Origin of the sequence: Allobosea sp. OK403 (genome assembly GCF_900113835.1) — a bacterium.
In the GTDB taxonomy this organism is placed as follows: Bacteria; Pseudomonadota; Alphaproteobacteria; order Rhizobiales; family Beijerinckiaceae; genus Allobosea.
In genome coordinates this window covers 184,603-238,696 of sequence record NZ_FOQV01000009.1, presented here as the reverse complement: position 1 = coordinate 238,696, position 54,094 = coordinate 184,603, and the positions used below count along the sequence as shown (strand labels likewise).

Genomic DNA, 54,094 nt, shown 5'->3' with positions numbered 1-54,094 from the left:
CGATCTCGGCGCGGGCAAGGTCGCCCTCGGCCTCGCGCAGCTTGCCCGGATTCTCCTTGATCGCGTTGCCGTTGTAGAAATTATCCTCGGCCATGGCGTCGGCCTGGCCGGTCAGCACCGCATTGAGCTCGTCGGCCTGGGTGTTGAAGCGGATGATCTGCGCCTTCGGCATGTTGAGCGGCACGGCGCGCTCGGCGGTGCCGCCGCGCGAGATGGCGACCTTGATGCCGGCCTCATTGGCCTCGGCAATCGTCTTGTGGGGGCTGTTCGCCGGCAGCAGCAGGCGCATCGTCGTGACAAGATAGGGGTTGGTGAAGGCGATCGAGGTCGAGCGCTCGACGTTGCGGGTGAAGTCCGCGATGGTGACGTCGGCCTTGCGGGTCTGCAGCGCGGTGACGCGGGCCGGGATGTCGGAGATGATGAACTCCGGCTTGACCTTCAGCGCCTCGGCGAGCCGCTTGGCGATGTCGATATCGTAGCCTTCCGCCTCGCCGGTCGGCAGCACGCGGCTATAGGGCGGCAGGCTGCCGAGCACCGCGATGCGCAGCGTGCCGCGCTGGACCACGCTCTGGAGGATGCCGGGCGCGTTCTGCGCCTGCGCCGGGGCCAGCATGCCGAGGCTGAGCGCGCTCGCCGCCGCGAGACCGCAGAGCGACTTCATAATTCCGCGTTTGGACAACATTGTTTCTCTCCCTTTTTTGTGAACTGAGGCCCCGCTTGGCTGGGGGCTATTCGTCGAAGGCGAGTTGGACCTTGAGCAGGCGATCGGGATGCGTCTCGACGAAATCGAAGGCCGCGCGCGCATCGCGCGCGGCGAAGGTCTGCGTGATCATGGCCGCGGGATCGAGCCGGCCGCTTTCAAGCCAGCCTATGACCTCGGGAATGAGCCGGCGGTTCAGGCGTGAGCCGAACAGCGACAGCTCCTTACGAACGATTTCCTGCTGGCTGACATTGCAGGGCGCCGGCGAAAAGCCGAGCAACCCGATGCGCCCGGCGGGGCTGGCGACCCGGCAGGCTTCCTCAAGCAGGGCCGGGATGCCCGCGCCGTCGATCACCACCGAAGGGCCAAGCCCATCCATTTCGGCCTTCACCGTTTCGGGCACGGATTTGGAGGGGGAGTGGATCGTCAAATCGGCGCCGAACCCTTTGGCGCGCTCCAGACGCGCCTCATCGATATCGACGACGATGCAGCGGGCGCCCTTCAGCTTGGCGACCTGCAAGACCGTGATGCCGACCGTTCCGGCGCCATAGACCAGCACGGTGTCCTCGGCATCGCAGCCCGTTGCCGCCAACACGTTGGCGGCAACCGCGAGGGGCTCAGCCAAGGCTGCGACGGCGAATGGGAGGTCGCACGAAACCTTCACCGCGTTCTTGGCGGGAAGGATCGCTTCGCTGCTGAAGCCGCCATCGCGATGGACGCCGATCACCTCGAGATTTGCGCAAACATTGGGTCTGCCGCGGCGGCACGGGTAGCAGTGACCGCAGGAGACGACCGGGTCGGCAACGACATGGTCGCCAATAGCAAGGGCCGAGACGCCTTCGCCGATCGCCATGATCTCTCCGGCGAATTCATGGCCGATGACCCGGGGATAGCGGGCAAAGGGATTGGAGCCGTGAAGGATGTGCATGTCGGAGCCACAGATACCGGCTCGACGGACGCGCAGCTTCACCTCACCCGGCGCAGGATCCGCCCGTGAACCTGAAACCAGGCTAAGCGCGTGCGGCCGCGCAACGCTGACGGCAATCGACTCCATATCCACCCTAGATCGTTTTGATAACGTCTTCTTGTATACAAGTGTACTAGCATTCCAGATGGCCGGCTGCAAGCCTGCCGATCGATCGAACGGTCACGCTGCGCCACCTCGAATTCAACGAGCCAAAGTCCCTCAGCGCGCCTGCGGAGGGCACGCACGTCGCTAAAGAGCCGAGCTGGTCAGATTTTTCGAGTAACCCGGGAAGGCTGTTTGCGAACCCTTGCTTCTGCATCGGGTCGAGAACCGCCCCCTCACCCGATTGGTGCGACATGTCCGCGTCCGGGCATTGAGCCAATCTTCGCCTCTGGTCGATTGTGCTGTGCCTGGTGGACACACCAACAGAACGCGGCCAGCCTGATCGCGCGAACTCTTGACGGCGTCTGCTTCCGGCGAAAAGCAGGCGCTGTCGCACTATCAGAGAGTTCGCCGGATCACCTGTAGAGCCTCGTGGAAGATCAGGTGCCATTGATGGTCCAAATCCCGCACCAAGGGGTGCCAGAAGAACGAGAAAGTGTGACCGCAATCATCCTCCGTCCGATGCTTCCATTGCTCGGGCGCATGGCAGGCGAGGAATGCGTAGAAGTGCCACTGGAGCGGAGGGGCACCGATTTGGGACTGACCTAAGTATCGAGCGGCTTGAGTGGGGTGCAGACCGCTTTCCTCCCGCAGTTCCCTCAGCGCCGCCGTGGAATGACACTCCCCCTCTTGGATGGTGCCTTTGACAAACTGATAGTCGCCAGAGGGATGCTGAAAAGCGAGGAGGTGCGGGATGCCATCCACCTTGCGATAAACCACGGGGCAGACTTTTTCTGGCATCTCGGTTTCGTTGGCCAAAATCATCCCGAACCGGGCAGCTTCGCGTTGATCTGAGAGGATGCAGCAGCCTTCTACAATAGTTTGCCTTGCGGACGCTTGAACAATTGGGCGACGATTGCCTGACTTAACGGGAGGCAAGAGGTCACTCATGCAGAGGGCGATACGGGCTCTGTTCCTGCTCACGAGTGTCGGAGGAGCAGGCAGCGCTCACGCTCAGAGCGTCGATACATTTCACGGCGGGGCGCTGGTCAACACATTCGCTGCTGGGGTTCAGGCAACCTCGTCCAAGAGGAGTAATGGCGACGAGATATTGCGAATTCGGGCCAACTCCGACACGGCCCAACCTTTCATCCGGACAAAGCTCCCGGCGTCGGACGCAAAGGATGGGAGACCTTATGCGTTCTGGTTGGAAATTGGCCCGCCGGCCATCTCTCTCGGCAAATGCGGGGTTGGACCAGAGTCGCTATCGAAATGGTCAGACTGCTTTTCTACGGGGAACTCTCAGCCTCTCGGTCCGGATTTGGAGTTTATCGAACTAGAAAGGCTTATTCCAGAAAGCTTAAACCTCGGGATTAGATTCAATAAGGTCCCGAATGTCTATGCACGATGCGCCTATCATGTGCCGCTGAAGGCCATGGGTTCTTGCGAAATCTTTTTTGAACACGGTGGCCTTCGACATGAATTGATGGCCCCATCTGGGGCGTTGAAAGATATCGCGCGCTTCCGTTGTGCCGCTGTGCAATTGCGCAATGCAATCTGGCCGGATGGCCCTGCCAGTTCCGATATATGTGATTGAAGTCTCACAGTGGCTTCCGAAATATCGGATGTATGCGGCGATGCGACACGATCTCGATCAAATCCGAATTCTGGAAGAGGAATTGCTCAAACAATCGGTTCGAGGCTCTCCTGAAGCGGTAGGCCAGCTTCTGGCCGACGATTTTATCGAATTCGGGAGATCGGGAGGCGTTCACCGCAAAGACGAAGTGATTGGTAGCCTTGCGGCTGAAGGCGGTGGTGCGGTCAAGGTGCGGACCGCCAGCGATTTCGACCTGAAACCTCTTGCGGACGATGTTGTGCTTCTGACCTATCGAAGCCACAGGCTTGGCGCGGACGGGCAGGAATTGCATACGCTACGAAGCTCGATCTGGAAGTTCATCGAGGGGCGCTGGCAGATGGTCTTTCATCAGGGGACGCCCACCAGTGGTAGGTCCTAAAGTTTTCCTGCCTGCTGCGTCAGAATGATGTTCGGCATCACCTTACGCACGGCGTCAAATGCCGACCCGTTTTGGCAACTGGTCGATAGGGCTTCGGCGCTCGAACCGTCGCCTTCGATCCGGGCTCTAGGCTATCCGCCGCACATCACGCTGACCCGCTATTCAGAGATCGCCCCCGACCTGCTTCTTGGAGCCGCGAGAGCATTCGATGGCGCGAAGGTGCTCTCACTTACATTCGATCGTATGGGCATTTTCGACGGCGATCCGCTCGTTCTGTGGCTGTCGCCCCGACGCGATCAGCGCCTCGTTGATCTGCACACGAATGTTCATCAGATCATCGACCCCGCGCTGTGCGACCCGCACTATCAACCCCGGCAATGGACACCGCACCTGACGATCGCGATGTCGATCCCTCCCGATCAACGGGCTCGTGCGCTCGAACTGGCCGCCCGACCGATCGAGCCGTTCAGCCTGACCTTCGATGCTGTCGAATGCGTTTCTTGGCCTCCGGTGCGGGTCTTGCGCACCACGACCCTGACAGGTTGAATTCAGAATTGATAAATGCTCAAACCAGTTCTGATGCGACAATTCTTACATTTTACTGCAAATCGACAGCTCTTGCTCCGTCCCTTTTACTGGAGTTCCTATTATTCTCAGCGGGCAAGAGTACATGCGGCGAAATGAAAATTCCGCTGGCGGTACCCCCTATGCCGCGAACCCATAAAAATCGCTGCTGTTAAGGTCACCCGAATACCACCTTCGCGCACTTCAATCCCTACTTTTGGTGCCACGCGAATACTTATCCTTTCTCCCGTCTCGGGATAATATTTGGGAATCTCCTCAAATATCCCGGAGGATATGGTGGCCAAGACAGAAGATATTCACCTTCTTTGCGCGTCAAACATAAATTACATTATGCCGCTAACTGTAATGCTGACCTCAGTAGTTTTTAACTACAACTCAGATCGTGTCTTGCACATTTACGTTCTGACTTCCGACATTGAGGTCGATGCACAGACCGAAATCGAGCGAGTTATCGGCGGGATAGCTCACAAAAACGTCAGAATAATCTTCCACTGGTCGATCGTCGATCTGTCTCTCTTCGAAACATTTTTCTCGCAAGACGGCCTGGAGTACATGTCGCCAGACACCTATTCGCGACTGCTTGCTCCCCGCGTCCTGCCTGCCGACTGCGAGCAAGTTATCTATCTGGACTGCGATCTCGTCGTACTAACCGATCTCGCTCTGCTCAACGATGCTGCGAATCCTCAATTCGCGGTTTCGGCCGTATCGAACGTTTGGTATCCCTACGTGTCGTCGATATCAGGATCCGATCCTATTGTGTTCAATTACGCCGAACTCGGTATCCCGGCGTCGAACCGCTATTTTCAATGCGGCGTACTTGTGATCAATCTTAAGCGCTGGCGAGAACGAAACGTGTCGGAGCGAGCGTTCCATTATCTTGCCGAGCACAAACATCGCGTCAAATTTCACGATCAGGGAGCGCTCAACGCAGTTCTCTTTGATGACTGGTTCCGGCTTGATCAGCGCTGGAACCAAGTGTCCACTGCCTTGCATTCGGAGCGATGGGTTGCCCCGGCCTATAGTCACGCCGAATGGGTTTCTTCCAAAAATCACCCATTTATCGTGCACTACGACGGCAAGGACAAACCATGGAATGCTGACTTCAAGCGCCCGCGGTCATCATTTTTCACGAGATACCTAAGGATGACGCCCTATTCGCGTCGCGTTGATCTTTCGCCTGCCACAAGGCTCGAAAGCGCAATCGGTTACCGAGCCTATTACGCGCTGTGGCGTCTAAAAAGAGGCGCAGTTGACTTGCTGCAGACAGCTTTGCGGCCTGGGTGAGCCAATATATGTTCGGGGAGAGCGCGGCTGCCTTGCCATGACCGGCGCGCGTCGATCAACTGTTTCTGTCAGGCGCGCCTTCTGACCCGGCATCGCCAGTGCGCGCAATTTCCTGGCGGCGCCCTCATTGCACGGCGCTCAACGTGGGGGGGATCGGGTACCTCAGTTGAGCCGGAATTGAGATCATACCACTATCCCGCGTCGTGCTGACATTCGACTTCCTGATCAAGCCTACAGCTCGGCGCGATCATCTGGCTCGCAGCTGGCACCCCACGGGTACGCCGACAGGGCGCGTAAGCTTGGCGACGATAGCCGGCAGCCAGAACGCGGCAAAATGTGCGGGATCGCTGCGCTTTGGAGGTAATCAAGCCTGTCAGCGCCGCAACTCCCCTTGGGCAGTCCCGATGCACAGCACAATTGTCAGACACGCGACGGTAAGGTCCTGAGAAGACGGGGATCGGTCAGGCAGCCGTCTGCTTGAGTCACAGGAGGCGGGATGAACCGCAGCGCATGGGCACAATCGGCAGGGCACGCTGCCGCGCTCCGGGCCGCGCGAGCATGACCGCGGCACGGGAAAGGCAAGGCGTCATGGTGCATTGCCGTACTGCGGTCGGCCCCGTGCTGTCCCTCGGCAACCAGGTTCTGTCGAGCACATGCAATTTTCTGACGACGATCCTGCTTACCCGCGCGCTCGGCCTCGAGGCCTTCGGCCTCTACACGATGGCCTGGCTGCCGCTGCATTTCGCCATGAGCCTCCAGATCGGCCTGATCGTCAGCCCGATGATGAGCATCGCGGGGAAGGAGGACGGAGCGGAGGCCGACGCCTACTACGCCGTGGTCGGGATCCACCAGCTCGTCTATGCCGCCGTCGCCGCGGCAGCGATCTTTGGCACTCTGACCCTCATGACTGGCTCGTCGTGGCCGCTACACGATGTCGCCCTGCCAGCCGCGGTCGCCGGGGCGTGCTATCTGACCCAGGATTTCCTGCGGCGCTGCCTCTTCGCCCGCCGGCGCCCGGTCCGGGTCCTGCTGCTCGATATCGCCAATTTCGGCCTGAGGCTCGGCGCCCTCGCGGCACTCTGGCACGAGGGTCTGATCGGCATCGCGACTGCGCTGTGGGTCCTGGCGGCCGCGGCTGCGGCCTCCGCCGTGTGCGGCCTGGGCATGGCCGGACCGTTCCACTGGAAGCCGGAGATTTTCGCAGCCGTCACCCGCCGACAGTGGCGATCAGCCCGCTGGCTCGTCCTCACCGGGTCACTACAATGGATGTCGGGCTATAGCGGCCTGATTGTGACGGCCGGGCTCTTCGGCCCGCGAATCCTCGGGGCCTTGCGCGTCGCCCAGAGCCTGCTTGCGGTGATGAACGTCGCGCGCGAAGGGCTCGAGAACATCGTGCCGCCGCTGGCAGGGAAGGCCCTGGCCGAGAGGGGCCTCCCGGGCCTTCGGCATGTGCTCGGCCGGGCACTGTTCGGTGCTGCGTTGATCGGCACAGCGGCGATGTCCGGCCTCGGATTGTTCGGGCAGTGGCTTCTGCATCGGCTTTATGGCGGTGAGATCCTGGAATTCAGCTGGGTCATCATCTGGAGCTCGCTCGGCTTTCCGATGGCACTGGTGACTGTCGTTCTGACTTGCGCGTTTCGAGCCCTGGAGCAGACACGGTCGGTCTTTCTTGCCGTGCTGGTCGGGGCTTGCTTCAACCTTGTCGCAGTTTATCCGGCGGCAGTGGTCTTTGGTGTCGCCGGGCTGATCGCCGTCAGCCTCCTGTCGCAACTGATCGTTCTGGCGGTGCTGGCGGTCTTGGTCGCAAGAATATCGGGATTACGGGTCGGCGCACCGCCTCGGCACGACTCTGTCGTAGAGAGCGGAGCGACGGCTATTTCCTCGCCATGAAGCCGAAGGGCGTAAAAACCCCAAGGTCGCCATACCCGATGATCTTTGGATCAGGGAGCCCTTGCAACGATGAAGGAAGCGTTGGGTGCCGTCAGAATCCGCAGGCTGAGGCAAGCGCTGACTGCGATGGCCGGGTTCGCGGCTTTGGGACTAGCCACTTTGGCCTTGTGGGGTAGCGACGCACCTGTCGATCATTCTCCCCCGACAACGATCGCGCTGGGGATTCTGGGGGATTCCAGCAGCCATTCCTACCAGGACAGCCTGAGTTTCCCGCCTGGTTCAGCCGACCGCGGCGGAGCCCTTCGTCCCCATACCTTCCAGTGGACTGAAGTTTTGGCGCTTCTGCGCGGCAATGAGCTGAATCTTGGGCCATGGGTGCGGTGGGGGCAGCCCAGCCGAGTGGCTTGGTTGCGTAGCCTCATCGGGCTGCAAGTAGGTCGAACACCGAAGAAGGAAGATTATCTCTATAATTTCGCCAATTCCGGCGCCAACTGCAACGATTTGATGGGCGCTCCACAGCATCGGCTCGGTCAGGCGCGGAACTTGGTAAAACTGATGGACCGCGATCCCGAGCGTTGGCGCAACGGCGTCACCGTGATCCGCATCGTCAACAATGATTGGGAAGCGGTGCTGGATGACCAGGTGCGCGACCCCAGGGCGCCCGCAGTGCGCGCTGTGGCAGCTCATTGCGTCGAGCAGATTGCTGCCGCCATAAGCCTGATTCATGCGGCTCATCCGCTCACCCGAATCTTGCTGGTTGGCGCGGGCAACGAGGCGGATGACCCCTCGGCATTCGACAAATACCGCTCCCCTGTCGCCGTCGCCAACATTCAAGCTGCCCTTGGCGACTTCAACGCCCAGCTGCGCGAACTGGCTGGGGGCGACGAGCGCATCGCTTTCTTCGACGTTGCCGCCTGGTTCGGGAGTCTGTGGGGCACGCGGCCTCCCGACGGTACCCCGGCATACAGGGCGATCGCCGTCGGCGAGACGCTACGGGTCACCAACACGATGGGTGACGAGCCGAACAATGCGATCTTGGCCGATGATCACGGTGGCCTAGTATGCAATGCGCTCTGGGCGCAGTCGCTTGTATTGCGCTTGCGGGAGGCTTTCGATCTGCCGCTGACGCCGATCAGCGACGAGGACATCGTACGCTTCGTTGCACCACTTGCGACCAAAACTGTTGCGACAGACTCTCGGCGGACCGAAAGACAGGCTGATTGACTGGATCGCTGCTGAAAAGCGGTAGCCAACTTTGCTTTAGCTTTCCGCTTGGCCTTTAGCGGCGTGTGCAGTCGTGCCGACCAACGATCCGCGCAATTGAGACAGCCCAAGGAGCTCGGCCAAACCTACCGGGACGACCTTACGCATCCACCAATGCAATCCTCGCCGAGGCAGATACATCGCGTCCCCGAATCATAAGGGGATACGCCCAACCCGGCTGTGACAGGCCGCCGCCTTCAGAACGCGCGGAACCGCAGCGGCTAAATTCCGATGATTTCAATGACTTAGGAGTGGCGGAGACGGAGGGATTCGAACCCTCGATACCCTTGTGGGGTATGCTCATTTAGCAAACGAGTGCCTTCAGCCTCTCGGCCACGTCTCCGTTACGCGCTCTATGCCCGATTGCCGCGCGCTTTGACAAGCCGTCCCGTGGAGATTTGCGCGGGTTTTGCTGCGAGCCGATGAATCAGAGGCAAGCGCGCCCCGGCAAACCGCCGCCCTGCCCGGCCCGAGCGGATCTGCGCAGCTCCGCAGAAACAATCCAGAACAACTTGGCGGGCATGCTCAGGCGAATCGCGCGCGCGGCGCGCGAGCATCGGAGCCGGTCATGAGCAGCATATCAGGCGTCAGCGCCGCATCGGCCATCAGCACGGCGTCGCTTGGCAGCGACAATAGCTCCGCCCTCGCCCAGGCCGACGCGGCGGCCGCCCAGGCTTCGGCTGCGCTCGCCACGGCCTCGGCGAAGCTCGCCACCGATGAGAGGGACAAGGCCGACGACAAGACGCTGCAGCAGGACCGCGCCGCCGTGCAGCAGGCCGAGCAGGCCTTGCGGGCAGCCGAGCAGCGCGCGGCCCAGCTCAAGCAGGCGGCTGAGGCGAACAAGAGCGCCGAGCAGGCAAAACCGGCCGAGGAGGCGCAAGGCCAGCAGGAGAAAAGCACCGTGCCCGGCCTTGGCGGGGCGGTGGACGTCTCGGTCTGAGCCAGGCGGTCTGAGCCAGGCCTGCGGCGCCGGCGCAAATCCGCTGCCGTCCTGTACAGCGGCCGCGGCAGCCACTAGCCTTTGCAGGGACACGCCCGGCCGCCGCGCCCTGCTGGCGAGCGGGCTCGATGTCGTAGCGACGATCCACGCACAGCGCCAAGGCCTCTCATGAGCCAAGATAGACCCCGCCGACCGGTCAACCTCCGGGACAAGGCCGAAGCCCTGTTCAAGCCGGCCCCACCCAAAGTCCCCGCCCCGGCCGTGAAGCGGCCCGCCATTCCCGGAGCCCGGGAAATGGTCTCGCTGCGGATCGACAGCGAGGTGCTGGAGCATTTCCAGAGCGGCGGCCCCGGCTGGCAGGACCGGATCAACGAGGCGCTGCGGCAGGCCGCAGGCCTCGGCAGCGACGATGAGGGCCTGACGCCGGACGAATTGAATTCCTCGAATGACGGCTGATTGGCGGGGTTAAGGCGTCCGTCACGCGGCCCCGTCACGGCAAGCGTTAGCCGAAGCAATCCAGGCACCGCCGAGCGCACCTTCCTGGATTGCTTCGTCGCTTGCGCTCCTCGCAATGACGATTTGGGCTGTCCGGAAAACGATCTAATGCGCGGCTCCGCCGCGCGTCACTTGCCGGTCACGCAGGTCCCGAGGCTCGCGACGGTGCCGGCGGGGCAGGTCTTCTTGCCGAGCGTCGGCGCGGCGCGCTGGGGGCTGGGCTGGAAGGATTCGCAGCAGGCGCCGCGCACAAAATAGCCGCTGGGGCAGGCGCCGCTGCGCTCGATGCGGTCCTTGCCGTCAAGCGTCGGCCGGCAGGCCCCGGCGGCAAGAGCCTCGCCGGCAAGACCGGTGATGGCGACAGCGATGAGGGCGATTCGGATCATGCCGGCGAACATCGCGCATCTCGCCGCGCCTGTCACCGGCCGAAGGCTGTCCCCGGCTCAGGAGAGCCGGGCGGCCTTTCGCGTCAATCGCACTCGCGGACGCGGTTGTAGCCGACGAAATCGCCCCAGCTGTTATAGACCGGGCGCCGCGTGACATAGCAGTCGGACTCGTAATAGCGCGGCCCCGCATAGACGGGCGCGGGTCCGTAATAGGGCGGCGGCGGAGCATAGCGCCCGGCTCCGGCAAGCGCGCCGCCGACGAGAGCGCCCGCCGCCATGCCGCCGAACAGGGCGCCGTTGAAGCCGTCACGGGCCTGCGCGGCCGTCGACAGCGGCAGAGAGGCAGCGGAAAGACCGACCACCAGGAGACCAGCGATACCGATTCGAGTTAGCGCGCCCATGGCACCCTCCATCACGTGTAGGGTAGGTTTAACAATCCAAAAATGAATAAAAACTGAATGACAAGATGTCGTAGCGTCATAACCATGCCGAAATTCGGCCACAACTGTTAATTTTCCTGAATTCATTTTGGTATCAACAGAACAATCTCCAGATATTTTGAAGTCTATTTCGATAAACTCGAAATATTCCCTTCACCCCGCGTCGTCATGAGAAATTCCCCTGGGCGTTCCTCAACTCTCGTCCTGAGGTGCGCCGCAGGCTTGGCCGCGAAGGATGCTCCAATAGGCTCCAGAATCATCTGGAACATTCTTCGAGACACCATCCCCAGCGGAATGGCCCCTCAGAGGCTGGCCGATCGTGTGAGCAAGGATTTCAGTCGGTTGCAATTTCGTCTTGAAACGCGCTGTCATCCCGGGCGACTGCAAGGAGACCCGGGATCCATGCCGGAGCGTTGCCTGGTTAGGCTCCGGCATGGATCCCGGATCTACGCGGAGTTTATCCTTGGGCCGATCGAAGATCGGACCCGGGGGCTGCGTCCGGGATGACGGCGCGTTTTTCCTCGATGTTCAAGCTTACGAAAACACCAACATCGTTATCGGCCAGCTTCTCAGAAAGAGGGCCGTGATCGGACGAGAGCTGCGCCGACCTCAGCGCGCTACCGGCCAGCCGACAAGCGTCGTCGGTATCCAGCGCGCCTTGCGCCGCGCGACGCGGACCTCGGCTGCCTCAGTGCTGAAATCCCTCGGCTCCGCCGGCCGATTGAAGGCGGCACGCTCGTCGAGCGTGTCGATATTGAGCGTGGTCCAGGCCTCAGCACCATCCGTCATCAGCATCGCGACATAAACCCCGCAACGCCTGCAGATCACCACCTCGGAGGTGCTCAGGCCGAAGGCGTAATGCTGCAGCTGCTCGGGCTCGCGCGCTGTCAGCGTGGCGCTCGATTTCGGATCGGAGAAGGTGCGGGCATTGTGCTTGCGGCAGAACGAGCACTGGCAGGCGCCGATGACCTGCTCGTCAGGAGCGCGCGGCGTCTTCAACTCCACAGCGATCGCCCCGCAATGGCAGGCACCCTTGTGAAGGCGTTCCATGCTCAATCCTCGCGCGCCCCGAACAAAAGCCCGCCTTATCGGCCGACATCGTAACGGATGAGCCCTCTTTGCACCGCAGGCCAGGCTCTCGCCTCCCCGAGCGGCCCCATCCGCCCGGATCGTCCGACGCGTTATGCGGGCAACACGGTGACAGGCGTGCCCAGCGACACGCGCGCATACAGATGAATGATGTCCTGGTTTATCATCCGAATGCAGCCGGACGAGACGTTGGTGCCCACCGTATAGGGCTCGAGGGTTCCGTGAATGCGGTAACCGAGATCGCCATTGGCATCGAACAGATACATGGCGCGCGCGCCGAGCGGGCTTTTCGGGCCGCCGAGCACGCCGAGACCGCGGGGCGTCTTTTCGAGCTTGGCTTTGATTTCGGGGTCGCGTTCGACCATTTCACGCGGCGGCACCCAGTCCGGCCAGTCGCGCTTCATATTGATCTTCGCCGGGCCGGACCAGCCGAAACCCTCGCGGCCGACACCGACCCCATAGCGGGTCGCGATCCCCGGCGATTCAACGAAATACAGATGGTAGGATGCAGGGTCGACAACGATCGATCCCGGAGCATGATCCCGGCTGAGCTCGACGGTCTGGCGAAGATATTCCGGATCAATCTCGCCGGAATTGACCGCAGGAACCGCAAAGCGCTCGCCTGGATAGGCGGTGTAGACCTCGGCATAGTTCGGGCGCGCCAGCGTCCGGGTCTTGGGGCTCGGCTTGCCCACCGACATGTCGGGAAGGGCAACGATGCTGCCAGACCCACAGCCTGCCAGGCCGGTCGCGCCAACGGACAGGGTGAACAGATTAAACGATCGGCGGCTCAGCATGGGCATCTCTCAGCAAAGGCTGAGGAGAGACATGACCTTATATGGTTACCACCGCGTGAAGGCGGGCGGGGCTAGCCGGGAGGATCTGCAGTCATCTACGGTATGGGTATCAGGAATAACTCCGCCGGAGCCGCAAACTTGCTGGAAGCAATCATCGGGCAAGCGCTCCGTTTCCTCTGGTCCGTCATTTCGGAAATCATCTGCTTCCACACGGGCAAGGCTCTTGTGCAGGGCCTTACGGTTGGCAGACTAGCTGTCGCCGACTACCTCGAAACCAAGAAGCCATTCGCCCTTTATTGGCGAGTGGGGCCTCAGCTCGTCCTCGACAGCAGCATCGCGGGTTTGGTTGGCGGAGCTTTCTGGATCGCCCTGTTCATCAGCGCCATTCATCTTCTTCGGTAACGGCGATCGGGGCTCGACTTACCGGATCAGTGTCTCCGTCGACTGGCGCAGAGTTGAGGCGCGAAAGGACAAGACCGGCAATATCAGCTTCCTGGCGCGCTAGCAGTCGACAGTTGAGGGTGCGAGCATGACGGTTCAATCGCTTCGCGGGCGAGCCGGTCGCTTTGCCGCGCAGCCGGCGGCGGCTGTCGTCGATTGCATGGTACAAATAGGCTGGAGGGCGCTGGCTTCACAGTAAAATTTGCGCAATGCTCGTTGCGGGGGACGGGCGATGCATGTGCGGTTGGTATTGTTGGCGTGTTTGCTGGGCAGCGGAGCGGCAGCTGAAGAGGACAAGGCCCGGCGTGAACTGCTTCCAACGGTAAGAGCCGCAACCGACTGCGTGTCGCGTTCCCTAATCCAGGAGAAGGTCACAGCATCGGCGAACGACGATGCGATCCGAAATGGAGCCCGCCGGGCTTTCGGCCTGCAGTGTCAAGCCGAAGGCCGCAAGCTTGTTCTAGAGCACGATCGTCTCCACGGCGTAGGAACAGGGAGAGGCTTCGTCGACGGCCCGTATTTCGCGGATCTGCCTCGCGCGGTCCGCGTGAGGATGGCCAATACCTATGCCGGTACGATGCCGTCAGCAAAGCCGCGGCGCTGCCCCGATATGCTCGAAATCTACGAAGTACAGGACAGTGGGCGAACACTTGCCCAGGCTGAGCAGGCTGGCCTGCAGCGTCAGACGAAGACCGAAATGGATGTGCTGGCCAGTTTCACGCAGCGCATGGAGCAGCGGCTACAGCAGGCGCGTCACGCGATGGCCAGGCCTGTTCTGGAAGAATTCAGGGCGCTGCCTATGTCGGATATGGGGATCTGTTTTCCCGCCATCGTGCCGGTTATCGCCGAAGCCCGGGCCATCGCTGAGCAAATCGAGTTGCGCCGGCAAGAGGCCGAGCGGCAACAGGCCGAGTCCGAGCGCCAAAGATACGAAGAGGCGCAGAGACGGGCGGAGGCCGAGCGGATCGCAGAGGTCCGGCGCGCCGAAACGCAACGGATAGAGGAAGAGCGTCGCGCGGAGGCCCAGCGGATCGCTGAAGAGCGGAGGCAGGAAGCGAGGGCCGCCGCAGAGCGTGCTCGCCTAGCCGCTGAGAAGGCCGCGGAGGAAGAGCGTCTTGAGGCGCTGCGCCCGATCAACGTCCTGAAAACCGCCTATCAGCACTACGCCTTCGTCAAAAAATGTAACGAGTTCCGAGACGGCTACGTCAGCATCTTCATCTCGGAAAATGAAATCGTTCGCGCACGGACCGCCATCAAAGCGATCGAGACCAAGATCAAGATTTTGGAGCCATCGATAAACACGGATATGGCTTGGTCCACAGCAACTGGGGGAACGCTAAACGTCGTACCGGAGAGGGCCATGTGCCAGGGGTCTCTCCAGAGTCTAATCGCAATGTTTGAAAAGCTCGCGCCAGACGCGGCCGCTCCGAAAAAAGATTTTTAACCCACGCTTTAGGGCCCGTTTGCCTCCGCCCGCGCTGGGCCTGAGCGTTGAGCTAGGCGCAATGGTCGAAATGGCGCGGCCAACCACGCAAAGCCGATCTCAGGCCGGTAGATGTCCCAGGCGCGGCGTAAGGCTCCGCGTATCGCCTCCTGAAGGTCCTTCGGCAGCGCCTTGCAAAGCCGGTAGACGCCAGCCTTGGATTGCTTGTGCGGACGCAGCCATCGAAAGAACCAAGTACAGCACCCGTTTGTACCACTCGGGTACCTGCAAGTCCTTGGTCTAGCGGCTTTGCTGGCTGATCAACCCCTCAGAGGGGAAATGGTGCCCAGAGCTGGAATCGAACCAGCGACACTGCGATTTTCAGTCGCATGCTCTACCAACTGAGCTATCTGGGCGCCGGGGATGGGCAAGCGCCCGTCCCTGTTGGTGGAGGCGGTATAATGGGCCGGCTCACAGCTGTCCAGTCGCTTGCGCAAGCTTTCCATCGCTATCGCGACAAGGCGCTTTCCGGCCCCATTTCGCGGCGGCTTTCCCGCCAAACCCGCTCAATCCTCGTCGTCGCTCGCCGGCTTGTCGGCCTCGGCTTCGTCGACGGGCGCGCCTGGAATCACATAGCTGCCCTTGAGCCAGCGGCCGAGGTCGATATCGGCGCAGCGGGGCGAGCAGAAGGGCTTGTACTGGGCGAGCCGCGGCTTGCCGCAGATCGGGCAGGGTCTGGCGGCGGGTGGCGCGGCGTTTTCATTGTCAGCCATATCCGAGCGTGATTCCTCCATCGACGACGAGTTCAAGGCCGGTGACATAGCGCGCTTCGTCGCTGGCGAGAAACAGCGCGGCGTAAGCCACGTCCCAGGCCTCGCCCATATGGCCCATCGGCACCTGCGCGTCGCGCGCCGCCCACATCGCCTCAACGTCGCCGTCGCCATAGACCTGGGCCAGGCCGGCGGAATGCTCGACCATCGGCGTCTTCATCAGACCGGGCAGGATCGCGTTGACGCGGATCTTCTGGGGCGCGAATTGCGCGGCGGTGGTGCGGGTGAGCTGGTTCAGCGCGGCCTTGGTCGCGGAATAGCTGGCATAGGGCACGCCGGTATGGCGGATGGAGGCGATCGACGAGATGTTGATGATCGAGCCGCCCTCACCGCTCTCCTCGAACTGGCGCTGCATCACCGGGATGACATGCTTCATCGCCAGGAAGGCGCCGGTGAGGTTGACCTTGAAGACGCGGTCCCAGACCTCCTCGGGCAGATCGACGACGCTGCCGACCTCGGCGATGCCGACATTGTTGTCGAGGATGTCGATGCGGCCATAGCGGCCGAGCGCGCGCCCGACGAGATCGGCCACCGCATCGGCCTTGGTCACATCGGCCTGCACGGCAAAGGCCTGGCCGCCCTCGTTCTGGATGATGGCGGCGGTTTCCTCGGCCGCATCGCGGTTGATGTCGGCGCAGATCACCTTCGCGCCCTCGCGGGCGAAGATCGTCGCGGTCGCCTTGCCATTGCCCCAGCCCGGCCCGATCGAACCCGCGCCGGCCACGATCGCGACCTTGCCCCTGAGACGTCCCGTCATGCGCAGTCCTCCTGGAGGCGCGCCTTGTGAGGCCGGCGCGCTTACGGGAGGCAGGATCGGGGGTTATCGCGCAGGGTGCAAGGGCGGGTCAGGGCTGAGTTGCGCGATGGGTGGCAAGGAGACCTTAGCGACCGCATGAGATGTCCCCGAGCCGCCATCTTCAATCGGTCTCTCAGCGCGATATCCGGCAATTCCATCCTATGAATGCCAGGCTCGTCCGCACAGCATCTCTTGACGTTCAGGAGATTCTTGGCGTTCAGGAGATTCTTGGCGTTCAGGAGTTCGGTGGACGGGGAGCCGGATATATGCAGCACGCCGCTGTGGCAGGTTACGAGATTTCCACCGACGCCGAGCGGCTGGATATCGATGTCATTCACACATTCCTCGCGGAAGAGAGCTACTGGGCGCGTGGCGTGCCCCGATCAACCGTTGAAAAGGCCGTCGAGAACTCGATCTGCTTCGGGGTTTATACGGACACGGCCCAGATCGGTCTCGCGCGCGTGGTGACGGACAAGGCGACCTTCGCGCTGCTTGCCGACGTGTTCATTCTCAAGGAGCATCGCGGCAAGGGGCTTTCCAAATGGCTGATGCAGTGCGTCATCGAGCACGATCATCTGCAAGGCTTGCGACGCCTCCTGCTTCTCACCTCAGACGCTCACGGCTTGTATGGTCAGTTTGGATTTGGACCGCTTGGCGCCCCCGCGCGCTTCATGGAAGTCCTCCGGGCGGATATCTATCAGTCGCAATGAAGGGGCGAGCCGTCAGGCTTGTTCGACGCCAATTGGATCAAGGACGAGCGGAACCGAAAGGTCGACCTTCCGCGCGCCAGAAACAGCCGACACCGCCCCTACCCCACATTCATCCAGCCGAAGCGGATCGGAAAGCCCTCGCCGCCGAGCAGGTTGACCGTCTCGTAGAGCGGCAGGCCGACGACGCCGGTATAGGAGCCCACGAGCTTGATGACGAAGGAGCCGGCAATGCCCTGGATGGCATAGCCGCCGGCCTTGCCGCGCCATTCGCCCGAGGCGAGATACATCTCCAGATCCTCGTTGGAGAGCCGCTTGAAGCGCAGCCGCGTCTCGACGATGCGGTCGCGGATCGTGCCGTTGGGCGCAACCACCGCGACGCCGGTATAGACCCGGTGCGCGCGGCCAGACAGCAGGCGCAGGCAGGCGGCCGCCTCGTCGACGATCTCGGCCTTGGGCAGGATGCGCCGGCCGACCGCGACCACGGTGTCAGCGGCGACGATATAGCAGCCTTCGAGATCGGCCCGGCTCTTGGCGCCCTCGCGCGCCGCTTCCGCCTTCTCGCGAGCGAGCCGGCGCGAGAGATCGCGCGGGCGCTCGCCTTTGAGCGGGGTCTCGTCGAGATCGGCCGGCAGCAGCGCATCGGGCTTGAGGCCGGCCTGCTCCAGCAGCGCGAGCCGGCGCGGCGAGGCCGAGGCCAGAACCAGCATGGGCCGCCAGCCGGGATGTTTTGGAGAGGCGAAGAAGCTCACAAGGCGGCTCGATGAATTGGGGGCACGCAACGGGCGGCGCGCGCTTGCCGCATAGGCTCTAGAGCCGGATGATGTCAGATGGAATCACAAAGTGATCCCATCTGACATCTGAATCCGTCTCTCATCTAAAAGTGAGAGCAGGATCGATTGCGAAAAACCGGTTCCCACTTTTTCGCATCCTGCTCGAGAGCATTTTTCGCGGCGGATAAATCCGTCGCCGGCGCAATGCATTGGACGCAAGCCGCCGGGCACATTTCACCCCGGCCATACACCATGCGCATATTATAGGCGGCAATACGGGCCATGCCGCATTGCACAATGGCGCATAACGCATCACACTACGCGACCAAGCGGGCTGCGCGCCCCGCGTTTCGGAGTCACTCCCTTATGGCACTATCGAGCAAGCATCCGTCCACCGTGACAAAAGCGGGGGTGGAGGCGCAGGCGCTCGCCACGAAGGTGCTGACGATGCAGGCCGATGCCGGGCTGACCATCGCCATGCGGATGCCGATCCTGCTGAAGGGCGCCTTCGGCGACAGCCATGGCCAGCGCGAGGCGGCCAAGGCCGTGAGCGAAAAGGTCTCGGCCGTGATGGAGAGCGGGCTTGCCGCATCTCAAGCCGCTGCGATGTTCTGGTGGGGTTTTGCGCTCAACCCGCTGGCGCAGGTCGATTTCGCCGAGGCCGCCGCCAAGGTCGCCAACAGCTCGCTGGAGCCCTTCGCCAAGCGCACCCGCGCCAATGCGAGCAGGCTCACGGGACGCGCCCGCAAGCGCTGAGAGTCGTTTCCTGCTCGATCGTCGACGACAGGACCATCAGCGCCGGGTTTCGTCCTAAGACGTCATTCTCGGGCGTAGCGAAGCGAAGACCCGAGAATCTCAGGTCGGAAAGGCTCTGGCGAAAGAGAGGCTCCTCCGGCACGAGATGGCCGGGTCAAGCCCGACCATGACGCGCTTCAGAGCCCGGTGCTACGCCCGGAATGACGATGCGGGTGTTCGGTAGCCCGAAATCAGACGCCGTCGGCCGGCGCTTCCGCCGCGACGGCCGGCCCGGCGATCTCGACCGCATGCTGGCGCTCGAGCTTGCGATAGCGCGCCACGCTGAGCGGCAGCAGCGCCAGATAGGCGACCACGATCAGCGCCAGCATCTCGAAGGGATAGGCGAAGAGCAGCCCGGCCACGACGACGACCGCCACGAAGATCGGCAGCACCTTGTCGCGCGGCACGCGCGTGCCCAGCGTCTTGCCGGCATAGCAGGGGATGCGCGAGATCGTCAGGAAGGCGATGAACAGGATGTAGAGGCCGACGAATGGCGCGCCATACTCCGCCACCGGCAGGCCGATGAACTGCAGATAGAGCGGCAGCATGGCGGTGATCGCACCCGCAGGCGCCGGCATGCCGACGAAGAAGTTCTTCTGCCAGTCGGGCCGGTTGGGATCGTCGATCATCACGTTGAAGCGCGCGAGCCTCAGCGCCATGGCGCAGGCCAGCGTCAGCACGATGATCCAGCCAAAGGATTTCAGATCGTGCAGCACGAAGATCCACAGCACATAGCCGGTGGCGACGCCGAAGTTGACGAAATCGGAGAGCGAATCGAGCTCCGCGCCGAAGCGCGAGGTGCCCTTCAGCATGCGCGCCAGGCGGCCGTCGACACCGTCGAGCGCAGCCGCGATCAGGATGCAGACGGTCGCGATCTCGAGCTTGCCCTCGACGACCATGCGCATCGCGGTGAGGCCCAGGCACAAGGCCAGCAGCGTCACGACATTGGGCGCGATCAGCCGGAACGGGATCGGCTTGAAACGGGCGCGCTTGGATTCGACGCGCTCGGGCTCGAAGGGGGGAAACAGGTCGCTCATGCGAGCGGGAATACGCGGTTTTGAAGGCGGAGGCTAGAACCGCCTGTCATCCCGCACGCGCTGCGGCGCGAAGTGCCGCTGCGCAGATGCGGGACCGTGATCAGGAAGGGGCTCGTCATCCCGAATCAGGGCGAGAGGGCGCTTTTCTCGTCTTGCGGTCCCGTGTCTGCACCGCGGCATTCCATGCCGCAGTGCGCACGGGATGACACCCCTGCCCTCAAATCCCCCGGAACGCCCGCTTCACCGCCTCGTTGCCGCTCATATCGGCCAGCACCGTCTCGCCGGCGATCGCGGTCTGGCCCTCGCCGACCAGCGGGATCACGCTTGTGGGCAGATAGACGTCGACGCGCGAGCCGAAGCGGATCAGGCCGAAGCGCTCGCCGGTCGCGATCGAATCGCCCTCCTTGACGAAGGGCACGATGCGGCGCGCGATCAGCCCGGCGATCTGGACGACGCCGACGATGCCGGCCGGCGTCTCGATGGCAAGCGCGTTGCGCTCATTGTCGTCGCTGGCCTTGTCGAGCTCGGCGTTGAGGAAGAGGCCCGGCGTATAGGCCATCTTGACGATGCGCCCCGGGACGGGGGCGCGGTTCACATGGCAGTCGAAGACGTTCATGAAGATCGAGACGCGCGTCATCGGCTCGGCCGGCAGGTTCAGCTCCGGCGGCGGCAGGGCCGAGGCGATCTGGCTGACGCGGCCATCGGCGGGCGAGATCACCAGCCCCTCGCGTTGCGGCGTGATCCGGATCGGATCGCGGAAGAAATAGCAGATCCAGATCGTGATGATCGCGCCGATCCAGCCGAAGGGCGACCAGAGATTGGCGAGCACGATCGTCGCCACAAGGCCGATGGCGATGAAGACATAGCCCTCCTTGTGGATGGGCACGATCACCTTGCGGACGGAATCGACGAGCGACATGGATCTGGTTCCGTTGATATTGTTGGCGCCGGTTGGCACGGATGTGGCGGCTTTCTGCGGCGGAAGTCAGGCGCAGAGCGTGGGCTGGTTTAGGGGGTTCGGCGCGCGGGGGGAAGAGGCCCGCAGTCTCGCGCCCTCAACCGGCTGGGCAATTCCCGACGAGATCGACGAGCGCCCGCTCGGCGAGGCGCAGATCGAAGCGCGCCTCGACGGCTGCGCCGGTCGCATCGGGCACCGAGACCGACATGTGCTGCGTCGCCAGCACCAGCCCGAGCATGGGCGCGGGCGCCGCCAGATAGAGCGCGTGATCCTCGGCGACGCGGCCGGCCATCTCGCTCGCCGCACGCCCTGTGGGCCGAACTGAAACGGCTGCAGTGCGGCCTCGGGCGCCGAATAACCCCTCGCCCTTGAGAGGCACGAGCGCGACCGACAGGGTCGCGTCGATGCAGCGCATGGCAAGGCCGAAGGGCGCGCCCGGCCCGGAGACGATCGCTGCGACATCCTTGCGACCATCGGGTTTGTCGTTGGTGATCACCGCAAAGGGGCCGACCTTCCTGGTCCCGGTCGCCTGCACGGTCCCGATCGCCAGGGACAGCAGGACGACGACGCCCAGCAACAGCGCTTCCCGCCTGACCATGAAACGCCTCATCGCAGAGTGGGGGCCGAAGTCGTGCTGAGCGGGGTCAGCGCCTGGCTCCAGGCCGGGGACACCGGCTGCGCGAACTCGGCCGGAAAGGCCGGCAGCAGCGAGAGACCGAGCGGCGCTCCGGCCTTGTCGCTCCGGATCACCAGCGTGTCGAATCTGAGCAGCCTGGCCGATTCCTGCCGGACCACGGCTCCGGCCGCGACGACTGCGCCGCGCACGGTCAGCAGGAAGCAGGAATCATAGGCGTTCCAGCGTTCGGCGGCCTGCTTGTCCGGCCCGCCCGGTTGCGCGAGATAGCCGCCCTGCCAACGGATCGAGAGCGGCTGTTCGAGCCGCAAGGCGGTGCGGCCGTCCGGCAGCATGGTGGAGCCTGCGAGCGTGGAAACCGTCCTGAGCGAGGCGCAGCTTTCGAGATGACCCGGCCTGTCCGGCTTGACGACCCAGAGCGCCCAACTCTGCGCCGGCTCGGCGGCAAGCGGACCCATAGTCAGGCAAGAGATGAGAAGCGCCCCCACCGGGCGCAGCCGCTTCCACATCTCATCCACCTCATGGCCTTGCCCGGAGCCGAACCTTGCTCAGAGCCCAGCTTTGCTCGGAGCTCATGCCTATGGCCCGCCTTGCGTCGGCGCAAGCGCCATCGCCGCGCGCCCTGCCCTTTGACGATTTCCCTGGATGGCGCTTGGCGGGCTCGCGCGATCCGGGCTGGAACGCCTCGGGTCGCGGGCGTAACCTCCGCGCGTTCGCACTGATGCCCGAACCCGATCCGACGCGGCCGCAAGACGCGGCCATGGAGATGCCGATGAGCTGGTCCGCCACGCAATACAGCAAGTTCGAAGCCGAACGGAACCGCCCGATCCGGGACCTGCTCGCCCAGCTTCAAGGCGACAATGTCGCATCCGCGGCCGATATCGGCTGCGGCCCCGGCAATTCGACCGAACTGCTCAAGCAGCGCTTCCCTGAAGCTACGGTCATCGGCATGGATTCCTCGTCCGACATGATCGAAGCCGCCCGCAAGCGCATGCCCGGAACCGGCTTCGAGATCGCCGACATTGCGGGCTGGCAGAATCCCGGCCCCTTCGACGTGATCCTGTCCAATGCCGCGCTGCAATGGGTGCCGGACCATCGCGCGCTGCTGCCGGCGCTCATCGGCAAGCTGAAGGAGGGCGGCTGCCTCGCCGTGCAGATGCCCGACAATTTGGATGAGCCCGCCCATATCCTGATGCGCGAGACGGCAGCCGACGGCCCCTGGGCCGCGGCGCTGGTGAACGCCTCCAAGGCGCGCGGCACCCGCCAGAGCGCCGACTGGTATTATCGCCTCCTGCGCGAGAGCGCCTCCGGGGTCGACATCTGGCGCACCACCTATCACCATCCCCTGGCGGGCGGTCCGCCGGCGATCGTCGAATGGTTCAAGGGCACGGCGTTGCGCCCCTTCCTCGACCCGCTCGACGCGGCGCAGCGGGCGGGCTTCCTCGAACGCTACACCGCCGCGATCGCGCAGGCCTACCCAGCCTTGCCGGATGGTAGCGTGCTCCTGCCCTTCCCGCGCCTGTTCTTCGTGGCGACGCGATAAGCGCAGGCGGAGCTCGGACGCTTCAACTGGGACGCTCCAACCGCAAGAGGAGGACCGCTCATGACCCGGCCAGGCCCGACGGCCGATGCGGATGACGTCCCCCCCTCCGGGCTCGCCTTCGCGGAGGTCAGCTTGCGTCTCAGCCATGTCTACCCGGTCGAGACCTCGCCCTGGGGTGTGCGCACCTTTCGCTTCGACATCCTGGTCGATGGCATGGTCGCGGGCACGATCAGCCTGCGGCCAGCGGTCACGCATCTCCTGACCCATCTCTCCGGCCAGATCGGCTTCTCCGTCGAGCCCGCCTTTCGCGGGCGCGGGCTCGCCGCAAAGGCGGTCCGCGCGCTCCTGCCGGCTGCGCGCGCCCATGGCCTCGACGCGCTCTGGTTCACCACGACGCCCGACAATGGCGCCTCAAGACGCACGCTGGAAAAGCTCGGCTGCGCACTCGTCGAAAGCGTCGCGGTGCCGGAGGACTATGTCAGCCATGCCAGCGGCGAACGGGTGAAACTGCGCTACCGGCTGGAGCTGGCGGGTGAATAACGAGGGCGTTCTGCCGTCTTGCGCGGGCTTGACGCGAGTAGCTTTGCATCGACTCGATCGCGACGGAAAGGGCGCGGGGAACCCCTCTCCTGCATCGAAGTCGGGTCTACCCGACTTCGACACTCCAAGTTCTGAACCCGGGTATACCCGGGTTCAGTGAGAGGGGCAGGGGTGAGGTGTAGGCCGTTGGACGGTGAGGCGCGATGGCGACGGAACAACAGAGTTTCGCAAGGACGCTCCGCCGGCAATCGACGAAACCGGAAGACATCCTCTGGGACCTGCTGCGCGCGCGCCGTCTCGACGGTCTCAAGTTCCGACGTCAGGCGCCGCTGCTTGGCTACACCGTCGATTTCCTCTGCTTCGAGCGCAAGCTCATCGTCGAACTCGATGGCAGGCAGCATGATGTCGAGCGTGAGTATGACGCGTCGCGATCAGAGGAGATCGAGCGCCACGGCTTCATGGTGATCCGCTTCGGCAATGAAACGGTGCTCAACGACCGCGACACCGTCATTGCCCGTATCCGCGAGGCGGCCGGAACCTCGACGGAGAACCCTCCCCTGTAGGGAGAACGCGAAGTGAGCTGTCGCCCGCTTGCCGCACGACACTCATGTGCGCTGCTGTGAGGTCTGCACACCGCTGGTCCAGGGGCCGACACCTCATCCCTGCCCTTCTCCTTACAGGAGAAGGGTTCCCCGCGCCTTGCCGTCATGCTCAGGCGGAACGCAGTGAAGACCCGAGCATGACGCCGCTCCCCCGCGAGGGGAGAAGGGAAGGCGCGCCGCATCCCCCGCGCCCGCTGGACTTCGGACGGTTGTTCATTCGCCACATTCGCAGGCACAATGCCGGCGCGTTGCGGGGCATGAACCGGGAGACCGAAGCCTTGACCATGATGGCCGACGCCGCCACCGAACTCGCTCCCGAAATCCCGTTCCGGTGCCGGCGCTCCTCGCTCACCGTGCTGACCTCGCTGCTGCGCAACCCGCTCAGCGCGATACCGCCGGAGGCGTTCTCGGAGAAGCTCGTGCTCTCGCGCGTCGCCGGGCGGGACAGCCTCTATATCTGCGACCCCGCGCTGATCCAGGAGGCGCTGCTGCGCAATGCCGACGCGCTCGGCAAGGGCGACACCATGCGCCGCGTGCTCGGCCCCGCCCTCGGCCAGGGCCTGCTGACGGCCGATGGCGCGCATTGGCGCTGGCAGCGCCGCGCGGTCGCGGCAGGCTTCCAGCATGACAGCCTGACCGGCTTCCTGCCGGCGATGATCGCAGCCGCCGAGGCGACGCGCGACGGCTGGCTCGACAAGGAAATTTGGCCCGACAAGACCCGGCCGCTCGATATCGGCCACGAGATGATGCACACCACCTTCGCCATCATCGTCGAGACCATGCTTTCGGGCAGCGGCGATTTCGACGCCGGCAAGGTCGAGGGTGCCATCACCGACTATCTCGAACCGAGCAACTTCATGTTCGCCTACAGCCTGCTCCGCGCGCCGGAATGGCTGCCTTATCCCGGCCGCAGCCGCGCGCTTGCCTCAGTCGGCTATCTGCGCGCGACCCTGGGCGCGATGGTCGCCAAGCGGCGCGCGAGCGGCCAGCACCGCAACGACCTCGTCGACATGCTGCTCGCCAGCGCCGACCCCGAATCCGGCCGCGCGATGAGCGACGCCGAGATCGTCGACAACCTGCTGACCTTCGTCACCGCCGGGCATGAGACGACCGCGCTCGGCCTGGCCTGGACCTTCCACCTCCTGTCCCGGCATCGCGCGGTCGAGGATGCCGTACTGGCGGAGATCGAGGCGGTGACCGGCGGCAGCGCGCTCAAGCCGGAGCATATCATGGCGCTGCCATTGACCAGGGCCGTCTTCCAGGAGGCGATGCGGCTCTACCCGCCCGTGCCGGTCATCACCCGGCAGGTCGAGGAACCCTTCCAGCTGGGCGGCGTCGCGCTGAAGGAAGGCATGGTGCTTTATGTGCCGATCCAGGCGGTGCACCGGCATGAGCGGCTCTGGGACCAGCCCGATCTCTTCGACCCGGCCCGCTTCCTGGGCGAGGCCGCGCGCCTGCGGCATCGCTATGCCTATATGCCCTTCGGGGCCGGGCCGCGCATCTGCATCGGCAGCGCCTTTGCCACCATGGAGGCGGTCGCGATCCTGGCCGTGCTGCTGCGCGCGATCAGGCTGGAGCCGCTGACGCAGGAGCCGCCCGAGCCGACCTTGAAGATCACCTTGCGGCCGAAGCGGCCGTTGCTGATGACGGCGACGGCACGGGCCTGAGAGTCTTTTCCAGCCTTGGCTCAGAACCACCGCGTCATTCCGGGGCTTCGCACAGCGAAGAGCCCGGAACCCAGAACCGATGCTACTGGGAATCGAGCACCGCATCAGCCGCGCTTATCTCGTAACGACCTGCGGTTCTGGGTTCCGGGCTCGACCCTGCGGGTCGCCCCGGAATGACGGCGTGGTTGTCAGGCGGCCACGTGAACGCTGGTGAAGCGCCTCGCGGCGAGCCAGGTCAGCACGGCGAAGACGACCAGCACCACGCCCTGCGCGATCGCGAAGGGCGGCTCGCCTTGCGTCGGCGCGAGCGCGCGCAGCGCCGGCACCTTGAGGAAGGCCTGCGCCACGGCGACGAAGACCAGCAGATAAAGCGCCAGCATCGCGGTGATCGCATAGATCCGCCGCCAGCCATCGGCGAGACCGCGACCATAAAGCGAAAAACCCGCCACGATCAGCAGCGCGAGCGAGATCGCCCCGACGATATGGGAAGGCAACACGCCGGTGAAGGGGAAGCCGTAGCCCGTCGCGCTCGTGGCGAAGGCGGTGGCGAGATAGACCCCGGTCCAGCGCGGAACGGTATGGCCCTTGAGCAGGCCGATCGCGACGGGAATACCCGCCAGGATGGCGATGATGCTGAGCCAGGTGTGAAAGCCTACGAAACTGGTCGGATCGAACATTGGAAGCCCCCGCTTCGATGGAGCCGCAACGCAAATGCGGCAATGGCCATCGTGCCGCATTCGAGGGCGGCTGCCGAGCGATTTCATTCGGCGCGCCATGACCTTCGCCCGGCTCGCCACCCCGGAGCTCTTGCTCCGGGGTGGCGGTCTCTTCAGTGGCCGACGCCGGTCAGGGCGGCGAGGACCAGGAGAGCGTAGCCGAGGGCCAGAATGGCGTAGCCGGCGGTGATCATATGTGTGGCTCCGGTTGGGGCCGCGCGCCTCGTCTTGTCGGGCGCTGCGTGCGCCTGGATTTGGTTTGAACGGGGAAAGACGCTGATGCGGCCCGAAGGCGGCGATCAGCCAAAAGAAAGAAACGACGACCCGGAGGCCACGCGAGCCAGGATGACCTGACCGGTGCTAGCGTCTTGATTGCGAGATATCCGTATTCTGCGAAAAGTCAATGCCGTAGCGTCAGCTTGAAGCGCTGAGCGCCCTGCCGGCTACTCCGTCAGGCTGACCCTGACGCTCGGCGCTTCCTCCGCGGTCGCGCGCTGCAGCGTCGCCTTGGCCTCGTCGACCTGGCGCTGGCGGTTCCAGAGCGCCGCATAGACGCCATCGGCCGCGAGCAGTTGCGGATGGCTGCCGCGCTCGACGATCAGGCCCTTGTCGAGCACGATGATCTCGTCGGCATTGATCACGGTCGAGAGCCGGTGGGCGATGACCAAAGTGGTGCGGCCCTCGCTGACCCGGTCGAGCGCATCCTGGATCTCCTTCTCGGTAAAGGAATCGAGCGCCGAGGTCGCCTCGTCCAGAACCAGCACGGGCGGGCCCTTGAGGATGGTACGGGCAATCGCGACGCGCTGCTTCTCGCCGCCCGAGAGCTTAAGGCCGCGCTCGCCGACCGAGGTGGCATAGCCCTCCGGCAGGGATTTGATGAAGCGGTCGATCTGGGCGAGCCGCGCCGCCTCCTCGACTTCAGCCTCGCTCGCATCGGGCCGGCCATAGCGGATGTTGTATTCGATCGTGTCGTTGAACAGCACCGTGTCCTGCGGAACCATGCCGATCGCCGCCCGCAGGCTGACCTGCTGGACATCCGCGATCGGCTGCCCGTCGATCAGGATGCGGCCGGCATTGGGCTCATAGAAGCGGAACAGCAGGCGCGAGATCGTCGACTTGCCGGCGCCCGAAGGCCCGACGATCGCGATGGTCTTGCCCGGCGGCACGGTGAAGGAGATGCCCTTCAGGATCGGCCGCTCCGGGATATAGGCGAAATGGACGTCCTCGAAGCGGACCTCGCCGGCATCGACCCGCAGCGGCAGCGCACCCGGCTTGTCCTGGATCTCGGGATCTTTCCCGATCAGCGAGAACATCTGCTCGATGTCGAGCGTCGCCTGCTTGATCTCGCGATAGACGGTGCCCATGAAATTCAGCGGCTGGTAGAGCTGGATCAGCATGGCGTTGATCAGCACGAAATCGCCGACGGTCAGCGTGCCCGCGCGAAAGCCCTGCACCGCCATCACCATCGAGAGCGTCAGGCCGGCGGCGAAGATCGCAGCCTGGCCGAAATTGAGCCAGGCGAGCGAGGTGTAGGCCTTGATCGAATTGCGCTCATAGCGCGCCATCGAAAGGTCGTAGCGCGCCGTCTCGCGGGCTTCGGCGCCGAAATACTTCACCGTCTCGTAGTTCAAGAGCGAGTCGATCGCCTTGGAATTGGCGTCGGTATCGGACTCGTTCATCTGCGAGCGGATGGCGATGCGCCACTCCGTCGCCTTGATGGTGTAGGTCATATAGGTCGTCACCATCACGACCAGTACGACGACATAGACCCAGTTGAAGATCGTCAGCAGCACGGCGATGATCAGCACGAGCTCGATCACCACCGGCACGAGCTGGTTGAGGCCGAGCCGGACCATCTCCTCGATGCCGTTGCGGCCGCGCTCCAGGACCCGGGTCAGGCCGCCGGTCTTGCGCTCCAAATGGAAGCGCAGCGAGAGATAATGCAGATGGCCGAAGGTCTGCAGCGCCAGCGTGCGCACCGCATGCATGAAGACCGGCGCAAACAGCGCATCGCGCAGCTGGATGAAGGCGGCCGAGCCGACGCGGGCCAGCCCGTAGATCACCGTCAGCGCCAGCGGCGCGCCGACGAGCCAGGGCAGCCAGCGCTCCAGGCTGGTCGGCGTATTGGCGAGCGCATCCGTCGTCCATTTGAAGGCGAAGGGCACGCCCATCAGCACGATGCGGCCCGCAACCAACAGCGCGAAGGCGAGCACGACGCGCTTGCGCAGATCGGCGCGGTCGGCCGGCCAGAGATAGGGCCAGAGCGCGCGGAAGGTCGCGACGAAGCCGGAGCCGGGTTGAAGCACGGCCGAGCGGGCAAAGCTCGGCGGCGGGTTGGACGCGGCTGGCGGAGACATCTTGAAACGATTCCAGTTGGCCGGGTGATATAGGCGCATTCGCGCGGCAATGCATGCCCAACCGGCGCAAGGTTCCGATTGCGCCGGCGTGCTGCCTTGTTCTCGTCCCAAGCCCGGTGTCAGATACCCGCGGACAACGCCAAAGCTTTGCTAATGGGGACGAAACAATGATGAAGTTCCAACGCGTTATCGCCACCGCCGCTGCGGGCCTCTGCGCCGGGTTGATGCTCGCAGCCGCTCCCGCCGCGGCGCAGAAGGCCAAGCCGCCGGCGCAGATCAAGATCACCAATATGCGGGCATCACCCCTGACGACCTTCGAGATCGCCACCACCGGCGACCAGTCGCGCCTCGTCGGCAAGCTCGCCAAGCCACTGGAGCCGGGCAAGAGCACGGCGATCAAGCTCAACAAGCCCTCGGGCTGCAACTACTACGTGCTCGCCCGCTTCGGCGACGACGCCGAGAGCGACGGCGAGAGCATGGATCTGTGCAGGGACAGGGTCATCCGCCTGACGGAGTGAGCAGTCATTTCGCCCTCTTTCCTTCTCCCGGATGGGAGAAGGTGGCGCGGAGCGCCGGATGAGGGTGTGCCCTCTCAGTAGAAGGCGCAACGGCTCCGCTGCGCATCAACAACGAACGGCACACCCTCATCCCTGCCCTTCTCACTGAACTCGGGCTTGCCCGAGTTCAGCACTTAGAGTGTCGAAATCGGGTGGACCCGACTTCGATGCGGGAGAAGGGTTCCCCGCGCATAGATCGTTATGGTCGAGCGTTTCCGCCAACTCGCCTCAAGCCGTCGCGCCCTCGCGCATCAGCTTGTAGGTGATCGAATCCACCAGCGCCTGGAACGAAGCGTCGATGATGTTGGCGCTGACGCCGACCGTGGTCCAGCGCGCGCCGGTCTCGTCGGCCGACTCGATCAGCACGCGGGTGACCGCGTCCGTGCCGCCCTGGAAGACCCGGACCTTGTAGTCGACGAGGCGCAGGCCCTCGATCAATGACTGATAGCGGCCGAGATCCTTGCGCAGCGCCAGGTCGAGCGCGTTGACCGGGCCGAGCGCACTCTCGGCGACCGAGATCAGCACCTCCTCGCCAACCTTCACCTTCACGATCGCCTCGGAGAAGGTGACGAGTTCGCCCAGCGCATTGTGGCGTCGCTCGACATTGGCGGTGAAGCGCTCGATCTCGAAATAGGCCGGCAATTCGCCGATGATGCGCTTGGCGAGCAGGAAGAAGGATGCGTCGGCACCCTCGAAAGCGTAGCCTTGAGCCTCCTTCTCCTTGACCTCGTCGAGCACCCGGCCGAGGCGCGGATCGTCGCGGCCGAGCGTCACGCCGATGCGCTCCAGCTCGGCGACGAGGTTGGATTTCCCGCCCTGGTCGGAAATCAGAACCTTGCGCAGATTGCCGGTCGCCTCAGGCGGCACATGCTCATAGGTACGCGGGTCCTTCAGCACGGCCGAGGCATGGATGCCGGCCTTGGTGGTGAAGGCGGAGGCTCCGACGAAGGGCGCGTGGCGGTTGGGCGCCCGGTTCAGCATCTCGTCGAGCGCACGCGAGACATGGGTGAGCTCGCCCAGCTGCGCCTCGCCGACGCCGATGGCGAAGCGCTCGCGATAGCGCTCCTTCAGCTTCAGCGCGCCGATCAGCGTCACCAGATTGGCATTGCCGCAGCGCTCGCCGAGGCCGTTCAGCGTGCCCTGGATCTGGCGCGCACCCGCCTCGACAGCAGCCAGCGAATTGGCCACCGCACAGCCGCAATCATCATGGGCGTGGATGCCGAGATGGTCGCCGGGAATGGTTTTCGTCACCTCTGCGACGATTGTCCCGATCTCGTCGGGCAGCGTGCCGCCATTGGTGTCGCAGAGCACGATCCAGCGCGCCCCGGCTTCATAGGCTGTGCGGGCGCAGGAGAGCGCATAATCGGGATTGGCCTTGAAGCCGTCGAAGAAGTGCTCGCAATCGAGCATGACCTCGCGGCCGGCGGCCCTGGCGGCTTCGACGCTTTCAGCGATACCGATGAGGTTGTCTTCGAGCGGAATCTCGAGCGCGACATGGACATGGTAGTCCCAGGCCTTGGCGACGAAGACGATGGTGTCGGCCTTGGCCTCCAGCAACGCTGCGATGCCGGGATCATTCGCGGCGGAGCGGCCGGCGCGCTTGGTCATGCCGAAGGCGGCGAATTTGGCCTGCGTCGTCGGCTTTTGCGCGAAGAACGCCGTATCCAGCGGATTGGCGCCGGGATAGCCGCCCTCGACATAGTCGATGCCGAGCTTGTCGAGCAGGGCGGCGACGCTGCGCTTGTCGTCGAGCGAGAAATCGACGCCCGTCGTCTGCGCGCCGTCGCGCAAAGTGGTGTCGAAGAGGTGGATGCGGGTAGCGCTCATCGCCCGCGCCTCAATTTGAAGCGCAGCACGCGCGGCATCACCATGGCGAGCATGACGAGCTTCATGGCGACGGAGAGAGCGCCGGCGGGGCGGATCTTCGGGGTGTCGGCGCGGTTCATCGTTTCACGTCCCATGTCGTCGTCGGCTCGCCGGTGGCGGGGTCTTTGCCGTCCTTGAGCTGGATGCCTTGCGCCAGAAGCGCGTCGCGAATGCGGTCGGATTCAGCGAAATTCTTGGCGCGGCGGGCTTCGAGACGCGCAGCGATCTGCATCTCGACGGCGGCACGAAGCGTTGCGTCGTCCAGCGAATTGCTCTGGGAACGCAGGCCGATGCCGAGCAGCGACAGCCCACCGCGCAGCCGGGACAGTTCTCCCGCCTTGCGAAGCGCATGAAGTTCGGCCAGCGCCTTGGCGATGTTCAGATCATCCGCCAAAGCATCCAGGAACGGCTGCGAAGGCGATCCGACCTCCGCATCGCCTGCGACATCAGACCATTCGGCCAGCGTCTTCTCCGCCTCCTCCAGTGCCTTCACCGTCCAGTCGATCGGCTGGCGGTAATGCGTCTTCAGCATGGCAAGGCGCAGTACTTCGCCCGGCCATCTCCGCCCGCCAAAGACCTCGGTCTCGAGCAATTCGTTGATGGTGACGAAGTTGCCGAGCGATTTCGACATCTTCTCGCCCTCGACCTGCAGGAAGCCGTTATGCATCCAGATATTGGCCATGCGCCCTGCCCCGTCGACGCCGCCAAAGGCGCAGCAGGATTGGGCGATCTCGTTCTCATGATGCGGGAAGACGAGATCGATGCCGCCGCCATGGATGTCGAAGACGTTCTTGGCCGGGTCGTCGCAGGACAAACCGCCGCCGAAGGGCGCGAGCAGTTTCGCCATCGACATCGCCGAGCATTCGATATGCCAGCCGGGGCGGCCCGGCGTCTTGATCCCTGCCGGCGAGGGCCAGCCCGGGTCGACGCCCTCGCGGCTCGGCTTCCACAGCACGAAATCCATCGGATCTCTTTTGTACGGAGCGACGTCCACCCGTGCGCCGGCAATCATCTCGTCGAGCGGCCGGCGCGCCAGCGAGCCGTATTTCGGCGCGGCCTTGAGATGCTCGACGGCGGGCACATGGAACAGCACATGCTCTTCCGCGACATAGGCGACGCCGCGCGCGATCAGGCGCTCGATGATCGCCTTCATCTCCTCGATATGGTCGGTCGCGCGCGGCTCGGCGTCGGGCGGCAGGTTGCCGAGCGCGCCGATATCGGCATGGAACTGCGCCGTCGTCGCTTGCGTGACCCCAGCGATCGCTTCGTTCAGCGCCAGGCCAGGATAGTCGCGGGCGGCGCGCGCATTGATCTTGTCGTCGACGTCGGTGAGGTTGCGGGCATAGGTGACATGGTCGGCGCCATAGAGATGCCGTAGCAGCCGGTAGAGCACGTCGAAGACGATGACCGGGCGGGCATTGCCGATATGGGCGTAGTCATAGACCGTCGGGCCGCAGACATAGATGCGCACATTGTCGGGATCGATCGGAGTGAAATCCTCCTTCGTCCGCGTCAGCGTGTTGTAGAGCCTCAAGGTCGGCGACATCGGAGAGTGTCCTGGCGAAACGGCGGAAGGCATGGAGACGAGCATATCCTGACCGCTGGCCGGGGCGCTGTCTGTCTTTCCGTTTCAGGACGAGGACGTGAGCAGCCGGCCAGCGAAAGCTAGCGGCAAATAATGCAAATCGGGTTGGCGGCTCGCGTCATGAAAAACTGATTGCCTGCATGCGGGCTTTGCGTCAAGAGGGCGCCCCACTTGTTGCGCCGCACCATGGCTTGCGCAAGTTCATCCAAATTTAACCGGTTGGAACCATCCTCACGATTTGAGGATTGAGCGCCCGACCGGGTCACGAGGAATATCTGAAATGCGCCGCGCCATCGCTCTTGTCGGCCTCTTCGGGATCATCGGCGCGGGCCTGTCCCTGTCGGTCCTGCCCTCGACCAAGACTGTCGCGGCAGCCAGCGACCAGCGCACCTTCCTGATCCCGGCCAGCGACGGCTACGGCGTTGCCGACTGCATCTCGTCCAAATCCGAATGCGGCAAGATCGTCGCCAATGCCTGGTGCGAGGCCAAGGGCTTCAAGATGGCGACCAGCTTCGGCCTCGCCGATCGCGAGGATTTCACCGGCACGCTCGCCAAGGCGACGGTGACGGCCGAGCCCGAGCAGCCGCTGGTCATCGTCTGCGGCTGAGACTGCTCGGTCTGTTCTCCGCCCACCAATCGCACTCCCAATCCGTGTAACCCAGCAATTTTCCTTGGCGGCGCTCAGACGCTTCGCTCCATCCCGATCTTCCGGCGCTCTGCCGCATCTCGATATAGGCATCGATGCGCCATTCCTGTCCCGGCAACGCGACATAGACAGATCGCATCCCCGCGACACCCGCATCAATGGACGTGCCCGTCGGAGGCGAGAGCGGTCTGTCGATCACGCGCCTCACAAAGCGCCCGTCCCTGACGAATGGATCGAAACGCGCAAGCATCGTCGCGAACCAATCAGACGGATATGCGTCTTCGAACACAGCCAGCGGCTTGCGGCCCTCCAGCATGAGGGCCAGCTCGAATTCGGTGTGTATGAGATAGGGCACATTCCGAAGCGCATGCCACGGTCTCAGCCGGACCGGCCCAATATCGCCCGGAAACTGAAATCCGGTCAGGGCCGACAGGCTCGCAAGATCGGTCACATCGAGTTCATATATATGGGCGAGTTCGTCGCCACTTTCTTCGCCCATATATGGGCGAGTTCGTCGCCACTTTCTTCGCCCAACAAAGCGAGCAGTGGCGCGATTGCGTCCAGCGAAAACTGAGCCTCCAACACCGGGCATCCCGTTGATGGGCTCAGCACTTGAAGAATGAAGCGACCGCGACGCAGCGCCAAAGCTCGCCCCTCACTTCACCCATTCCGCGCATTTCGGCGCGTCGCCGCTCGTGCCCCAGGGCATGATCGGCACGGTCGAGGTCGAATTCTGCGGGGAGCCGTCGATCAGCTTGTCGGTATAGACCATGTAGATCAATACGTTGCGCTTGGCGTCACAGCCGCGCACGATCTGCATCTTCTTCCAGATCAGCGAGCGGCGCTCGCGGAAGACGACATCGCCCTGCTCGGACTTGTCCTTGAACTTGATCGGACCGATCTGCCGGCAGGCGAGCGAGATGTCCGAGACCTGCTCGGCAACGCCGAACATGCCGGCGACACCGCCCTTCTCGGGCACGGTATAGTGGCAGGCGACGCCCTCGACGACCGGATCATCGACACCGTAGACGGCGAGCTTGTCATCAGGCGTCAGCATCTTCCAGACCGTGGATTTCCTGAAGATCAGGTCTTCCTGGGCCTGGGCCGGCGAAAGCGCCGCCCCGGTGAGGGACAACGCCGCCAAAGCGGCCAGGGCGTGACGACGAAACCGCATTCTCTCTCTCCCGAGGCTTTTCCGCATGGCGGCGGTCAGGATATGGGATATCCCGCCCTGCCGCACCAGAGCCGGATCAATGCGAAAAACCGGTTGCTCCAAGGCGGTGACGGCTCAGCCGAGATCGCGCCCTGCGAGAACCGTGACATGACCATGACGGCACTGCCAGAATTGAAGACCGCGCGGCTGGCGCTGCGGCCGCGCCAGCTGGCAGATCTCGACGCCATCGCCATGATGAACGCCGATCCCGAGGTGATGCGCTACATCGCGCCGATCGGCGATCCCGCGATGGGCCGGGACGGCATCGCGGCACGCAGCTTCGCCCATCTCGCACGCGGGCTCGGCTACTGGTCGGTCTTTCCCGCGATGCAGGCAAATGACGTCCTCGACGCGGAGCTCATCGGCTATGTCGGGCTCATCCCCGATGGCGAGGTGCAGCAGGTCCAGCTCAGCTACCGCTTCGCGGCCCGCCATTGGGGAAAGGGCCATGGTTTTGAGGCCGTTTCCCGGCTGCTCGGCCACGGCTTCGAGACGCTGGCCCTGCCGGAGATCGTCATCGTCACGCATCCGCAGAATGCAGCTTCCCTGCGGCTTGCGAAAAAACTCGGCTTCGAGCCGGCGCCGTCGCAAGCCGAGACGCTGATCGGCGCGCCGCCCGTCGTCGCGACCCGCCTGCGGCTGGAGCGCCCCCGCTAGATCGCGATGACTTGAGTTGGAACCACCACCGTCATTCCGGGGCAGGCCGAAGGCCTGAGCCTGAAACCGATGCGCCTTGCCGCCGAAGCTCGGCTGTCGGCCGCTTTTTTTGGAACACGCATCGCTTCTGGGTTCCGGGCTCTTCGCTGCGCGAAGCCCCGGAATGACGGCGGTGTTCCGGCAAAAATCATCAAGCCACCGCCAGCGCCGCAAAGGCGAGAACGACGCCGAGGGCCGGCAGAAGACGCGACAAGACCCGCATGCTCACGCCGCCAGCGGTTTGAACGCCAGATAGGCCGCCACGAGCGCGCCGATAATGCCGAGCGTGAACAGCACCAGCTTCAATTGCGTGACCCTGCTCGCGAAGGCGACATTGCCGGCCTCGAGCTTGGGATATGTGTCGAGCAGGCGCGCAATGGCGAAATTCTCGGCGACGTCGCAGAGCCCGCCGAGCAGCCAGCCGCCGCCACACAGCGCCGCGACCCACCAGGGCTGCCCGCGCATGCTCAGCCCGGCGATGATGACCGCGCCGACAATGGCATAGACGAAGGCGACGGCGACATCGGCGGGCAGCACGCGGTGGCGGTATCTCGCCCGGCGCTCATCGCCATAGGCAGCGAAGAGCTTCTCGACATCGGCCACGGTGAAGCCGTTCCAGTCGCTCTCGAGCAGGCGCGCCACGCCTTGCCGGCTCGCCCAGACGCCGACCAGCCAGTACAGCAGCATCACCAGCGCCGGCCCCCAGACGAAGAAGGCCAGCGGAATGGTGGTCGGGTAGAGCGGTACGGATTCGATCATGGCAGGCAGGGCTCTCGCGGCAAGCGGGTTGCGAACGAAGCCTAGAACATCAAGCCGAAACCTGGAAACCGGTTTTCCGACGCCGCCCGGATTTCATTTGGCGCTGAAGGCGCTTGGCCGACCCGGGATTGCCCCGGGTCGGTCGTCGGCGTCACTCGGCGTGAGGCAGGATCTCCTGTTCGATCGCGCCGAAGATCGAGTGGCCGGCGGCGGTCTTCATCTCGATGCGGATGCTGTCTCCGAAGCGCAGGAACGGCGTCGTCGGTGCGCCGCGTGCGATCGTCTCGACCATGCGCTGCTCGGCGATGCAGGCATAGCCGAGCCCACCCTCGCTCAAGGGTTTGCCCGGACCGCCGTCAGTGCCGCGATTCGAGACCGTGCCCGAGCCGATGATCGTGCCGGCCGCGAGCGGGCGGGTGCGCGCCGCATGGGCGATCAGCGTGCCGAAATCGAAGGTCATGTCGGTGCCGGCCTCCGGTCTTCCGAAGGGCTTGCCGTTGAGCTGCGTCAGCAGCGGCAGATGCAGCTTGCCACCGGCCCAGCTCGCGCCCAGTTCGCTCGGCGTCACGGCGACCGGGGAAAAGGCGGTCGGTGGCTTTGACTGAACGAATCCAAAGCCTTTCGCCAATTCGTTCGCAACTTGATTCCGCAGGCTCACATCGTTTGCGAGCATGATCAGGCGGATATGATTGAGGGCCTGGGCGGGTGAGACGCCCATCGGCACGTCGTCGGTGACGACCGCGATCTCGGCCTCGAAATCGATGCCGTCGACCTCGCTGCGAGCGCGGATCGCCTGGCGCGGCCCGAGATTGGAATCGCTGCCGCCCTGATACATCAAGGGGTCGGTCCAGAAGCTCTCCGGCATCTCGGCGCCGCGCGCCTTCCGGACCAGTTCGACATGGTTCACATAAGCCGAGGCGTCGAGCCACTGATAGGCGCGCGGCAGGGGCGACGCGCAATCATGCTCGTGGAAGCGGAAGGACGGGACCGAGCCATGCTCCAGCGTCTCCGCCAGATCGGCGAGACGCGGCGCGTAGCGGTCCCAATCGTCGAGCGCCGCCTGCAGGGTCGGCACCACGGGGAAGGCGTCGGTGGCCCGGGTGAGGTCTTTCGAGACCACGACGAGTCGGCCATCCCGGCCGTGCATAAGCGACGCGAGTTTCATGTCTTTTCATTCCTCCCCGGACGCGCCAGAAAGAGCGCAACAAGCTTTTTGGGAGATGACCATATGAAACGCCGCGACTTTTTGAAAACAGGGGCTCTCGCCGCCGCCGCGGCCCCCGTCGCGATGCCTGCGATCGCGCAGTCGGCTCCCGAGGTGAAATGGCGGTTGACGTCGAGTTTTCCGAAGTCGCTCGATACGATTTACGGCACCGCCCAGCAGTTCTCGAAATTCGTCAGCGACGCCACGGACGGCAAATTCGAGATCCAGGTCTTCGCGCCCGGTGAGATCGTGCCCGGCCTGCAGGCGCTCGACGCGGTCTCCTCCGGCACGGTCGAATGCGCGCATTCGCCGACCTATTTCTACATCGGCAAGGATCCGACGCTGGGGCTCGGCACCGGCATCCCCTTTGGGCTGAATGCGCGCCAGCAGCATAGCTGGTGGTATTTCGGCGGCGGCGAGCAGATCGTCAACGGCGTGCTCGACCGCTTCAACGCCTATTCGATTCCCTGCGGCAATTCCGGCTGCCAGATGGGCGGCTTCTTCCGCAAGGAGCTGACCGGGCTCGACGACCTCAAGGGCCTGAAGTTCCGCATCGGCGGCATGGGCGGGGCGGTGCTGGCCAAGCTCGGCGTGGTTCCGACCCAGATCGCGCCCGGCGATGTCTATCCGGCGCTCGAGCGCGGCACGATCGACGCCGCCGAGTTCGTCGGCCCCTATGACGATGAGAAGCTCGGCTTCATCCGGGTCGCGAAATATTACTACTACCCCGGCTGGTGGGAGGGCGGCGCGATGCTGCACCTGATCATCGGCAAGGAGGCCTGGGCCAAGCTGCCCAAGCATTATCAGGCGATCGTCCAGAACGCCTGCGAGGCGGCCAATAACTGGATGCTGGCGAAATACGACTTCGTGAACCCGGGCGGCCTGCGTCGTTTGGTGGCGCAGGGCGCGCAGTTGAAGGCGTTCCCGATGCCGGTGATGGAGGCAGCCCTCAAGGCCGCCGAGGAATACTACGCCGAGACCTCGGCCAAGAGCCCGGACTTCAAGAAGGGCTACGATTCCCTGGTCGCCTTCCGCGGCGAGAACCTGCTCTGGTGGCAGGTCGCGGAGTTGTCCTACGACTCGTTCATGAACCGGCTGCGGGCGCGCTGAGGCGCAGGCCTCCAGTCCGGCGAGACGGCACGCCGCGCCGGGTCAGCTCAGCTTGACCCGGCGCGGCTCCCGGAGCGCCATCATCTCGCCCAGGCGGATGCGCAGGGTCTTGGGCCGTTCGTCAAGCAATCGGCGCGCCAGCCGCGCCGCCTTCCCGCGCTGCTTGACAATGCGCCGGGCGATTCTGTGCTCGGCCTTCTTGTGCCCAGCCCTCTTGTACTCAGCCTTGGCCCTGTGCCCGGCCGGCATCAGCGTGATCAGATGTCTTTGGGCCAGATCGAGATCGACGACAGCGCCAAGCTGCGAACGCAGGCGCTCTGCCAGCTTGCCCCGCAGCGCAAACTCCGCCGCCTCGGCCGGGCGAAAGAACTGGAGCTGATAGCCGAGATCGACAATCGCTGTCCGCGACGCGTGCAGGCGCTTCAAACTCATCCGGAGCGGATCGCGATGCAGCCGCCGACGCGTTTTGCGACAGGAGCGTTCGAAGCCCTTCAGCAGAAAGGCGCCGCCCTCCCCCGCCACCGACCAGCGCGCCATCTCGACGGAGAGCCGGCCCAGCTTGATGCGAGCAGCGTCCAGTCGCTGCCGCAGATCGGACGGCGCAGGCGGCGACCCGGCTTCACCCTCCGGCTTCGGCAGACGCTCGAAGAGGCGCTTTCCCAGCGCGCCCTCGAGGGTCCTGGCCAGGACGACGGCATCGCGTGCGGCGCCGAAATCCCGGCGCAGCGCCCTGATCTCGGCGCGCATCATCCTGGCCTCCTCGGCCAGCGAGTCCGGCGCGAGCTTCAACAGCGAGCGCCATGCCTTCATCAGGCGGCGGAACGCATGGACCTGTTTCTCGGGCTCGGCCTGCGCGTCGTTGATCAGGCGAAGCGCATGCTTGGGCATGTCGCGGCAGCTGCGCAGCCAATGGCGGGCCCAGCGCTGCATCATCTGCGCTGCGTCGAGAGGCTTCCCCGGCTTGCGAGGCAGGGGACGCGCGACGGCCGGGAGGCCGCGATGCCGTGGCCGGGCTGATGCTTTCGCTCGCGTCACCACGATGCGCTCCACGAGAAGATCGGAACGCAAGTCAACGACGGGAGCTGCAAAGCTGCAAGCCTCCCGAACGGATAAAGCATCACCACTCCGCGCGCTTGGCCGCCCCCATCCGCAACTGTGGCTTTGACAAGCAGCCCAGTTGCGAAATGATCGCTGCGACGCACCACCTTCCTGTTGTCCCGATCGCTTACAAGTGAACTCCATGCCGACGAAGCCATCTCCGCTCGAATCTGCGGCCCAACCTCCCCTGCTCCGGCTGGAGCAATTCCTGCCCTACCGGCTGAATGTCGTCGGCCTGCTCGGCAGCCGGGCGCTCGGGCGGATCATCGGCGCGCATTTCGGCATCGACATCCCGCAATGGCGGGTCATCGCGCAGCTCGGCGAGTTCGGCAAGCTGACCTCGCGCGACATCGGCGAGCTCGCCGAGATGCACAAGACCAAGGTCTCGCGCGCCGTCACCGAGCTGGAGAAGCGCGGCCTGGTCTCGCGCGCCGAGAACCGGCAGGATCGGCGCGAATCCTTCGTGGCGCTGACCGCGGCGGGCGTGCGAATCTACGGCCAGATCGTGCCGCTGGCGCTCGCCTTGCAGGCGCGTTGGACGGAAGGCATCGCTCCCGAAGAATTGAAGGTGTTCGAGCGCGTGCTCTCGACCCTGACCGAACGTGGCCGCCATCTCGCCGGCGGCTATCGCGGCGACGAGACCTAATTGCCGCCTAGGGGCAAATATGGCATGCGGGTGCAGCTGCGGCTCCCAGCGAATCCGCGCCAGAGCCGGATGATTTCAGATGGAATCACGAAGTGATCCCAACTGAAATCTGAATCCGTCTCTGATTAAAACGTTAGAGCAGGATCGATGCGAAAAACCGGTTCCCACTTTTTCGCATCCTGCTCTAGGTCGCCGCAGGCGCCGTCCTTAGTTCCGTCGCGTTTGGCAGGTGTTCTCGCGCGTGAGCAATCGGCGCGGCAAGCGCCTGGACCAGCAAAACAGGTGATGTGGCCCGACCCGCGATGACAGTTCCGTTTTTCCGACGCTTCGGCGCCGCGCTGGTGGCGCTGGCGAGCCTGGGTGGCGCGGCTTTTGCGCAATCGCCGGCTTGCAATGCCTGGCGCTCCGAGCTCGCCAGCCTGCAGGGCCAGCGCGGTGGCGATCCGCGCGCAGCCCAGGCCGCCCAGCGCGCCGGGGCGCAGCTTGCGCAGGTGACCAGCCAGTACCGCAGCATGGGCTGCGACCGCAGCTTCTCCTTCTTCGGCGAGGGGCCGCCGCCGCAATGCGGCCTGCTGCGCTCGCAGATCGGCCAGTTGCAGGCGCAATATGGCGCGGCTCAGCGCCAGGCGGAGGGCGGTGGCGTCGAGCAGCGCCGCGCCCAGCTCACTGCTGCGATCGACAATAACTGCCGCCCACAGCAACAGCAGCGCGGCTTCTTCGAGACGATCTTCGGGATCGAACCGCGCCGGGGCGAGATCGACACGACACTGCCGGAGCTCCAGCCCGATCAACCGCCGCAGGAGCCCGAGAAGCCGCGCATGGGCGGCGCCTACACCGTCTGCGTGCGCAGCTGCGACGGTTTCTTCTTCCCGCTCGCCAATAATGCCGGCAACGCCGACGAGATGTGCCAGGCCCTGTGCCCGGGCTCGGAAACCACCGCCTTCGGCATGACGGGTGGCGGCGACATCCAGAACTCCGTCTCCCGCAGCACCGGCCAGCCCTACACCTCGCTGCCGAACGCCGGAAAATACCAACGCAGTTTTGACGCCGCCTGCACCTGCCGGGGCCAGGGCCAGAGCTGGGTACAAGCCCTGAAGGATGCCGAATACCTGCTCGACAAACGCAAGGGCGACATCATCGTCACCGAACAGCGCGCGGCCGAATTGTCGCGCCCCAGGGTCGATCCCAAGCGCCGGGGCGCGACGCCTGCGACCGTGCAGCCGGCCGCCGTTCCCGATGTCCCCGACGAGAAGCCGCTGCCCTCCGAGAACTCGCCGACGGCGGGCATGGAATCGGCCGGCGTCGGGCCTGACACGATCGGCGAGAAGGTTCTCGACAAGGGCGACGGAGTGAAGAGCGAGACGAAGAGCGTCACCGGCGAGAAGCGCACGGTGCGGATCATTGCGCCGAACCTTGCGCCCAATCTCGGCCCCTCGGCGACGCGACAATAGAGCATTGCTCTTGGAGTCGAGCCTGTCGCCTTCGGATGAAGCCGTTGGAATGCGACATGATCGAGCCGCTTCCGCATGGATTCATGCACAGGAACCATGAGGCTACGCCGCCAACCGGGCAACCCGGCACTGGACGCATGACCAGCCAGCGCGCATTAAAGGGCGACCCCTCATAAGGGGACGCCGCCTGGCCGCAGAATGACGCGCCCGTCTCCCGACGGCGCGGGGCCGCCTCCGTCCCCCAAAGATCCAGAGGCCGCGATGTCTGACGACGCTATTCCCGCCCATCCCCATCCGATCGAATTCAACGACGCCAAACGCCGCCTGAAGGCGATCTTCATGGGCTCGGTCGGCAATCTCGTCGAATGGTACGACTTCTACGCCTATACGGCCTTCGCGCTGTATTTCGCGCCGCATTTCTTCCCGTCCAGCGACCCGGTCGTCCAGCAGCTCAACGCCGCGACCCTGTTCGCGGCGGGCTTCATCGTGCGCCCGATCGGCGGCTGGCTGTTCGGCCATCTCGCCGACCGCTATGGCCGCCGGCTCTCGCTGACCATCTCGGTCGTGCTGATGTGCTTTGGCTCATTGATCATCGCGGTGACGCCGACCTATGCCTCGATCGGCTTCGCCGCGCCTGCATTGCTTGCCTTCGCCCGCATCGTCGAGGGCTTGAGCCTCGGCGGCGAATACGGCGCCAGCGCGACCTATCTCACCGAGGTCGCCGACCCCGAGCATCGCGGTTTCTATTCGAGCTTCCAATACGTCACGCTGATCGGCGGGCAGCTCACCGCGATCCTCGTGCTGCTGCTGCTGCAGAACGTCTTCCTGACGCATGAGCAGCTCGTCGCCTGGGGCTGGCGCATCCCCTTCGTCATCGGCGCTGCGCTTGCCATCATCGCCATGCTGATGCGCCGCCACATGCACGAGACCGAAAGCTTCGAGGCGCTGAAGGGCAAGAAGCGCGAAAGCTCGATCCGCGGGCTGATGCGCTATCCGCGCGAGATCGCGATCGTGGTCGGCCTCACCGCCGGCGGCACCGCCGCCTTCTACACCTTCACCACCTATATGCAGACCTTCGTGAAGCAGACCGTGGGCCTCAGCGACCTGACCACGACCTATGTCATCGCCGGCTCCCTGATCTTTGCTGCCGCCCTGCAGCCGATCTATGGCGCGATCTCGGACCGGATCGGCCGCAAGCCGATGCTGATCTTCTTCGGCGTCGCCGGCACCTTGCTGACGGTGCCGATCCTGACCGCGCTCGCCGGCACGAAATCGCCCTGGATCGCCTTCCTGCTGATTTCCGGCGCCTGGGTCTTCGTCGCCGGCTACACCTCGATCAACGCCGTGGTGAAGGCCGAATTGTTCCCGACCTCGATCCGCGCGACGGGCGTCGCTGTGCCCTATGCGCTGACAGTCTCGATCTTCGGCGGCACGGCTCCGGCGATCGCGCTCTGGTTCAAGACGCTCGGCCACGAGCAGTGGTTCTATTACTATCTCGCCGGCGTGATCTTCCTGTCGCTGCTGGTCTACACGACGATGCGCGACACCAAGCACAGCTCGGCGATGCACCGGCACGATTGAAGGCGAGGCCTCCCGCAAACGTCATTGCGAGCGAAGCGAAGCAATCCAGGAGCGGCAGAACTCTACGCTCCCTGGATTGCTTCGTCGCTTCGCTTCTCGCAATGACGGCTTGGCTCAGGCCGCCTCGCCGGCCAGCCGCTTCAGCGCCTTCTCCCGCCCGATCAGCGGCAGCAGTGCCGCCAGCTCCGGGCCGTGCTCCAGCCCGGTCAGGGCCAGGCGCAGCGGCATGAACAGGGCCTTGCCCTTGGCGCCGGTCGCGGCCCCCACGGCCTGCGTCCAGCTCTTCCAGGTCGTCGCGTCGAAAGGCTCGGCCGGCAGCACGGAAGCCGCCGCTGCGGCGAAAACGGGGTCGGTGACGACCGGCTGCAGCGGCCCCTCGACGACCTGCCACCAGCCCTTCACATCATCGAGCTTGCCGAGATTGCCGCGCACGGCGAGCCAGAACGGTTCACTCGCCGGCACGCCCAGTGCCGCCAGCCTCTCGGCCACAGTGTCATAAGGCAGCTGGTGGAGCGTGCGGGCGCTCAGCGCCTCCAGCTCATGCTCGTCGAACTTGGCCGGGGCGCGCGAGATATGGGCGAGATCGACGAGGCCTGCGAGCTCATCGAGACTCGCGACGGGCCTGACCGCATCCGAGGAGCCGACGAGCACGGCGAGCGCCGCGACGGCCAGGGCCTCGACGCCGTTCTCGCGCAGGCCGCGCAGCGAGAGATGGCCGAGCCGCTTCGACAGCCCCTCCCCGCTCGCCGTCGTCAGCAGATTGTGGTGGCCGAAGAGCGGCAGGGGCGCGCCCAGCGCCTCGAAAATCTGGATCTGCACCGCCGTATTGGTGACGTGGTCCTCGCCACGAATGACATGGGTCACGCCGGTCTCGGCATCGTCGACGACGGAAGGCAGATGATAGAGATAGCTGCCATCCTCGCGGATCAGCACCTGGTCCGACAGCGAGGCGCAATCGACATGGGCCTCGCCCCGAACGAGGTCGTTCCAGGCGACGATGCGCGGCTCGAGCAGGAAGCGCCAGTGCGGCTTGCGGCCCTCAGCTTCGAGCTGCGCCCTGTCCTCGGCCGTCAGTTTCAGCGCGGCGCGGTCATAGACCGGCGGCAGGCCGCGCGCGAGCTGGCGCTTGCGGCGGCGGTCGAGCTCGTCGGCGGTCTCGTAGCAGGGATAGAGCCGGCCGGCTTCGCGCAGGCGGGCGGCCGCCGCGTCATAGATCGCCAAGCGATCCGACTGCCTGATGACAAAGTCGGGCACGACACCGAGCCAGGCCAGGTCTTCCGCGATCGCATCAGCGAATTCCGGCTTCGAACGCGCCACATCGGTATCGTCATAGCGCAGCAGGAAGCGCCCACTATAGCGGCGCGCAAACAGCCAGTTGAACATGATCGACCGGACATTGCCGATATGCAGGAAGCCGGTCGGAGACGGTGCGGTGCGGACGAGCGGAGAAGTCATGCGCGGCTTATGGCGCGTTTGCCGCTGTGGGACAATCGCTTCCCGGAGTCCGCTGGCCACACCCACGCCGTCATTCCGGACAAGCGGCGAAGCCGCGTAGATGATCAAAGCAGAGCCATTGAATTTATTGGGTTCATCTCAGACTCAGCTCTCAGGATGAGGTCTGCGGCAGGATAGGACCTGGACAATGGCCGAAGAGAATCAGAAGTCGAAACTCTCCCCGCCCCCCCGGCCCACGCCCTTCGCCAGCGTCGCGTCAGGCTCGTAGGCGCCCTCGCCCGGATCGCTGAAAGCGTTGACGATCGGGTAGCGGCGATCGCGGCCGAGATTGCGGCCCGTGACCTTCACGCCCGGCGCGGCCTGGCGGCGTTTGTATTCGGCGCGATGCAGCAGGCGCTCGACCGCCAGGACGGTTTCACGCTCATGGCCGAGCGCGACGATGTCGGCGACGCGCATCTCGCGCTCGATCAGGCAGGCGAGGATGGCGTCGAGCACCTCATAGGGCGGCAGCGCATCCTGGTCGGTCTGGCCCTCGCGCAATTCGGCGCTGGGCGGCCGGGCCATGATGCTCTCGGGAATGACGACGCCATCAGGGCCAAGCGCGCCCGCCGGCTTCCATTGGTTGCGCAGCTGCGCAAGGCGGAAGGCTTGCGTCTTGTAGACGTCCTTGATCGGGTTGAAGCCGCCATTCATATCGCCATAGAGCGTGGCGTAGCCGCAGGACATCTCGGATTTGTTGCCGGTCGTCACGAGCATCCAGCCGAATTTGTTGGAGAGCGCCATCAGGAGCGTGCCGCGCGTGCGGCTCTGCAGGTTTTCCTCGGTGACGTCTTGCCGCGTGCCCGCAAAGAGCCCGGCCAAAGCCGCCTCGAAGCCTTCGAGCGGCGCCGCGATCGGCAATGTCTCGTAGCGCACGCCCAGCGCCTTCGCGCAGGCCTTGGCATCGTCCAGGCTCTGCTGCGCGGTGAAGCGGGAGGGCATCATCACGCAGGTGACGCGTTCGGGCCCGAGCGCATCGACGGCGATCGCGGCGCAAAGCGCTGAGTCGAGGCCACCGGAGAGGCCGAGCACGACGCCGCTGAACCCGGTCTTGCCGACATAATCGCGCAGGCCCAGCACGCAAGCGGCGTAATCCGCCTCGTCGCCGCTCTCGATCGCCGCGATCTCGCCCGACTGGACGCGCCATTGCCCGGCCTCGCGCGCCCAGTCGGTAACGACGAGCGCCTCGCGGAAGGCGGGCAATTGGTGCGCCAGCGTCCTGTCAGCCGCGAGCACGAAGGAGGCGCCGTCGAAGACGAGCTCGTCCTGGCCGCCGAGCTGGTTGAGATAGACCAGCGGCAGGCCGGATTCGACCACGCGCGCGACCGTAACATTCATGCGTTCGTCGCCGACATCGCGGCGATAGGGCGAGCCATTGGGCGCGAGTAGGATCTCGGCCCCGGTCTCGGCCAGGCACTCGACCACCTCCTCGCTCCAGATATCCTCGCAGATCGGCAGGCCCAGCCGAACCTTGTCGCGGAACACCACCGGCCCGGGCAACGGGCCGGGCGAAAACACGCGGGAATCGTCGAAGGTGCCGTAATCGGGCAGCGCCACTTTGAAGCGCACCGATTGGATCAGGCCGCCATCGAGCAACGCATAGGCGTTGTAGAGCTTGCCGCCCTCAGTCCAGGGCAGGCCCAGGAGCACGGCGGGACCGCCATCCCCGGTCTCGCGCGCAAGCGCCTCGCAGGCCTTGCGGCAGGCATCCTGGAAGGCCGGCTTCAGCACCAGATCCTCCGGCGGATAGCCGCAGAGGGAGAGCTCCGGCAGCATCAGGAGCTCGGCGCCGGCATCGCTTGCAATGCGGCGGGCGGCGCGGACCTTGTCGGCATTGCCGCAGATGTCGCCGATGGTCGGGTTGAATTGCGCGAGCGCAAGACGAAGGGAGGTCGCAGTCATGACTTTGCCTGTAGCGCGGCGGCCCAAAGCCAGCAATGCGTGTGGCGCGAGCTTAACTGCCCGTTAGGGTTAATCGGGCATGAATAGCAGGGTGTCGGGCAGTGACGATGGTCGACCGGCTTGGAGAAACTTCATGCGCATCCGCTCCCTTATCCTCACCGGCGTCGCAGCAGCCGGCTTCGTTCTGGTCGTGGACCGGGCCGCTTCGGCCGCGGATTACCCGGTCCTGCGCGGGTCGCAGCAGACCGAGGACGCGCCGCCGCGAGATTTCGACTCCGGCACCTTCAATTGGTCGGGCTTCTACTTCGGTGGTGGCGCCGGTGTATCCGATACCAACTTCAAGCCAGGGAACGGGCTACAAGACCTTGCACGCTACGCTTATCGGAACACCAATCTCGGCGCAGAAAACGATATGGGTTCCTTTGTCAGCAACCTGCCGGAGAAACGCGATAGCGGGGCGACATTTTTCGGTTTCACGGGCTACAATTTCGCTTTTGGTGACGCGATCCTTGGTCTGGAAGCAGACTATACCAGATCGGGTCACAGCTACTCGGAGAGCGATTTCATCGCCCGGCAAACGACCACTTCGGACGGAACGATCAACAACTGGTCAATGACGACAAACCAGGGCGCCAAGCTCCACGACTATGCGACAGCGCGGCTGCGCATGGGCTGGGCCTACGGGCGAATCATGCCATTTGCCACGATCGGCGGCGCTGTAGGCCGCTTCGATACGACATCGACCATTGACGCGACCTGGCGCTTTACCCGGACCAACGCCGTCACGGGCGCGATTGAGAACAACGTCGTCGCCAGCGGCTACCCGCTCCGCGTAGGCGCGACCAAGAACAATGTCTACGGCTTCGGCCTGACTATCGGCGGCGGCATCGACATGGCGCTCACCGAGAATCTTTTCGTTCGGGCCGAGTATCAGTTGATCCGCTTCGCCGACGTCGAAGGCACCACGACGACGATCAATACGGCCCGCGTCGCGGCCGGCTTGAAGTTCTGACGCTCGCTGCAGGGCTATCAACGAAAAGGGCCGGGCTTTCGCCCGGCCCTTTTGCTTTTTGACGACGCTTGAAGCGATCTTTACTCGGCCGCCTCGACCTCCGGACGCACCCGGCCCGAGCGCTCGCGCTTGACCAGCTCGGCGACGAGGAAGGCGAGCTCCAGCGCCTGCTCGGCGTTGAGGCGCGGGTCGCAGACCGTGTGGTAGCGGTCGTTGAGGTCGGCATCGGTCATGCCGCGCGCGCCGCCGGTGCATTCGGTGACGTTCTTGCCGGTCATCTCCAGATGCAGGCCACCGGCATGGGTGCCTTCGGCCTGGTGGACGGCGAAGAAGTTCTTCACCTCGGTCAGGATCAGGTCGAAGGGCCGCGTCTTGTAGCCGCTCGCCGCCTTGACCGTGTTGCCGTGCATCGGGTCGCAAGACCAGACGACATTGCGCCCTTCCCGCTTGGTGGCGCGCACCAGGGCCGGCAGGTTGTCAAAGACCTTGTCGGCGCCGAAGCGGGCGATCAGCGTCAGGCGGCCGGGCTGGTTCTGCGGATCCAGGACATCGATCAGCTTCAGCAAGCCGTCGACGGTCGTGGAGGGCCCGCATTTCAGGCCGATCGGATTGCGGATGCCGCGGAAGAACTCGACATGAGCATGGTCGAGCTGGCGCGTGCGGTCGCCGATCCAGACCATGTGGCCCGACGTGTCGTACCAGTCGCCGGTGGTGGAATCGACGCGGGTCATCGCCTGCTCGTAGCCGAGCAGCAGCGCCTCATGGCTGGTGTAGAAATCCGTCGTGCGCATCTCGGGATGCGTCTCGGGATCGATGCCGATGGCGCGCATGAAGTCGAGCGACTCGGTAATGCGCTCGGCCACCTCGTTGTAGCGGGACGAGGCCGGCGCATCCTTGACGAAGCCGAGCATCCAGCGATGCGCATTGTCGAGATTGGCGTAGCCGCCGGTCGCGAAGGCGCGGATCAGGTTCAGCGTCGCCGCAGACTGGCGATAAGCCTCGAGCTGGCGGCGCGGATCGGGAATGCGCGCCTCCGGCGTGAACTCGATGTCGTTGACGATATCGCCCTTATAGCTCGGCAGTTCGACGCCGCCGATCGTCTCCGTTCCAGCCGAACGCGGCTTGGCGAACTGGCCGGCGACGCGGCCGACCTTCACCACCGGCGAACCGCCGGCGAAGGTCAGCACCACCGCCATCTGCAGGAAGAGCCGGAAGAAATCGCGAATGTTGTCGGCGGAGTGCTCGGCGAAGCTCTCCGCACAATCTCCGCCCTGGAGCAGGAAGGCCTCACCGCTTGCGACTTTCGCGAGAGCCTTCTTCAACTTGCGCGCCTCACCCGCAAAAACGAGCGGCGGAAAGCCGGCGAGCTGCTGCTCAACCGCCTTCAAGGCTGCCTGATCCGGATAGTCCGGCATCTGCTGAACGGGCTTGGCCCTCCAGCTCTCGGGCGTCCAACGCTCCGACATTTGTCTTGCTCCTGCTTGCGATCGCGCGGCTGTTAACCTCATCTCAGCGCGAAGCGGGGCCTATACACCCATCATCGCGGGCTGACCACCATGGCGAAGCGACATCGCCGGGAAAGGCCAAGACGACCCTCCGGCCGAAAAAGACGGCCCCGCCGACAAAAAGCAAAACCATGAATCATCGCAACGTGATGGCGCGTTCGGCTCGCATGCTGAATCCGGCCATTGAGACGCCGATTCAAGTCGTTGAGATGGCGATTCAACAACATCAGAGTTTGAATCGTCCGAAGCTGCCGGAAGAAGGACACCTGCCGCTCAAGAAGAAGGACACCTGCCGCTCAAGCGGCCTCGATGTCGGTTCGGCTGAAATCGTCGCCCTTGAACAGCAACCGCGCCTTAAGATGCCTGGCTGTCGCGTAGGAGAAGCAATCGCCGAGATTGAGGATGCCTGGGCGGCCGCCGCCGAGGCCGTAACGCTCGGCCGCAGCCACGGCCCCCGCCGTGATCTCGACGTCGGGCGCGATCGGCGTCACCATCGTCAACTCACAGAAAATCGTGACCAGTTCGAAAGCACGGTCGCGGCTCACCCGGTGGAGACGCGCAACGGCAGAGGCAGCCTCCCAGAGTGTAACGGTTGAGGCATACCGCAATCCAGGCCCATGCGGCCAATTCTCCAGCCTCTGCGCGAGCAGCTCGCCGTCGCTCTCTCGTCCCAGGATCGCGGCGATCGCCGAGGCGTCGACAACGATCACAGCCGCTCGGACTCGCCGTTCAACTCATCATAAAACGCGCGGTCGGCCACCAGCCCCGTTTTACCGGCCTTTCTCAACTCTTCATGAATCGGAGCCAGCTTCTCCCAAAGCGTCTTTTCTGGACCGTCGCGTTCGGCCTTTTCCACCAGCGCCAAGCGGATGATTTCGGTCACGCCCGTGCCATGACGGCGAGCCAGATCGCGCGCCAGCGTCTCGACGGCCTCGTTTTTGATGCTCAACCCCATGGCAGCATCTCCTTTCTAGAATTCGGCAGCGCCATTCTATAATCCAAAACAGCCGTTGCGTCAGCAGGTCGATGTGGCGTCGCCTGGCCTGCGCCGCCAGCCCTTCACCACCTATTGGCGCCTGCCTTGTGGTGACGACGATCGCTCCCTAGCATCGCCGCCAAGGTGCAAAGATCAACGCGCCAAGGAGGACGCCCCCAATGCCGTTTCGTTCACTCGCCGCCGCTGCGGCGCTGGTGCTAGCCGCGACCTGCAGCGTCTTAGCCGAAGACCCCCTCTCGCTGCGCGGCATGGGTTCGTTCCATGTCGGCGGCAAGCTGGTCGAGATTTCAGGCCGGCCGGTCAAGGAGGTGACGTTCACGCCCGACGGCGTTCCGGCCAAGGTCGATCCCAACGGCACCTACCAGACCGGCCAGATGTATGTGCAGTATTTCCTGCCGCAGAACGAGCGCGGCGCGGCCCCGCTCCTGCTCTGGCATGGCGGCGGCATGACCGGCGTCAATTACGAGACGACGCCGGACGGGCGGCAGGGCTGGCTGGAGTTCTTCCTGCGCAAGGGCTGGGCGGTCTACAACTCCGATGCGGTCGAGCGCGGCCGCTCGGGCTGGGCGATGTATCCTGATGTCATTCCAGGCGAGCCGGTCTTCCTGACCACGGCAAACCCGTTCGAGCGCTTCCGCATCGGCGACGGCGCGGGCAGCTACAATGCCGATCCCGCCAAGCGGAAATATCTCGCAGGGAGCCAGTTCCCGGCCGATGGCTACGACAATTTCGTCAAGCAGATCGTGCCGCGCTGGACCTCCACCGACCAGATGATCATCGACGCCTATATCGCCGAGGTCGACAAGGTCTGCCCCTGCGTGATCGCCTTCCACAGCCAGGCCGGGCAGTTCGGCTTCAAGGTAGCGCAGGCGCGCCCCGACAAGGTCAAGGCGCTGATCGCGGTCGAGCCGGCGGGCCTGGGCGATCCAGCCAAGGCCGATCTCCTGAAGAACATTCCCGTGCTGATGGTCTATGGCGATAATGTCGAGCAGGATGCGCGCTGGCCGGCGATCCGCAAGGCGGGAACCGATTTCGGCGACAAGATCAAGGCGGCCGGCGGCTCGGTCGACGTCGTCAACCTCCCGACCGTGGGCATTAAGGGGAATTCCCACATGATGATGCTCGACAAGAACAATCTGGAGGTCGCCCAGCTGATCCAGGACTGGCTCGCCAAGAAGGGGCTGAGCAAATAGCGGATGGCAGGCAGCGGATAGCGCGGGCTAGAGCCCCTTTGGAAGTCTTTCGAGTCCTCATCCTGAGGAGCCATTCCACGAGGCATGGCTCCTCAGAGGCAGGCCCGAAATGAAGCCAAAGATTTCAATGGGTCCTCCCTGACCAGCTATGCTCCGTCATTCCGGGCGCAGCGAAGCGGAGACCCGGAATCCATCGTAGAGTTCTGGAGCTCTCCGATGGATTCCGGATCTGCGCCGCTGACGCGGCTTGTCCGGAATGACGGCGCGGGGATGTCAAGCGATCGGAAGCCCCTGAGATTGCGCGTTTATTTCCGGCCAGGCTCTCAGGATGAGGGTCAGGAGTTTCCAAACGAGCGCTAAGCCCGCGCCGGCCCTATCGTCACGGCACTTGCCCCGACACCCACACCGACCTATCTTTTCATCTAGTTGGAAAATCAGGTTGGAAATTCGCCATGGTCACGATAGGCGCTTTTGAGGCCAAGACCCATCTCTCGGCGCTGCTCGAACGGGTCGCCGCCGGCGAGGAGGTGGTCATTACCAAACACGGCAAACCGATCGCGCGGCTGACCGGCGCGGGCGATATCGATCAATTGCGCCGCGACGAGGCCTTCGCCAGATTGAAAGCGCTGCGCGGCGGAACGACGCTCGGCGGGCTATCCTGGAAGGATCTGCGCGATGAGGGGCGGCGGTGACGCTCGTCATCGACGCCTCGATCGCACTGGCATGGTGTTTCGAGGACGAGGCGTCCCGGGAGAGCGATGCGATCGCGGAGCGGGTTCGCCAGAGCGGAGCGATCGTGCCTGGCCTGTTCGCGCTGGAAATCGGCAACATCCTGTTGCAGGCCGAGCGGAAGGGCCGCCTCAGCGCCGCCGCGGTCTCCGAGCGCCTGGAACTGCTCGGCCAATTGGCGCTGATCACGGATGCGGAGACCGCGGGCCGTGCCTGGCGCGAGACGCAAAACCTCGCTCGCGCACAACGCCTGACGACTTATGACGCAGCCTATCTGGAGCTGGCGCTGCGCATGGGGGCAACACTGGCGACGCGCGACCGAGACCTGGCCACTGCGGCCCGATCGCTCGGCGTGCCCGTGCTGCCCTAGAGCAGGATGCGAAAAAGTGGGAACCGGTTTTTCGCATCCTGCTCTAACTCTTAGATGAGAGACGGATTCAGATTTCAGCTGGGATCACCTCGTGATTCCAGCTGAAATCATCCGGCTCTAGCGCTACCCTGCCCGCGCCGTCCGCATCGTCACGAGCTCTTCGGCAGCGCTGGGATGCAGCGCGATGGTGCGGTCGAAATCGGCCTTGGTCGCGCCCATCGTCACTGCGATGGCGACGGCCTGGATGATCTCGCCGGCATCGTGGCCAAGGATGTGGACGCCGAGCATCCTGTCCGTCTTCGCATCGACTAGGAGCTTCATGTAGATGCGCTCCTGCCGGCCAGAGATCGTCGCCTTCATCGGCCGAAAAGCCGATTCGAAGACGCGCAGCTCATAGCCGGCGGCAAAGGCCTGGTTCTCGGTCAAGCCGACCGTGCCGATCTCCGGCGTGGTGAAGACCGCCGAGGCCACGAGGTTGTGGTCCATGTGCCAGGGCTTGCCGCCGAAGGTCGTATCCGCAAAGGCGTGCCCCTCGCGGATCGCCACAGGGGTCAGGTTGACGCGATTGGTAACGTCGCCGACGGCGTGGATCGAGGGCACGCTGGAGGCGGAATTCTCATCGACTATGATCTCGCCGACGGGGCCGAGCTTGACGCCTGCCGTCTCCAGCCCGAGCCCGACCGTATTGGGCCGGCGGCCGGTCGCAACCAGCACCACCTCGGCGTCGATCGGGCTGCCCTTGGCGCAATGGGCGCGGCGCGCGCCATCCGGCAGCAATTCGAGGCGATCGACCGTGCAGCCAAGCCGCAGCGTGATGCCGGCATGCGCCAGCGCGTCGCGCAGGCGGGTGCGGATGTCCTCGTCGAAGCCGCGCAGGATATTGTCGCCGCGATGCAGCAGCGTCACCGCGACGCCGAGCCGCGCGAACAGGCTGGCGAATTCGAGCGCGATATAGCCGCCACCGATGACCAGCATGCGCTTGGGCAGGCTCGGCAGATGGAAGACCTCGTTCGAGGAGATGCCGAGCTCGCCGCCGGGGATCGGCGGATCGAAAGCGGGATAGCCGCCGGTCGCGACCAGGATGTGGCGGGCGCGGATGGTCTCGCCGCTCTTGGCCAGGCGCAGGCTGTGGGGGCCCTCGACCACGGCGCGCTCCTCGCGGATCGCGACCTTGGCGCCCTCCAGGCCCTTGCGATAGAGGCCAGACAGCCGTGTGACTTCATTCGCCACCGCATCGCGCAAGGTCGGCCAATCGAAGCTCGGCTTGGAAACGCTCCAGCCGAAGCCGGCGGCGTCCTCGAAATCATCAGCGAAGCGACTGGCATAGACGAAGAGCTTCTTGGGCACACAGCCGCGAATGACGCAGGTGCCGCCGATGCGGTCCTCTTCCGCGATCATCACCTTGGCGCCGTGGCCAGAGGCGATGCGGGCGGCCCGGGTGCCGCCGGAACCGGCCCCGATGATGAAGAGATCGACGTCGAATTCACTCATCGGCTTGTCTCCGCATCGTTTCGGCTGGCATCGTTTCGACTGGCATCATTTCGCCCGATGCTCATGAACCAGATCGCTGTTGCTCCAAGAGCCGCGATCCACCAGCCCTGCCAGGCGCCATGGCCAACCGAGGCCACACCCAGCGCCGCGGCGACAATCGCAAGGCGTGGGGCGAGAGCCCGGGCCGGCATATGGCGAAGGCGCCCCAGAAATGCGA

At 64.4% G+C, this 54,094-nt stretch carries 57 protein-coding genes and 2 tRNA genes (2 of these 59 running past the window's edge); 27 read left to right on the top strand and 32 right to left on the bottom strand.

The genetic code is table 11. The features are described from left to right. From BMZ97_RS24470 to BMZ97_RS24460, 3 genes are all read right to left on the bottom strand, one after another. Nucleotides 1-682 carry the 5' portion of a transporter substrate-binding domain-containing protein gene (locus BMZ97_RS24470; RefSeq protein ID WP_092175971.1) on the bottom strand. The gene continues 143 nt to the left of window position 1, outside the view, so the window shows 682 of its 825 coding nt (coding positions 1-682); it begins with the start codon at nt 680-682; the stop codon falls past the left edge of the window. A gap of 46 nt (nt 683-728) precedes the next feature. After that, nucleotides 729-1,754, bottom strand: coding sequence for a Zn-dependent oxidoreductase (locus tag BMZ97_RS24465; RefSeq protein WP_092175968.1), 1,026 nt, complete (start codon nt 1,752-1,754; stop codon nt 729-731). A 414-nt stretch (nt 1,755-2,168) separates the two neighbouring features. After that, a complete protein-coding gene (locus BMZ97_RS24460) occupies nt 2,169-2,720 on the bottom strand; it encodes an NUDIX hydrolase (RefSeq protein ID WP_092175966.1) in 552 nt (183 codons plus the stop codon). A 686-nt stretch (nt 2,721-3,406) separates the two neighbouring features. Between BMZ97_RS24460 and BMZ97_RS24455 the strand changes: the two genes are divergently transcribed. From BMZ97_RS24455 to BMZ97_RS24435, 5 genes are all read left to right on the top strand, one after another. Next, nucleotides 3,407-3,784 (top strand): nuclear transport factor 2 family protein, encoded by a 378-nt coding sequence (locus tag BMZ97_RS24455; protein ID WP_210188321.1) that lies wholly within the window; start codon nt 3,407-3,409, stop codon nt 3,782-3,784. A gap of 27 nt (nt 3,785-3,811) precedes the next feature. Further along, nucleotides 3,812-4,330, top strand: coding sequence for a 2'-5' RNA ligase family protein (locus BMZ97_RS24450; RefSeq protein WP_175525721.1), 519 nt, complete (start codon nt 3,812-3,814; stop codon nt 4,328-4,330). A 315-nt stretch (nt 4,331-4,645) separates the two neighbouring features. After that, on the top strand, nt 4,646-5,653 hold the full coding sequence (locus BMZ97_RS24445; protein ID WP_175525720.1) for a glycosyltransferase family 8 protein: 1,008 nt from the start codon (nt 4,646-4,648) through the stop codon (nt 5,651-5,653). Between the two features lie 558 nt (nt 5,654-6,211). Continuing rightward, nucleotides 6,212-7,543: a lipopolysaccharide biosynthesis protein gene (locus BMZ97_RS24440; RefSeq protein ID WP_175525719.1), complete on the top strand. Its 1,332-nt coding sequence runs from the start codon at nt 6,212-6,214 to the stop codon at nt 7,541-7,543. Between the two features lie 69 nt (nt 7,544-7,612). Beyond that, on the top strand, nt 7,613-8,767 hold the full coding sequence (locus tag BMZ97_RS24435; RefSeq protein WP_092175953.1) for a hypothetical protein: 1,155 nt from the start codon (nt 7,613-7,615) through the stop codon (nt 8,765-8,767). A 291-nt stretch (nt 8,768-9,058) separates the two neighbouring features. Here BMZ97_RS24435 and BMZ97_RS24430 read toward each other — a convergent pair. Next, nucleotides 9,059-9,149, bottom strand: a tRNA-Ser gene (locus tag BMZ97_RS24430). Between the two features lie 225 nt (nt 9,150-9,374). On the opposite strand from BMZ97_RS24430, the gene BMZ97_RS24425 reads away from it, so the two are divergent. Further along, the gene (locus BMZ97_RS24425; RefSeq protein ID WP_092175950.1) at nt 9,375-9,746 is read left to right on the top strand and encodes a hypothetical protein; all 372 of its coding nucleotides are present in this window, start codon (nt 9,375-9,377) and stop codon (nt 9,744-9,746) included. 168 nt (nt 9,747-9,914) lie between these two features. Then, nucleotides 9,915-10,202 carry a BrnA antitoxin family protein gene (locus tag BMZ97_RS24420; protein WP_092175947.1) on the top strand — a complete coding sequence of 96 codons (288 nt, stop codon included), beginning with the start codon at nt 9,915-9,917 and terminating at the stop codon, nt 10,200-10,202. Between the two features lie 167 nt (nt 10,203-10,369). Here BMZ97_RS24420 and BMZ97_RS24415 read toward each other — a convergent pair whose 3' ends face one another. The 4 genes from BMZ97_RS24415 to BMZ97_RS24400 all read right to left on the bottom strand — a co-directional run bounded on the left by BMZ97_RS24415 (nt 10,370) and on the right by BMZ97_RS24400 (nt 12,953). After that, nucleotides 10,370-10,627, bottom strand: a complete 258-nt coding sequence (locus BMZ97_RS24415) for a hypothetical protein (protein ID WP_139221318.1) — start codon at nt 10,625-10,627, stop codon at nt 10,370-10,372. Between the two features lie 83 nt (nt 10,628-10,710). Then, on the bottom strand, nt 10,711-11,028 hold the full coding sequence (locus BMZ97_RS24410) for a hypothetical protein (protein WP_092175942.1): 318 nt from the start codon (nt 11,026-11,028) through the stop codon (nt 10,711-10,713). Between the two features lie 648 nt (nt 11,029-11,676). Continuing rightward, on the bottom strand, nt 11,677-12,117 hold the full coding sequence (locus tag BMZ97_RS24405) for a GFA family protein (RefSeq protein ID WP_092175939.1): 441 nt from the start codon (nt 12,115-12,117) through the stop codon (nt 11,677-11,679). Between the two features lie 131 nt (nt 12,118-12,248). Further along, nucleotides 12,249-12,953 (bottom strand): L,D-transpeptidase, encoded by a 705-nt coding sequence (locus BMZ97_RS24400; protein WP_092175937.1) that lies wholly within the window; start codon nt 12,951-12,953, stop codon nt 12,249-12,251. A gap of 138 nt (nt 12,954-13,091) precedes the next feature. Here BMZ97_RS24400 and BMZ97_RS24395 point away from each other — a divergent pair, with 138 nt between their 5' ends. Both BMZ97_RS24395 and BMZ97_RS24390 read left to right on the top strand, forming a co-directional pair. Beyond that, a complete protein-coding gene (locus tag BMZ97_RS24395; protein WP_139221317.1) occupies nt 13,092-13,355 on the top strand; it encodes a hypothetical protein in 264 nt (87 codons plus the stop codon). A 271-nt stretch (nt 13,356-13,626) separates the two neighbouring features. Next, nucleotides 13,627-14,838, top strand: coding sequence for a DUF4670 domain-containing protein (locus BMZ97_RS24390; protein ID WP_092175932.1), 1,212 nt, complete (start codon nt 13,627-13,629; stop codon nt 14,836-14,838). A gap of 319 nt (nt 14,839-15,157) precedes the next feature. Here the strand turns inward: BMZ97_RS24390 and BMZ97_RS24385 are convergent. The 3 genes from BMZ97_RS24385 to BMZ97_RS24375 form a co-directional block, all read right to left on the bottom strand. Continuing rightward, a tRNA-Phe gene (locus tag BMZ97_RS24385) sits at nt 15,158-15,233 on the bottom strand. A gap of 150 nt (nt 15,234-15,383) precedes the next feature. After that, nucleotides 15,384-15,590: a DNA gyrase inhibitor YacG gene (gene yacG / locus BMZ97_RS24380; RefSeq protein WP_244546577.1), complete on the bottom strand. Its 207-nt coding sequence runs from the start codon at nt 15,588-15,590 to the stop codon at nt 15,384-15,386. Then, entirely contained in the window at nt 15,583-16,404 is an 822-nt protein-coding gene (locus BMZ97_RS24375; RefSeq protein ID WP_092175926.1) for an SDR family NAD(P)-dependent oxidoreductase, read from the bottom strand. Before BMZ97_RS24375 ends, yacG begins: the two co-directional genes overlap by 8 nt. 305 nt (nt 16,405-16,709) lie before the next feature. Between BMZ97_RS24375 and BMZ97_RS24370 the strand changes: the two genes are divergently transcribed. Beyond that, nucleotides 16,710-17,153, top strand: coding sequence for a GNAT family N-acetyltransferase (locus BMZ97_RS24370; protein ID WP_175525718.1), 444 nt, complete (start codon nt 16,710-16,712; stop codon nt 17,151-17,153). Nucleotides 17,154-17,251: 98 nt separating this feature from the next. Here BMZ97_RS24370 and BMZ97_RS24365 read toward each other — a convergent pair whose 3' ends face one another. Then, a complete protein-coding gene (locus BMZ97_RS24365; protein WP_092176023.1) occupies nt 17,252-17,860 on the bottom strand; it encodes a Maf-like protein in 609 nt (202 codons plus the stop codon). A gap of 459 nt (nt 17,861-18,319) precedes the next feature. On the opposite strand from BMZ97_RS24365, the gene BMZ97_RS24360 reads away from it, so the two are divergent. Then, nucleotides 18,320-18,679, top strand: coding sequence for a hypothetical protein (locus tag BMZ97_RS24360; RefSeq protein ID WP_139221316.1), 360 nt, complete (start codon nt 18,320-18,322; stop codon nt 18,677-18,679). 230 nt (nt 18,680-18,909) lie between these two features. On the opposite strand, the gene BMZ97_RS24355 is transcribed toward BMZ97_RS24360, so the two are convergent. The 4 genes from BMZ97_RS24355 to BMZ97_RS24340 all read right to left on the bottom strand — a co-directional run bounded on the left by BMZ97_RS24355 (nt 18,910) and on the right by BMZ97_RS24340 (nt 21,856). Next, nucleotides 18,910-19,755, bottom strand: a complete 846-nt coding sequence (locus BMZ97_RS24355) for a CDP-alcohol phosphatidyltransferase family protein (RefSeq protein WP_092175920.1) — start codon at nt 19,753-19,755, stop codon at nt 18,910-18,912. Nucleotides 19,756-19,972: 217 nt separating this feature from the next. Further along, a complete protein-coding gene (locus BMZ97_RS24350; RefSeq protein WP_092175917.1) occupies nt 19,973-20,674 on the bottom strand; it encodes a phosphatidylserine decarboxylase in 702 nt (233 codons plus the stop codon). Nucleotides 20,675-20,810: 136 nt separating this feature from the next. Beyond that, nucleotides 20,811-21,311 carry a hypothetical protein gene (locus BMZ97_RS24345; RefSeq protein ID WP_092175914.1) on the bottom strand — a complete coding sequence of 167 codons (501 nt, stop codon included), beginning with the start codon at nt 21,309-21,311 and terminating at the stop codon, nt 20,811-20,813. An 8-nt stretch (nt 21,312-21,319) separates the two neighbouring features. Continuing rightward, a complete protein-coding gene (locus tag BMZ97_RS24340; RefSeq protein ID WP_092175912.1) occupies nt 21,320-21,856 on the bottom strand; it encodes a hypothetical protein in 537 nt (178 codons plus the stop codon). 263 nt (nt 21,857-22,119) lie between these two features. On the opposite strand from BMZ97_RS24340, the gene tam reads away from it, so the two are divergent. From tam to BMZ97_RS24320, 4 genes are all read left to right on the top strand, one after another. Further along, a complete protein-coding gene (gene tam, locus BMZ97_RS24335) occupies nt 22,120-22,890 on the top strand; it encodes a trans-aconitate 2-methyltransferase (RefSeq protein ID WP_092176020.1) in 771 nt (256 codons plus the stop codon). A gap of 60 nt (nt 22,891-22,950) precedes the next feature. Beyond that, nucleotides 22,951-23,430, top strand: a complete 480-nt coding sequence (locus BMZ97_RS24330) for a GNAT family N-acetyltransferase (RefSeq protein ID WP_092175909.1) — start codon at nt 22,951-22,953, stop codon at nt 23,428-23,430. Nucleotides 23,431-23,633: 203 nt separating this feature from the next. After that, on the top strand, nt 23,634-23,993 hold the full coding sequence (locus BMZ97_RS24325) for an endonuclease domain-containing protein (RefSeq protein WP_092175906.1): 360 nt from the start codon (nt 23,634-23,636) through the stop codon (nt 23,991-23,993). 323 nt (nt 23,994-24,316) lie between these two features. Next, nucleotides 24,317-25,699 (top strand): cytochrome P450, encoded by a 1,383-nt coding sequence (locus BMZ97_RS24320; protein ID WP_092176018.1) that lies wholly within the window; start codon nt 24,317-24,319, stop codon nt 25,697-25,699. A gap of 188 nt (nt 25,700-25,887) precedes the next feature. Here BMZ97_RS24320 and BMZ97_RS24315 read toward each other — a convergent pair whose 3' ends face one another. Both BMZ97_RS24315 and BMZ97_RS24310 read right to left on the bottom strand, forming a co-directional pair. Then, the gene (locus BMZ97_RS24315; protein WP_092175903.1) at nt 25,888-26,376 is read right to left on the bottom strand and encodes a hypothetical protein; all 489 of its coding nucleotides are present in this window, start codon (nt 26,374-26,376) and stop codon (nt 25,888-25,890) included. Between the two features lie 482 nt (nt 26,377-26,858). Next, entirely contained in the window at nt 26,859-28,772 is a 1,914-nt protein-coding gene (locus BMZ97_RS24310; RefSeq protein WP_092176015.1) for an ABCB family ABC transporter ATP-binding protein/permease, read from the bottom strand. A gap of 170 nt (nt 28,773-28,942) precedes the next feature. Here BMZ97_RS24310 and BMZ97_RS24305 point away from each other — a divergent pair, with 170 nt between their 5' ends. Beyond that, nucleotides 28,943-29,290, top strand: a complete 348-nt coding sequence (locus tag BMZ97_RS24305) for a hypothetical protein (protein WP_092175901.1) — start codon at nt 28,943-28,945, stop codon at nt 29,288-29,290. 267 nt (nt 29,291-29,557) lie between these two features. Here the strand turns inward: BMZ97_RS24305 and cimA are convergent, their stop codons facing one another. From cimA to cysS, 3 genes are read right to left on the bottom strand one after another with little or no spacing between them, the layout of a single operon-like run. Beyond that, a complete protein-coding gene (gene cimA / locus BMZ97_RS24300; protein ID WP_092175898.1) occupies nt 29,558-31,156 on the bottom strand; it encodes a citramalate synthase in 1,599 nt (532 codons plus the stop codon). Continuing rightward, nucleotides 31,153-31,275: a hypothetical protein gene (locus BMZ97_RS31775; protein WP_280141780.1), complete on the bottom strand. Its 123-nt coding sequence runs from the start codon at nt 31,273-31,275 to the stop codon at nt 31,153-31,155. The genes cimA and BMZ97_RS31775 overlap by 4 nt, the downstream gene beginning before the upstream one ends. Continuing rightward, nucleotides 31,272-32,741: a cysteine--tRNA ligase gene (cysS, locus tag BMZ97_RS24295; protein ID WP_092175895.1), complete on the bottom strand. Its 1,470-nt coding sequence runs from the start codon at nt 32,739-32,741 to the stop codon at nt 31,272-31,274. Before cysS ends, BMZ97_RS31775 begins: the two co-directional genes overlap by 4 nt. Before the next feature lie 319 nt (nt 32,742-33,060). Between cysS and BMZ97_RS24290 the strand changes: the two genes are divergently transcribed. Beyond that, the gene (locus BMZ97_RS24290; protein WP_092175893.1) at nt 33,061-33,387 is read left to right on the top strand and encodes a hypothetical protein; all 327 of its coding nucleotides are present in this window, start codon (nt 33,061-33,063) and stop codon (nt 33,385-33,387) included. Here BMZ97_RS24290 and BMZ97_RS24285 read toward each other — a convergent pair. Together BMZ97_RS24285 and BMZ97_RS24280 are read right to left on the bottom strand one after the other, a co-directional pair. Beyond that, nucleotides 33,371-33,925, bottom strand: coding sequence for a hypothetical protein (locus tag BMZ97_RS24285; protein WP_092175890.1), 555 nt, complete (start codon nt 33,923-33,925; stop codon nt 33,371-33,373). The two genes, BMZ97_RS24290 and BMZ97_RS24285, sit on opposite strands and share 17 nt — an antisense overlap. A gap of 156 nt (nt 33,926-34,081) precedes the next feature. Beyond that, entirely contained in the window at nt 34,082-34,600 is a 519-nt protein-coding gene (locus BMZ97_RS24280; protein ID WP_092175887.1) for a CreA family protein, read from the bottom strand. A 153-nt stretch (nt 34,601-34,753) separates the two neighbouring features. Here BMZ97_RS24280 and BMZ97_RS24275 point away from each other — a divergent pair, with 153 nt between their 5' ends. Further along, the gene (locus BMZ97_RS24275) at nt 34,754-35,296 is read left to right on the top strand and encodes a GNAT family N-acetyltransferase (RefSeq protein ID WP_175525717.1); all 543 of its coding nucleotides are present in this window, start codon (nt 34,754-34,756) and stop codon (nt 35,294-35,296) included. A gap of 264 nt (nt 35,297-35,560) precedes the next feature. On the opposite strand, the gene BMZ97_RS24270 is transcribed toward BMZ97_RS24275, so the two are convergent. Both BMZ97_RS24270 and BMZ97_RS24265 read right to left on the bottom strand, forming a co-directional pair. Next, the gene (locus BMZ97_RS24270; protein ID WP_092175882.1) at nt 35,561-36,094 is read right to left on the bottom strand and encodes a hypothetical protein; all 534 of its coding nucleotides are present in this window, start codon (nt 36,092-36,094) and stop codon (nt 35,561-35,563) included. 151 nt (nt 36,095-36,245) lie between these two features. Further along, a complete protein-coding gene (locus BMZ97_RS24265) occupies nt 36,246-37,259 on the bottom strand; it encodes a fumarylacetoacetate hydrolase family protein (RefSeq protein WP_092175880.1) in 1,014 nt (337 codons plus the stop codon). A gap of 63 nt (nt 37,260-37,322) precedes the next feature. On the opposite strand from BMZ97_RS24265, the gene dctP reads away from it, so the two are divergent. Further along, nucleotides 37,323-38,408, top strand: a complete 1,086-nt coding sequence (dctP, locus tag BMZ97_RS24260) for a TRAP transporter substrate-binding protein (RefSeq protein WP_092175877.1) — start codon at nt 37,323-37,325, stop codon at nt 38,406-38,408. Between the two features lie 42 nt (nt 38,409-38,450). Here dctP and BMZ97_RS24255 read toward each other — a convergent pair whose 3' ends face one another. Continuing rightward, complete coding sequence (locus tag BMZ97_RS24255; RefSeq protein ID WP_175525716.1) at nt 38,451-39,338, bottom strand: CHAD domain-containing protein; 888 nt, start codon at nt 39,336-39,338, stop codon at nt 38,451-38,453. 310 nt (nt 39,339-39,648) lie between these two features. On the opposite strand from BMZ97_RS24255, the gene BMZ97_RS24250 reads away from it, so the two are divergent. The 3 genes from BMZ97_RS24250 (at nt 39,649) to BMZ97_RS24240 (ending at nt 43,184) form a co-directional block, all read left to right on the top strand. Beyond that, nucleotides 39,649-40,152, top strand: coding sequence for a MarR family winged helix-turn-helix transcriptional regulator (locus tag BMZ97_RS24250; protein ID WP_092175871.1), 504 nt, complete (start codon nt 39,649-39,651; stop codon nt 40,150-40,152). Nucleotides 40,153-40,454: 302 nt separating this feature from the next. Then, nucleotides 40,455-41,603 (top strand): DUF2865 domain-containing protein, encoded by a 1,149-nt coding sequence (locus BMZ97_RS24245; RefSeq protein ID WP_092175868.1) that lies wholly within the window; start codon nt 40,455-40,457, stop codon nt 41,601-41,603. A gap of 261 nt (nt 41,604-41,864) precedes the next feature. Then, nucleotides 41,865-43,184: an MFS transporter gene (locus BMZ97_RS24240; protein WP_092175866.1), complete on the top strand. Its 1,320-nt coding sequence runs from the start codon at nt 41,865-41,867 to the stop codon at nt 43,182-43,184. A 114-nt stretch (nt 43,185-43,298) separates the two neighbouring features. On the opposite strand, the gene gltX is transcribed toward BMZ97_RS24240, so the two are convergent. Together gltX and BMZ97_RS24230 are read right to left on the bottom strand one after the other, a co-directional pair. Continuing rightward, nucleotides 43,299-44,639, bottom strand: a complete 1,341-nt coding sequence (gltX, locus tag BMZ97_RS24235) for a glutamate--tRNA ligase (RefSeq protein WP_092176013.1) — start codon at nt 44,637-44,639, stop codon at nt 43,299-43,301. Nucleotides 44,640-44,840: 201 nt separating this feature from the next. Beyond that, entirely contained in the window at nt 44,841-46,580 is a 1,740-nt protein-coding gene (locus tag BMZ97_RS24230; protein ID WP_092175863.1) for an NAD+ synthase, read from the bottom strand. A 133-nt stretch (nt 46,581-46,713) separates the two neighbouring features. Here BMZ97_RS24230 and BMZ97_RS24225 point away from each other — a divergent pair, with 133 nt between their 5' ends. Next, nucleotides 46,714-47,592 carry an outer membrane protein gene (locus tag BMZ97_RS24225; RefSeq protein WP_175525715.1) on the top strand — a complete coding sequence of 293 codons (879 nt, stop codon included), beginning with the start codon at nt 46,714-46,716 and terminating at the stop codon, nt 47,590-47,592. Nucleotides 47,593-47,672: 80 nt separating this feature from the next. Here the strand turns inward: BMZ97_RS24225 and BMZ97_RS24220 are convergent, their stop codons facing one another. After that, nucleotides 47,673-49,058, bottom strand: a complete 1,386-nt coding sequence (locus tag BMZ97_RS24220) for a class II 3-deoxy-7-phosphoheptulonate synthase (RefSeq protein ID WP_092175858.1) — start codon at nt 49,056-49,058, stop codon at nt 47,673-47,675. Between the two features lie 170 nt (nt 49,059-49,228). Between BMZ97_RS24220 and BMZ97_RS31645 the strand changes: the two genes are divergently transcribed. Further along, on the top strand, nt 49,229-49,693 hold the full coding sequence (locus BMZ97_RS31645) for a hypothetical protein (RefSeq protein ID WP_244546576.1): 465 nt from the start codon (nt 49,229-49,231) through the stop codon (nt 49,691-49,693). Between the two features lie 110 nt (nt 49,694-49,803). Here BMZ97_RS31645 and BMZ97_RS24210 read toward each other — a convergent pair whose 3' ends face one another. Next, nucleotides 49,804-50,052, bottom strand: a complete 249-nt coding sequence (locus BMZ97_RS24210; protein WP_092175852.1) for a type II toxin-antitoxin system VapB family antitoxin — start codon at nt 50,050-50,052, stop codon at nt 49,804-49,806. A 200-nt stretch (nt 50,053-50,252) separates the two neighbouring features. Here BMZ97_RS24210 and BMZ97_RS24205 point away from each other — a divergent pair, with 200 nt between their 5' ends. From BMZ97_RS24205 to BMZ97_RS24195, 3 genes are all read left to right on the top strand, one after another. Beyond that, nucleotides 50,253-51,287, top strand: coding sequence for an alpha/beta hydrolase (locus tag BMZ97_RS24205; RefSeq protein ID WP_092175850.1), 1,035 nt, complete (start codon nt 50,253-50,255; stop codon nt 51,285-51,287). 452 nt (nt 51,288-51,739) lie between these two features. Next, complete coding sequence (locus BMZ97_RS24200; RefSeq protein WP_092175847.1) at nt 51,740-51,979, top strand: type II toxin-antitoxin system Phd/YefM family antitoxin; 240 nt, start codon at nt 51,740-51,742, stop codon at nt 51,977-51,979. After that, entirely contained in the window at nt 51,976-52,386 is a 411-nt protein-coding gene (locus BMZ97_RS24195) for a type II toxin-antitoxin system VapC family toxin (RefSeq protein ID WP_092175845.1), read from the top strand. Before BMZ97_RS24200 ends, BMZ97_RS24195 begins: the two co-directional genes overlap by 4 nt. A 123-nt stretch (nt 52,387-52,509) precedes the next feature. On the opposite strand, the gene gor is transcribed toward BMZ97_RS24195, so the two are convergent. Together gor and BMZ97_RS24185 are read right to left on the bottom strand one after the other, a co-directional pair. After that, nucleotides 52,510-53,877 carry a glutathione-disulfide reductase gene (gene gor, locus BMZ97_RS24190; protein WP_092175842.1) on the bottom strand — a complete coding sequence of 456 codons (1,368 nt, stop codon included), beginning with the start codon at nt 53,875-53,877 and terminating at the stop codon, nt 52,510-52,512. Continuing rightward, nucleotides 53,874-54,094: the 3' portion of an O-antigen ligase family protein gene (locus BMZ97_RS24185; RefSeq protein ID WP_175525714.1), read on the bottom strand. The gene runs 1,012 nt beyond the window's last position; 221 of the gene's 1,233 nt are visible here — the last part of the coding sequence; its start codon lies beyond the right edge, outside the window — the gene reads right to left on this strand; it ends in the stop codon at nt 53,874-53,876. Before BMZ97_RS24185 ends, gor begins: the two co-directional genes overlap by 4 nt.

Bases quoted from the DNA above. Each gene is read 5' to 3' on its own strand.
- BMZ97_RS31775 (WP_280141780.1), bottom strand. From the start codon at position 31,275: ATGAACCGCGCCGACACCCCGAAGATCCGCCCCGCCGGCGCTCTCTCC.
- BMZ97_RS24210 (WP_092175852.1), bottom strand. From the start codon at position 50,052: ATGGGGTTGAGCATCAAAAACGAGGCCGTCGAGACGCTGGCGCGCGAT.
- BMZ97_RS31645 (WP_244546576.1), top strand. From the start codon at position 49,229: ATGAATCATCGCAACGTGATGGCGCGTTCGGCTCGCATGCTGAATCCG.
- BMZ97_RS24255 (WP_175525716.1), bottom strand. From the start codon at position 39,338: ATGCAGCGCTGGGCCCGCCATTGGCTGCGCAGCTGCCGCGACATGCCC.
- cysS (WP_092175895.1), bottom strand. From the start codon at position 32,741: ATGTCGCCGACCTTGAGGCTCTACAACACGCTGACGCGGACGAAGGAG.
- BMZ97_RS24405 (WP_092175939.1), bottom strand. From the start codon at position 12,117: ATGGAACGCCTTCACAAGGGTGCCTGCCATTGCGGGGCGATCGCTGTG.
- dctP (WP_092175877.1), top strand. From the start codon at position 37,323: ATGAAACGCCGCGACTTTTTGAAAACAGGGGCTCTCGCCGCCGCCGCG.
- BMZ97_RS24410 (WP_092175942.1), bottom strand. From the start codon at position 11,028: ATGGGCGCGCTAACTCGAATCGGTATCGCTGGTCTCCTGGTGGTCGGT.
- BMZ97_RS24390 (WP_092175932.1), top strand. From the start codon at position 13,627: ATGCATGTGCGGTTGGTATTGTTGGCGTGTTTGCTGGGCAGCGGAGCG.
- tam (WP_092176020.1), top strand. From the start codon at position 22,120: ATGAGCTGGTCCGCCACGCAATACAGCAAGTTCGAAGCCGAACGGAAC.
- BMZ97_RS24310 (WP_092176015.1), bottom strand. From the start codon at position 28,772: ATGTCTCCGCCAGCCGCGTCCAACCCGCCGCCGAGCTTTGCCCGCTCG.
- BMZ97_RS24345 (WP_092175914.1), bottom strand. From the start codon at position 21,311: ATGGTCAGGCGGGAAGCGCTGTTGCTGGGCGTCGTCGTCCTGCTGTCC.
- BMZ97_RS24340 (WP_092175912.1), bottom strand. From the start codon at position 21,856: ATGTGGAAGCGGCTGCGCCCGGTGGGGGCGCTTCTCATCTCTTGCCTG.
- BMZ97_RS24435 (WP_092175953.1), top strand. From the start codon at position 7,613: ATGAAGGAAGCGTTGGGTGCCGTCAGAATCCGCAGGCTGAGGCAAGCG.
- BMZ97_RS24440 (WP_175525719.1), top strand. From the start codon at position 6,212: ATGACCGCGGCACGGGAAAGGCAAGGCGTCATGGTGCATTGCCGTACT.
- BMZ97_RS24245 (WP_092175868.1), top strand. From the start codon at position 40,455: ATGACAGTTCCGTTTTTCCGACGCTTCGGCGCCGCGCTGGTGGCGCTG.
- BMZ97_RS24460 (WP_092175966.1), bottom strand. From the start codon at position 2,720: ATGAGTGACCTCTTGCCTCCCGTTAAGTCAGGCAATCGTCGCCCAATT.
- BMZ97_RS24220 (WP_092175858.1), bottom strand. From the start codon at position 49,058: ATGTCGGAGCGTTGGACGCCCGAGAGCTGGAGGGCCAAGCCCGTTCAG.
- BMZ97_RS24400 (WP_092175937.1), bottom strand. From the start codon at position 12,953: ATGCTGAGCCGCCGATCGTTTAATCTGTTCACCCTGTCCGTTGGCGCG.
- BMZ97_RS24205 (WP_092175850.1), top strand. From the start codon at position 50,253: ATGCCGTTTCGTTCACTCGCCGCCGCTGCGGCGCTGGTGCTAGCCGCG.
- BMZ97_RS24305 (WP_092175901.1), top strand. From the start codon at position 28,943: ATGAAGTTCCAACGCGTTATCGCCACCGCCGCTGCGGGCCTCTGCGCC.
- BMZ97_RS24200 (WP_092175847.1), top strand. From the start codon at position 51,740: ATGGTCACGATAGGCGCTTTTGAGGCCAAGACCCATCTCTCGGCGCTG.
- yacG (WP_244546577.1), bottom strand. From the start codon at position 15,590: ATGGCTGACAATGAAAACGCCGCGCCACCCGCCGCCAGACCCTGCCCG.
- BMZ97_RS24325 (WP_092175906.1), top strand. From the start codon at position 23,634: ATGGCGACGGAACAACAGAGTTTCGCAAGGACGCTCCGCCGGCAATCG.
- BMZ97_RS24450 (WP_175525721.1), top strand. From the start codon at position 3,812: ATGTTCGGCATCACCTTACGCACGGCGTCAAATGCCGACCCGTTTTGG.
- gltX (WP_092176013.1), bottom strand. From the start codon at position 44,639: ATGACTTCTCCGCTCGTCCGCACCGCACCGTCTCCGACCGGCTTCCTG.
- BMZ97_RS24265 (WP_092175880.1), bottom strand. From the start codon at position 37,259: ATGAAACTCGCGTCGCTTATGCACGGCCGGGATGGCCGACTCGTCGTG.
- BMZ97_RS24465 (WP_092175968.1), bottom strand. From the start codon at position 1,754: ATGGAGTCGATTGCCGTCAGCGTTGCGCGGCCGCACGCGCTTAGCCTG.
- BMZ97_RS24330 (WP_092175909.1), top strand. From the start codon at position 22,951: ATGACCCGGCCAGGCCCGACGGCCGATGCGGATGACGTCCCCCCCTCC.
- BMZ97_RS24280 (WP_092175887.1), bottom strand. From the start codon at position 34,600: ATGCGGTTTCGTCGTCACGCCCTGGCCGCTTTGGCGGCGTTGTCCCTC.
- cimA (WP_092175898.1), bottom strand. From the start codon at position 31,156: ATGAGCGCTACCCGCATCCACCTCTTCGACACCACTTTGCGCGACGGC.
- BMZ97_RS24425 (WP_092175950.1), top strand. From the start codon at position 9,375: ATGAGCAGCATATCAGGCGTCAGCGCCGCATCGGCCATCAGCACGGCG.
- BMZ97_RS24320 (WP_092176018.1), top strand. From the start codon at position 24,317: ATGATGGCCGACGCCGCCACCGAACTCGCTCCCGAAATCCCGTTCCGG.
- BMZ97_RS24455 (WP_210188321.1), top strand. From the start codon at position 3,407: ATGCGACACGATCTCGATCAAATCCGAATTCTGGAAGAGGAATTGCTC.
- BMZ97_RS24270 (WP_092175882.1), bottom strand. From the start codon at position 36,094: ATGATCGAATCCGTACCGCTCTACCCGACCACCATTCCGCTGGCCTTC.
- gor (WP_092175842.1), bottom strand. From the start codon at position 53,877: ATGAGTGAATTCGACGTCGATCTCTTCATCATCGGGGCCGGTTCCGGC.
- BMZ97_RS24290 (WP_092175893.1), top strand. From the start codon at position 33,061: ATGCGCCGCGCCATCGCTCTTGTCGGCCTCTTCGGGATCATCGGCGCG.
- BMZ97_RS24365 (WP_092176023.1), bottom strand. From the start codon at position 17,860: ATGCTGGTTCTGGCCTCGGCCTCGCCGCGCCGGCTCGCGCTGCTGGAG.
- BMZ97_RS24285 (WP_092175890.1), bottom strand. From the start codon at position 33,925: ATGGGCGAAGAAAGTGGCGACGAACTCGCCCATATATATGAACTCGAT.
- BMZ97_RS24315 (WP_092175903.1), bottom strand. From the start codon at position 26,376: ATGTTCGATCCGACCAGTTTCGTAGGCTTTCACACCTGGCTCAGCATC.
- BMZ97_RS24415 (WP_139221318.1), bottom strand. From the start codon at position 10,627: ATGATCCGAATCGCCCTCATCGCTGTCGCCATCACCGGTCTTGCCGGC.
- BMZ97_RS24355 (WP_092175920.1), bottom strand. From the start codon at position 19,755: ATGAGCGACCTGTTTCCCCCCTTCGAGCCCGAGCGCGTCGAATCCAAG.
- BMZ97_RS24250 (WP_092175871.1), top strand. From the start codon at position 39,649: ATGCCGACGAAGCCATCTCCGCTCGAATCTGCGGCCCAACCTCCCCTG.
- BMZ97_RS24240 (WP_092175866.1), top strand. From the start codon at position 41,865: ATGTCTGACGACGCTATTCCCGCCCATCCCCATCCGATCGAATTCAAC.
- BMZ97_RS24350 (WP_092175917.1), bottom strand. From the start codon at position 20,674: ATGTCGCTCGTCGATTCCGTCCGCAAGGTGATCGTGCCCATCCACAAG.
- BMZ97_RS24230 (WP_092175863.1), bottom strand. From the start codon at position 46,580: ATGACTGCGACCTCCCTTCGTCTTGCGCTCGCGCAATTCAACCCGACC.
- BMZ97_RS24420 (WP_092175947.1), top strand. From the start codon at position 9,915: ATGAGCCAAGATAGACCCCGCCGACCGGTCAACCTCCGGGACAAGGCC.
- BMZ97_RS24225 (WP_175525715.1), top strand. From the start codon at position 46,714: ATGCGCATCCGCTCCCTTATCCTCACCGGCGTCGCAGCAGCCGGCTTC.
- BMZ97_RS24375 (WP_092175926.1), bottom strand. From the start codon at position 16,404: ATGACGGGACGTCTCAGGGGCAAGGTCGCGATCGTGGCCGGCGCGGGT.
- BMZ97_RS24275 (WP_175525717.1), top strand. From the start codon at position 34,754: ATGACGGCACTGCCAGAATTGAAGACCGCGCGGCTGGCGCTGCGGCCG.
- BMZ97_RS24370 (WP_175525718.1), top strand. From the start codon at position 16,710: ATGCAGCACGCCGCTGTGGCAGGTTACGAGATTTCCACCGACGCCGAG.